Raw genomic sequence first — 56,168 nt, 5'->3', positions numbered from 1 at the left:
ATCCCGCGGAACAGGTCGAGCCGGAGGTCACGTCCTTTGTCGGGCAGGTGAGCGTGGATTTCCATGGGGCGCGCCGCTTCTTCGAGGTGATGCTGTCGAGAAGGCCGTGCTGTAACAATCTGGCCGCGGACCCAAGGGAGCTCAAGAGAAGCCGCTCGGGGCCAGATTGTCACAGCGCGGTAGAATGACTATACCGGTCCGGCGAAGGCTCCCTCCGGGATCGAGGAATCACCGATCAATTGGTAGAACGGTGTCTCTATACTATCCCGGTGGTTTCCTTCAAATCGCTTCCAAATCTTCCGCTTTCATGTCGCTTATCCCACGGGGCCGACCATCCATGACCGCACGCATTTTTAAGCCCGCCAAAAACGCGATGCAATCGGGACGTGCCAAGACCAAAGAGTGGCAACTGGATTTCGAGCCGGAGCAGCCGCGCACCGTGGAGCCCTTGATGGGCTGGACCTCGTCGACCGACATGAAGCAGCAGCTGACGCTGCAGTTCGAAACCAAGGAAGAGGCGGTCGCCTATTGCGAGCGCAAGGGCATCGCCTACCAGGTGATCGAGCCGAAGGATTCGGCGCAACGCCAGATCGCCTATGCCGACAATTTCGCGTTCCGCCGCTGGGAGCCCTGGACCCACTAAGGTCGGACCCACTAAGGTCGGACGCACGAGGTCGGTCAGCTTGCAGGGCTTGCTGCGAAGCTATCGGGAATCGGCAGCGGCGCGTCCTTGGAGACGCCGAGCACCGGAAAGCTTCGAATTTTACGCACATTGGGCAGGCCCGCGAATTGCAGCAGCTGCCGGCGCATGTCATCGACGCTGGGTGCGACGCAGCGGAGCATGAAATCGGCATCGCCCGAGATCCGCCAGCATTGCAGGAAGCGCGGCACGGCCGCCACCGCGGCCTCGAACGCCTCGATCCCGGTCAGGGTCTGGCTGTCGAGCTGGATCAGGACGAAGGTCGTCACCTCATAGCCAAGCAGCCGTTCGTCGAGCGTGGCGCGGATCGCCTGCACAACGCCGCGGCTGCGCAGCGCGCGCAAGCGGCGCAGGCAGGGCGGGGCCGTGATGCCGACCCGCTCGGCGAGCTCGTTGATCCTGATCCGCCCGTCGCGCTGCAACTCGGCCAGGATCCGCCGATCGATGTCATCGAGCTGCGGGCGCTCCGTCACAGTCACGAACCCGCAATCGCGGTTTGCGCGCTGTTGCGAACGGCCTGTCCGATCGCGGCCTGCGGCGCGACGCCTGACAGCACCAGCTTCTCATGTGCCGCGATGATGGCATCGCGGGTGAGGCGGCCACCGGGGCGATACCAGGTGCAGAGCCCCGTCAACAGCGAGATGATGGCGAAGGTCGCGACCTGGATATCGACCACTTCGAATACGCCCTCAGCCACGCCGTCGGTGAGGATCTGCGCCAGCCGCGCCTCATAGGCGCCGCGCAGCGCCACCACCGCGTCGTAGTTCTTCGCATCGAGGCTGCGCAGCTCGGAATTGGCGATGAACACCTCGCGCTTCCGGGTCATGTGATAGGTGACGTGGAAGGCGACGAAAGCACGCAGCTGCGCGACTGGATCGGCCTTGCCTTCGAGCGCAAGATCAAGCTCGCGCAGCAAATCGTTGATATGGTCCTGCACCAGATCGAACAGCAGGTCCTGCTTGGTTGAGATATGGTTGTAGAGGGAGCCGGCCTGGATGCCGACCTCGGCGGCGAGTTGGCGCAGGCTCATCGCCTCATAGCCGTGCTCGAAGATCAGGCGCACGCCGGCCTTGCGGATCGCCTCCAGCGTGGTGGGGCCGTGTGAGCCGATCGTGCGTGCCATCGGGGCCTCGAAGGAATGTTGGCTTGAGCACAGGAAACAAGCGAACGACCGTATGTTTATGGCATGAAATGCCAACAGATTCAACGAACTGCGGATTTCAATGCCAAACCTTAGCACGATTGCTTGCGAAGCCAAGAAAAAAACGTATGATCGTTTAATTGCAGAATGAATCTCACGGGAGGGATCATGGCCTCGAACCAGGCGGCAATCTTCAATTTCGACCTTGGCGAGACCGCGGATGCGATCCGCGAGACGGTGCATGATTTCTCGGCCAACGAGATCGCGCCGCGCGCTGCCGAGATCGACCGCAGCAACCAGTTTCCGCGCGACCTCTGGCCCAGGATCGGTGCGCTCGGGCTGCACGGCATCACCGTCGAGGAGGAGTATGGCGGCTCCGGCCTCGGCTATCTCGAGCACTGCATCGCGGTCGAGGAGATCTCGCGCGCCTCGGCCGCCGTCGGTCTGTCCTACGGCGCCCACTCCAACCTCTGCGTCAACCAGATCCGCCGCAACGGCAACGAGGCGCAGAAGCGCAAATACCTGCCGAAGCTGATCTCCGGCGAGCATGTCGGCTCGCTCGCGATGTCGGAGCCGTCGGCCGGCTCCGACGTGGTCTCGATGAAGACCCGCGCCGACCGGAAGGGCGATCGCTTCGTCCTCAACGGCAACAAGATGTGGATCACCAACGGCCCGGTCGCCGACACGCTGGTGGTCTATGCCAAGACCGATCCGAATGCCGGCCCGCGCGGCATCACCGCCTTCATCATTGAAAAGGGCATGAAGGGATTCTCCACCGCGCAGAAGCTCGACAAGCTCGGCATGCGCGGCTCCGACACCTGCGAGCTGGTGTTCGAGGACTGCGAGGTGCCGGAAGAGAACGTGCTCAGTGAAGTCGGCCGCGGCGTCAACGTGCTGATGAGTGGCCTCGACTATGAGCGCGCGGTGCTGGCGGCGGGGCCGATCGGCATCATGCAGGCCTGCATGGACGTCGTGCTGCCCTACGTCCACGAGCGCAAGCAGTTCGGCGAGCCGATCGGCTCGTTCCAGCTGGTGCAGGGCAAGGTGGCCGACATGTACACCACGATGAACGCCTCGCGCGCTTATGTTTATGCCGTTGCAAAAGCCTGCGACCGCGGCGAGACCACACGCGAGGACGCCGCCGGCGCGATCCTGTACGCCGCCGAGAAGGCCACCCAATGCGCGCTGGATGCGATCCAGCTGCTCGGCGGCAACGGCTATATCAACGACTATCCGACCGGCCGGCTGCTGCGCGACGCCAAGCTCTACGAGATCGGCGCCGGCACCAGCGAGATCCGCCGCATGCTGATCGGCCGCGAGCTGTTCGCGAAGACGGGGTAGCGACAACTGTCATTCCCCGCGAATGCGGGGAATCCAGTACACTGCGGCCTCTCGATGAAACGCTGACGTCTCTGGAATACTGGATCGCCCGCTTTTCGCGGACGATGACACCGAATGAGAACGCAACTGCAATATTAGCCATCGCGTTCCGGCGCGATCATCTTCGCAAAACCCACCGATACTCCAACGAAACGTGCAACACCGATGCCGCTTCATTCGACGATCGATCCCACATCCCAGGAATTCGCCCGCAACGCCGACGTGATGCGCGGCCTGGTCGCGGAGCTCCGCGAAAAACTCAGCCAGGTGGCTGGCGGCGGAGGCGAGACCTCGCGCAAGCGGCACACCTCGCGCGGCAAGATGCTGGCGCGCGATCGCGTCGACCTCTTGGTCGATCCCGGCACCGCGTTCCTGGAGCTGTCGCCGCTCGCTGCCAACGGGCTGTATGGCGGTGATGTGCATTCGGCGAGCATCATCACCGGTGTCGGACGCATCGCGGGACGCGAATGCATCATCGTCGCCAACGACGCCACCATCAAGGGCGGCACCTACTACCCGCTGACGGTGAAGAAGCATCTGCGCGCCCAGGACATCGCGCGGCAGAACAATCTGCCCTGCGTCTACATGGTGGATTCCGGCGGCGCCTTCCTGCCGTTGCAGGACGAGATATTTCCCGACGAGCGGCATTTCGGCCGCATCTTCTACAACCAGGCCCAGATGTCGTCGCAGGGCATCCCGCAGATCGCGATCGTGATGGGCTCCTGCACGGCGGGCGGCGCCTATGTGCCGGCGATGTCGGACGAGAGCATCATCGTGCGCAACCAGGGCACCATCTTCCTCGGCGGTCCACCGCTGGTGAAGGCCGCGACCGGCGAGGTCGTCACCGCGGAAGAGCTCGGCGGCGCCGATGTCCATTCGCGGCAGTCGGGCGTGACCGATCACTATGCGCAGAACGACGCGCACGCGATCGGGATCGCGCGCCGCATCGTCGGCACGCTGAAGCAGCCGGCGAAGGCGGTGTTGAACATGCGCACCGTCCAGGAGCCGCTGTTTCCGGCCGAGGAGATCTACGGCGTGGTCTCCGCCGACGGCCGCAAGCCGTTCGACGTGCACGACATCATCGCGCGGATCGTCGACGGCTCCGAGTTCGACGAGTTCAAGAAGCTCTACGGCACCACGCTGATCTGCGGCTTCGCCCATATCTGGGGCTATCCGGTCGGCATCATCGCCAACAACGGCATCCTGTTCAGCGAGAGCTCGCTGAAGGGGGCGCATTTCATCGAACTGTGCTGCCAGCGCGGCATCCCCCTGGTGTTCCTGCAGAACATCACCGGCTTCATGGTCGGCAAGAAGTACGAGGCCGGCGGCATCGCCCGCGACGGCGCCAAGCTGGTGACGGCGGTTGCCACCGCCGGCGTGCCGAAATTCACCGTCGTGATCGGCGGCTCCTACGGCGCCGGCAATTACGGCATGTGCGGCCGCGCCTACAGCCCGCGCTTCCTCTGGCTGTGGCCGAACGCCCGCATCTCCGTGATGGGCGGCGAGCAGGCCTCGATGGTGCTGAGCCAGGTTCGGCGCGACGGCATCGAAGCCAAGGGCGAGAGCTGGTCGGCGGAGGAAGAGGACAAGTTCCGCGAGCCGATCCGCGCGCAATACGAGAAGCAGGGCAATCCCTATTATGCCACCGCGCGGCTGTGGGACGACGGCGTGATCGATCCCGCCGACACCCGCCTCGTGCTCGGGCTCGGCCTGTCGGCCGCGGCGAACGCGCCGATCGAACCCACCAAGTTTGGTCTGTTCAGGATGTGACGCAGGATCTCATGATGGACCGCTCAAGACTCTATCGGCCTTTCCGTACGCTTCTGATCGCCAATCGGGGCGAGATCGCCTGCCGCGTCATCCGCTCGGCGCGCGCCATGGGGCTGCGCACCGTCGCGGTCTATTCCGAGGCCGACCGGGACGCGATGCATGTCGCGCTCGCCGACGAGGCCGTGCTGCTCGGCCCTGCGCGGGCGCGTGACAGCTATCTCAACGTCGAACGCGTCATCGCCGCTGCGAAGCAGAGCGGCGCCGAGGCGGTGCATCCCGGCTACGGCTTCCTGTCCGAGAATGCCGAATTCGCGCAGGCCTGCCTTGAGGCCGGTCTGGTGTTCGTCGGCCCGACCGCCGCGATGATGACCGCGATGGGCTCGAAGTCCGGCTCGAAGGCGCTGATGGAGAAGGCCGGCGTGCCGCTGGTGCCGGGCTATCACGGCGAGGCCCAGGACGAGGCGACACTGGCGGATGCCACCAACCGGATCGGCTTCCCGGTGCTGGTCAAGGCGTCGGCCGGCGGCGGCGGCCGCGGCATGCGCGTGGTCAATTCGGCGGCGGAACTTTCGGCCGCGATCACCAGCGCCAAGCGCGAGGCCAAGGCGGCGTTCGGCGACGACCGCATGCTGATCGAGAAGTACGTGCAGAACCCGCGCCATATCGAGGTGCAGATCATCGGCGACAGCCATGGCCATCTGCTCTCGCTGTGGGAACGCGAATGCACGCTGCAACGGCGGCACCAGAAGGTGATCGAGGAGGCACCGTCGCCGACGCTGAACGCCGCGCAACGCGACTCCGTCTGCGAGGCCGCCCGCAAGGCGGCCGGTGCGGTCAACTATGTCGGCGCCGGCACCATCGAGTTCGTCTCCGACGGCAAGGACGTGTTCTTCATCGAGATGAACACCCGTTTGCAGGTCGAGCATCCCGTGACCGAGCTCATCACCGGCGTCGATCTCGTCGAATGGCAGCTCCGCGTCGCGTTCGGCGAGGCGCTGCCGCTGAAGCAAAGCGAGATCAAGCTGAATGGGCACGCCATCGAGGCGCGCGTCTACGCCGAGAATCCGCAGAAGAACTTCATGCCATCGGTCGGCCGCATCAAGACCTGGCGGACGCCGCAGGACGGCGACGGCCTGCGCATCGATGCCGGCTATCGCAGCGGCGACAACGTCTCTCCGTATTACGATGCGATGCTCGCCAAGGTGATCGCCTGGGCGCCGACGCGCGAGGGCGCGATCGAGAAGCTCAATCGCGGGCTTGAAGAGACCGATGTCCGCGGCATCGTCACCAACATCCCATTCCTGTCGGCGCTGGTGACGCATCCCGACACCAGGGCCAATGCGATCGATACCGGCTTCATCGAGCGCGAGCTGAAGAACCTCACGGCCGGCACGGGCGCGGCCGGCGAGTTCGAGCTCTGTGCAGCTGTGGCTGCGATCATCAACGACGAGCGGAAGGCAGTGATGGGCGAGGCCAACTCGCCCTGGCAGGCGTTCGGCTGGATGCCGGTCGGCCGCCGCCAGCGGGTGTTTTCGTTTCGGCAGGGTCATGAGCCCGCACAGACCATCACGTTGCACTATGGCAACGGACCGTCGGCGCTCTCGGTCGGCGGGCACGAGCTTGGCTTTGAAATCTCGTCAGCCGGCGATGACGGCTTTGACTTGACGCTCAATGGCCACAAGTCGTGCGTCGCCTCGGTCGTCGAGGGCCACGAACTCTATCTGCGCACCCGCAACGGCCGCTTCGATCTGCACTGGGTCGATCCGTTCGGCGGCGAGAGCGAGGAGCAGGTCGGCGAGGACAAGATCGTCGCGCCTCTGCCGGGCACCGTGGTCGCGTTGCTGGCTGAGGAGGGCGCGACCCTGGAGAAGGGCGCACCGATCCTGACGCTGGAAGTGATGAAGATGGAGCAGACCCTGCGTGCGCCCTATGCGGGCGTCTTGAAGAAGCTCAAATGCAAGGTCGGCGACATCGTCGGCGAGGGCGTCGAGCTTGCCGAAGTCGAGCCGGCGGCCGCGTCATGAGCGATCAGATCCACATCGTCGAGATGGGGCCGCGCGACGGCCTGCAAAACGAGAAGACGCCGGTCAGCGTCGAGGCGCGAATCGCCTTCGTCGAGGCGCTGGTGGCGGCCGGGCTCAAAACCGTCGAGGTCGGCGCCTTCGTATCGCCGAAGGCGATCCCGCAGATGGCAAGCTCCGATGCGGTGCTGCGCGGTGTCGGTCACGTCAAGGGCGCAGAATTCCACGTGCTGGTGCCGAACGAGAAGGGCTATGACGCCGCGCACGCGGCCGGCGCCCGGGTGGTCTCGGTGTTCGCGGCGGCCTCCGAGGGCTTTTCGCGCGCCAACATCAATTGCTCGATCGCGGAATCGATCGAGCGCTTCAAGCCGGTGCTGGCGCGCGCCAAGGCCGATGGCGTCAAGGTGCGCGGCTATGTCTCCTGCGTGCTCGGCTGTCCGTTCGATGGCGAGATCAAGCCGAAGGCGGTCGCCGACCTCGCGGTGCGGCTGTGGGATCTCGGCTGCTACGAGATCTCGCTCGGCGACACGATCGGCGTCGGTACGCCGCTCAAGGCCAAGGAGATGCTGCGCGCGGTCGGCTCCGAGCTGCCGGTCGGCAACCTTGCGATGCACTTCCACGACACCTACGGCCAGGCGCTCGCCAATCTCTATGCCGGCATGGAGGAGGGCGTGCGCGTCATCGATGCCGCCGCCGGCGGCCTCGGCGGCTGCCCTTACGCTCCCGGCGCCACCGGCAACGTCGCGACCGAGGACGTCGTCTACATGCTGGAAGGCATGGGCGTGACAACCGGGATCGACATGGACAGGCTGCTGGCCACGACGAACGAGGTCGCCGATTTGCTCGGCCGTCCGCCGGTGAGCCGTGTAGCCTCCGCGCTCAACGCAAAGCGCAAGCGGCTGGGCGGATCGTAAGTTGCAGGATCGGTGGGGTGATTTGTCCGTCATAGCGGACGCCACTGGGAGTTATGCGCTGCGAGGCGCAGATTCAAGGCGCGCAAGTCGTACCCTGGATTGCGCAGTCCGGGCTCCCGAAGCTCGCTTCTCAACCCATATAGGAAGCGTGCGACAGCGCCTTGCGCTATCGCCGCCCTCTTCGAGGGCGTTTCCTCCCTAGACTTGGGCCGCTTGTTGTTCGAGCGGCCCTTTTTCTTACGCGGCCGGACCGTCGATGGTCGCGATCACGATCTTCATATCGGTCGCGAGCTCCCGATAGTGCCCGCCCAGCCGCTGGTAGAGTTCGCGGTTGCCCCCATCCAGCGTCCTGCTCGCGATCAGCTCGCATTCGTTGGCGAGGATCTCAAATCGTTCCAGCTTTGCTTGAAGAGCAGACATGGCGGGCGTGTCCCTGACTGTTACTGAGGGAGTTGCGACGCTACTCCTCCGACGGCGTCTAGTGCAAAATAATTATACGATAGAACTAAATTTGTCCGACAGCGACCCTGACCAATTGATGGCGGATGCAACGGCGGTGATAGGACAGCGGGAGGACCTCATGTTGCAGCGCACACGCCCTGGTTCCCGATCAATCCCGCCAAAACCGTTCATGGCTTGGTGACTCAAACGTGTTGAAGTGAGCGGGCTCGCAAGTGTTCCAGGTGGTCATCTCCCATGTCCGGACAGGTGTCAGCTTCCCGCGGCCGAACGTTTTTGGCCGGAAAAATCGTCTTCAATTTCGGTCGGTCAGCCTTTGACTGCACGGTCCGGCAGCTCACGGATGCGGGCGCGACCGTAGAACTCGAAAGCGTCGTCGGCATTCCCGACCATGTCCAATTGTTGATCGTTGGCACCCATCAGGTGAAGCCGTGCAAGCGGCTGTGGCAATCGGACCGCCAGCTCGGCCTGGCTTTCGACGAGCCGCGCACCAACGCCGCTGCGCCCGCGACTGCCGCGGCCACCGTGCCTGCGCCGGCTGCCATTCCGGAGCGGCGCAGCGGCGATATCCTGCGCGGGCACATGCTGGCGCTGCGCGCCGCGCTCGACCAGATCCCGGTCGGCATTCTGCTGCTGGATTCCGAGCTGAAGGCCCTGTTCATCAACCGCGCGTTCCGGACCATGTGGGTGCTTCCGGACGCGGTTGCCGAGCGCACCCCCACCTTCACCGATCTGATGCAGCACGGCTGCAAGACCATGGCCTATGAGCTGCCGGCTGAGCAGCTCCAGGCCTACCTTGCCGAGCGCGTCCGCCTCGTCAGCATCGGGGACCCGAACCCGATCGATCTCCGGCGCAGCAATGGTGACGTGGTGCGGTGCCAGTGCACGCCGCTGCCCGACGGCGGCCGCATGGTGAGCTACACGCCGGTGACCGACATCGTGCGCGCATCGGACAAGTTGAAGGTGCTGACCGGCGCGCTCGAGAATGTGGAGGACGGTGTCGTCCTGCTCGACCGCGATCTCAACGCGATCTTCCTCAACCGGCGCATGCGCGAATTCTGGGAAGTCAGCGAGGAGGAGGTGGCGCGGCATCCGCCCTATATCACGCTGCTGACGCGCAATCGCCGGGCCGTCCCGACCGGCGCGACGGCGGAGCAGGTCAAGGCCTTTCCGGCGAAGCGGATCGCCGAGATCAAGGCGGGCGATCACAAGCGCGACGTTCAGACGCCTGACGGCCGCAACATCAGGATCCATTGCTCGACCATGGCAAATGGCGGCCGCATGCTGACCTTTGTCGACATCACCGATCTGGTCAATAACGCACGCCAGCTTGAGGTGCTTGCGACCACTGATCCGCTCACCGGACTGTTCAACCGCAGGCACTTCCTGACCACGCTGGATGCGGAGTGGAGCCGGTTTCAGCGTTACTATCGTTCCGTCTCGGTCCTGATGGTCGATATCGATCACTTCAAGAGCATCAACGACCGGTTCGGTCATGCGGCCGGCGACGAGGCGATCAAGGCCGTCGCCGAGATCTGCGTTCGCGGCAAGCGCAAGTCGGACATGGTGGGCCGTGTCGGCGGCGAGGAGTTCGCGGTGCTGCTGCCGGAAACGACCTTGTCGCGCGCGCGAACCGTCGCCGAGCGCATTCGCAAGCGGGCGGAAGCGTTGACGCTAAGCGCGGACGATCGTCCGGTGCGGCTAACAGTGAGCATCGGCATTGCCGAGGCCACCACCAGCATGCCGGGGGTCGATGCGCTGATGAAGGCCGCCGATGCCGCGCTCTACCAGGCCAAGGATCGCGGCCGCAATCGGATCGAGTGCTGGGGACCACCGCTACCGCCGAAACTGGCGGCGGAGTAGGCCCTGCTCCTTCTCTCGTCATTTCCCGATGCGCAATTGCGCATCTGAGGGCGACGCGAAGCGTCGAGCCCGGAGCCTGTCATCGGGCGCGCATTCGCGCGACCCGTTGGGGCTGCCCCGGAATGACGACGGGTGAAGGGCTGCCCCTAGCGCTGATTTGCCCGACGGCGCAAGCCCCCACAGCAAAAATATTTCTCTTTATCCGAAGTGCAGCTCAATGCTATAAATCCGAAGTCTCGCCCGACACGAGGGGCGCTTCGCGGTCGTCACGAACGCGGGTCGAGATGCGGTGGACGCTGCGCGTGGCCTGACGAGAGCACGCAAGGCGGACGGCGAAATCGTGCAGGCCTGACGCCCTAGCGGTAGGTGTCTCTTCCGATTGCGCAAATGCGCGTTGTGAAGACGGTGACAACAAAGCCAAGTCTCGCCGGGGAGAGCACGTATAAGCCGTAAGCCATCGCGCAGGGAAAGCCGGGTTGCTCCGGTTACACCTGTGGTCCTACCCCCGAGCTTTCTACCCATTGCTCGGGGCCCATGGGTGCGATCGGCACCCGGCTTTCCCTGCGCCCTCTGAAGAGAGAGGGCGGGAAGAAAGAGCAAGACTCGGACAATTCATGTCGCGAGAACGCGAAGCTGTATCCCAATCCTCGTCGTCCTGGCGAAAGCCATTACCCCAAATGCGCATTGTTGCGCGATGCTGGGCCACAATATCGTTCACAATGAAATGCGGTGGTTACGGGTCTTGGCTTTCGCCAGGACGACAGTTGGCGAGATCGCGCACCCGACTCTATTACCGCTATTTTCCGTCAAGCTCCCATAAGGACTGATAATACATGGTTGCCCGAAGGCCACGATTGTTGCATCAACGCAACATGACTTGAACATTTAACCCTAAAAGCAGCCGGCCTGCCGTCGCGCCTCTTTTTGGCCACACCCTGACATGAAAGGATATTCACCTAGCTGAATAGCCAGCGCTCCGACGGCGGGACATTTTTTCGGGTTCCGGCGTTGATGGAGGAAAGAGCGCGGCAAAAAGCGTCGGAACAGGGTCGCGATGGACGCCAAGGTGGACGGCAAGATCAAGGGCAGGCTGCCGAGCCGTCATGTGACGGAGGGTCCCGAGCGCGCGCCGCATCGTTCCTATCTCTATGCGATGGGGTTGACGACAGCCCAGATTCATCAACCGTTTGTCGGCGTTGCTTCATGTTGGAATGAAGCCGCGCCCTGCAACATTTCGCTGATGCGCCAGGCGCAGGCGGTGAAGAAGGGGGTGGCCTCCGCCGGCGGCACGCCGCGCGAGTTCTGCACCATCACCGTGACCGACGGCATCGCGATGGGCCATGACGGCATGCGCTCGTCGCTGCCGTCGCGCGAATGCATCGCCGATTCGGTCGAACTGACCGTCCGCGGCCATTCCTACGACGCGCTGGTCGGGCTCGCCGGCTGCGACAAGTCGCTGCCCGGCATGATGATGGCGATGGTCCGGCTCAACGTGCCTTCGATCTTCATCTATGGCGGCTCGATCCTGCCGGGCAATTTCCGCGGCCAGCCGGTCACCGTGCAGGACATGTTCGAGGCGGTCGGCAAGCACTCGGTCGGCGCCATGTCGGACGAGGACCTCGACGAGATCGAGCGGGTGGGCGTGCCCGTCGGCCGGCGCCTGCGGTGCCCAGTTCACCGCCAACACCATGGCGACCGTTTCCGAGGCGATCGGCCTCGCGCTGCCGTATTCGGCCGGGGCTCCGGCGCCCTACGAGATCCGCGACTCCTTCTGCGCGGCCGCCGGCGAGAAGGTGATGGAGCTGATCGCGAAAAACATCCGGCCCCGCGACATCGTCACCAGGGAAGCCCTTGAAAATGCTGCGGCCGTGGTTGCAGCCTCAGGTGGTTCGACCAATGCTGCGCTGCACCTGCCGGCGATTGCCCATGAGTGCGGCATTAAATTCAATTTGTTCGACGTTGCCGAAATCTTCAAAAAGACTCCTTACGTCGCGGATTTGAAGCCGGGCGGCCGTTATGTTGCCAAAGACATGTTTGAAGTAGGTGGCATTCCGCTGCTGATGAAGACGCTGCTCGACAATGGCCACCTGCACGGGAATTGCCTCACCGTCACTGGCCGAACGATCGCCGAAAACCTCAAAAGCGTGAAATGGAATCCGCACCAGGATGTGGTGCGGCCCGCCAGCAATCCGATCACCGTCACGGGTGGCGTGGTCGGGCTGAAGGGTAATCTCGCTCCAGAGGGTGCGATCGTGAAGGTCGCGGGAATGTCCAACCTGAAGTTCACCGGTCCGGCCCGGTGCTTCGACCGCGAGGAAGACGCCTTCGAGGCGGTGCAGAAGCGCACCTACCGGGAAGGCGACGTGATTGTGATCCGCTACGAGGGGCCGAAGGGCGGCCCCGGGATGCGGGAGATGCTGGCGACCACGGCGGCGCTGACCGGGCAGGGGATGGGCGGCAAGATCGCCCTGATCACCGATGGCCGGTTCTCCGGCGCCACCCGTGGCTTCTGCATCGGACATATTGGACCTGAAGCGGCCGTCGGTGGGCCGATCGGGTTGTTGCAAGACGGCGACATCATCGAGATCGATGCGGTCGCCGGCACCCTTAACGTAAATTTGAGCGACGCCGAACTCGCAAATCGTAAGACCAAATGGGCCCCTCGCGCGACGAACCATACATCTGGTGCGCTGTGGAAGTACGCCGAGCAAGTGGGGCCGGCGGTGGATGGCGCAGTCACCCATCCGGGTGGCGCGTACGAGAAACAGTGTTATGCGGACGTTTAAGCGTACGATATTTGCGTTTGCGTTAGGGGCCATCCCGGTGGCGGGCCCAGGATTCGGATTCGACGGCGCCCCGGTCAACCCGAAGGACACCGCGCTTCCTGTGGTTTCGCCTCAACCCGGTACGGCGGCCGCCCTGAAGCGGGCTGCGGTGCCGGCGGCTTCGGTCGATACGCTGTCGAACTCCACCGTCATGTCGCTGGCCGAGAGCGGCCATCCGATCGCGCAGTGGAAGGTCGGCAAGATGTACGCCGATGGCGACGGGGTTGCGCAGGACGATCTGCGCGCCTTCGAATATTTCAGCCGGATCGCCAATGCGCATGCCGAGGATTCGCCGTCGGCGCCGCAGGCCTCGGTCGTTGCCAACGCTTTCGTGGCGCTCGGCCGCTACTATCTGAGCGGCATTCCCAATTCCAAGGTGAAGGCCGACACCGAGCGGGCGCGGGAGATGTTCTCCTATGCCGCCTCCTATTTCGGCAATGCCGACGCCCAATACGACCTGGCCCGGCTGTATCTGAAGACGCCGGACGCCTCGCGGGACGATTTCCGCTATGGCGCGCGCTGGCTCGGTCTGGCCGCCCAGAAGGGCCAGCATCAGGCGCAGGCGCTGCTTGGCCAGATGCTGTTCAACGGCGACCGGCTGCCGCCGCAGCGGGCTCGTGGCCTGATGTGGCTGACCCTGGCGCGCGACAGCGCCACGCCGGACGAGGCCTGGATCAAGGAAAGCTACAACCGGGCGATCGCCAAGGCCTCCGAGGACGACCGCGCGATGGCACTGCAGATGCTCGAGCACTGGGTGCAGGGCCGCCGCGACTAGAGGCCGCCGCGACTGGTATCGCGGGCGGGGCCCGCAAGTCGCTTGGTTCGCAAGGGCTCAGGCGGTCTCGAAATCGAGATCGGCCCACACCGGGACATGGTCGGACGGCTTCTCCCAGGCGCGGACATAGCTGTCGATGCCGACATCGATCAGCCGGTCGCTGGCCTGCGGCGACATCAGGAGATGGTCGATGCGCAGGCCCCAGTTTTTCTGCCAGGCGCCCGCCTGATAGTCCCAGAAGGTGTACTGGCCGGGCTCGTCATTGACCGCCCGCAGCGCATCGGTGAGGCCGAGGCCGAGCAGCGACTGGAAGGCCTCGCGGGTCTGAGGGCGGAACAGGGCGTCGTCCGCCCAGGCGGCCGGATTGTAGACGTCGCGGGCCGCCGGAATGACGTTGAAGTCGCCGGCCAGGATCAGCGGCTCCTCGGCCTTAAGCCGTTCCCGCGTGTACTCAAGAAGCCGCGACATCCATTTGAGCTTGTAGGGATATTTGTCGGTATTGGCCGGGTTGCCATTGGGCAGATAAAGACATGCGACCCGCACCACGCCCTGCTTCAGCGTGACGACGCCTTCGAGGAAGCGGGCATGGGCGTCCTCGTCGTCGCCGGCGAGGCCGGATTTGGTCTCGTCGAACGGCAGTTTCGAGAGCAGCGCGACGCCGTTGAAGGTCTTCTGGCCGTGGGTGACGACATTATACCCGAGCGCCTCGATCTCGAGCCGGGGAAACGCGTCATCGATGCATTTGATCTCCTGCAAGCAGACGATGTCGGGGGAACACTCCTTCAGCCAGGCGACCAGAAGTTCGATCCGTTGCCGGACCGAATTGACGTTCCACGTAGCGATGCGCATGCCAATGACCGGATTGAAGCTGCAGGATTTCACTTAGGTGGCATACCATGGGCAGTCCGCCTGTGCTAACCCTCTCCAGAAACAAGGCGTAACAATTGCCGACGGGGGAGTGACGACGCGTCCCGGCCTTCAAGGGAAGTCTGGCGGCGCACGTTCAAGACATATGAAAAAACGTAATTTGGTCCTGACTATCGCTGTTCTCGGCATTGCCGCCGGGACGGCTTACCTGACCCGCGCTTCATGGATGGGTGGCGGTGCTGCCACTGCGCAAGGGACCCCGCGGCCGCGCGTTGTGTCGGTCGATCTCGCCAAGGCCGAACGCAAATCGGTGCCGGTCGATGTCGATGCGATCGGACAGGTCACGCCGATCTCCAGCGTGGCGCTGAAGTCGCGGCTGGAGACCACCATCGTCTCGGTGCATTTCGAGGACGGCGCCAGGGTCAATGAAGGCGACCTGCTGTTCATGCTCGACGCGCGGCAGATCGACGCCCAGATCGAGCAGGCCGAGGGTGTGCTGGCCCGCGACCAGGCCCAGCTCGAGGGCGCCCAGCGCGACCTCCGCCGCTACACCGAACTGGTCGGCAAGGGCGCCACCACCCAGGTCAATCTCGACAACGCCAAAACCCAGTCCGATGTCCTGATCGGCACCATCAAGGCCGACCAGTTCGCACTGGAAAACCTCCGCGTCCAGAAAAGTTACACCGTGATCCGCGCCCCGTTCGCGGGGCGGATCAGCGCCGCCAACGTCAAGGTCGGGAACTTCGTCCGCCCCGCCGACACCCAGCCGCTCGCCGTCATCAACCAGATGGCGCCGGTCTACGTCACCTTTGCGATCCCGCAGCGGGCGCTGGTCGACCTGCGCGATGCGATGGGGAAGGCCGATCCGAAGGTGATCGCGACCATTCCCGGCCATCAGCGCTCAGAAAGCGGCAAGGTGGCGATGGTCGAGAACGCCGTCGATGCGACCACCGGCATGGTCACCGTGCGCGGCATCATGAGCAACACAAGCGAGACGCTGTGGCCCGGCACCATCGTGCAAACCAAGCTGATCATCCGCAGCGAGGATGCCGTCGTGGTGCCGACGGTCGCGGTCCAGCGCAGCCAGAACGGTAATTTCGTGTTCATCGTGAAGGACGGCGTCGCCAAGGTCCAGCCGGTCAAGGTCGACCGAACCTTCCAGGGCTCGTCGGTCATTTCTGACGGACTGACGGGTGATGAAAGCATCGTCGTCGACGGCCAGTTGCTGCTGTCGGAGGGATCGCGGGTCGAGCCACGGGCACGCAAGGCCGGAGCCTGACCGATGACGCTGTCCGAGCTCTGCATCCGCCGCCCGGTCATGACGACGCTGATCACGGCGTCGATCATCGCCTTCGGCGTGTTCGGCTTCCGCCTGCTGCCGGTCTCGGCGCTGCCCAAGGTCGACTTCCCGACCATTGCGGTCACCGCGACCTTGCCCGGCGCCAGCGCCGACACCATGGCGGCCTCGGTCGCAGGGATCATCGAGCGCCAGCTCTCGACCATCGCCGGCATCTCGTCGATGAACTCGAACTCGTCGCAGGGCACCAGCGTCATCACCATCCAGTTCGACCTTAACCGCAACATCGACGCCGCCGCGCTCGACGTGCAGACGGCACTAACGATCGCGCAGCGCCGGCTGCCGATCGAGATGACGATCCCGCCGAGCTTCCGGAAGGTGAACCCGGCGGATTTCCCGGTGCTGTTCGTCTCGCTGGGCTCGGCGACGCTGCCGCTCTCGGCGGTCAATGAATACGGTGACATCACGATCGGGCAGGCGCTGTCGCAGCTGCCGGGCGTCGCGCAGGTGCTGATCTACGGCGCGCAGAAATTCGCGATCCGGGTGCAGGCCGATCCGGAGGCTGCTGCCGCCCGCGGCGTCGCGATGGAGGATATTCGCGCCGCGGTGTCGCGCGCCAATTCCTCGACCCCGGTCGGCACGCTGAACGGCCCCAAGCAGGACGTCGCGCTGCAAGCCTCCGGCCAGATGGACAAGGCGGCCGATTACCGCCAGATCTACGTTGCCTGGCGCAACGGCTCGCCGGTCCGGCTCGACGAGATCGCCAAGGTCTATGACAGCGTCGAGAACGACAAGATCGCGACCTGGATGAACGACGAGCGGGCGATCGTGCTCGCGATCCAGAAGCAGCCCGACGCCAACACCGTGGCCGTGGTCGATGCCGTGCTCGCCAAACTGCCGTCGCTGCGCGCCGCGATCCCGCCCTCGGTGACCATGCAGGTGATGATGGACCGCTCGGTCTCGATCCGGCAGGCGGTCAGCGACGTCGAGGAAACCCTGCTGATCGCGATCGCGCTGGTGATCCTGGTGATCTTCCTGTTCCTGCGCTCGGCGTCCGCGACCTTCATTCCGGCGCTGGCGGTGCCGATCTCGCTGTTCGGCACCTGCGCGGTCATGTACGCGCTGGACTACTCGATCAACAACATGACGCTGCTGGCGCTGACGCTCTCGGTCGGCTTCGTGGTCGACGACGCCATCGTCATGCTGGAGAACATCGTCCGCCACATCGAGCACGGCATGAAGCCGTTCGAGGCGGCGCTGAAGGGCGCCCGCGAGATCGGCTTCACCATCATCTCGATCACCTTCTCGCTGATCGCCGTGTTCATTCCGGTGCTCTTGATGGGCGGCATCGTCGGCCGCGTGTTCCGCGAATTCGCGGTCACGATCTCGGTCGCGATCATCGTCTCGGGCTTCGTGTCGCTGACCCTGACGCCGATGCTCTGCGCCCGCGTGCTGCGCGCCCATGACGCGACCAAGCGGCCGAACATCGTGCTGCGCGCGTTCGAGGCGATATTCGAGACCTGGCTGCGCGCCTATGAATGGGCGCTGGACTGGGTGCTGGCCAAGAAGGCGCTGATGCTGGTGGTGACGCTGGCGACGCTCGGCGGCACCATCTATCTCTATTTGATCGCGCCGAAGGGCTTCTTTCCGCAGGAGGACACCGGATTCCTGATCGGCGTGACGGAGGCCGCGACCGACACCTCGTTCGAGGCGATGAAGGTGCGCCAGCAGGCGCTGGTCGAGGTGATGCGGACCGATCCGGCGGTCGATTACGTCAATTCCACCGTCGGCTCCGGCGGTCCCAATCCGACCACCAATTACGGCCGGCTGTTCATCGCGCTGAAGCCGCAGAAGGCCCGCGACAACGCCACCGTCGTGATCGGGCGGCTGCGCCAGAAGGCGCGCGAGATCCCGGGCATGCAGGCGTTCTTCCAAAGCGTCCAGAACCTCAATATCGGCGGCCGCATCTCGAAGAGCCAGTATCAATATGTGATGCAGAGCGGCGATACCGAGTCGCTGTACCGGCTGGCGCCCGAGATGCGCGACAAGATCGAGAAGATTCCGGGCCTGCTGGACGTCACCACCGATCTCTACATCAAGAACCCGCAGATGACGGTCGACATCGACCGCGAGAAGGCGGCGGTCTACGGCGTGACCGTCGATCAGGTCCGCAACCAGCTCTACAACGCTTACGGCGCCCGGCAGGTCGGCACCATCTACATGCCGTCGAACGACTACCAGATCATCCTGGAGGTGCAGCCGCAGTTTCGCGTCGACCCGTCTGATCTGTCGAAGCTCTACATGAAGACCGCGAACGGCCAGACCATTCCGCTCGATGCGGTGGCGCGGCTGGTGCCATCGGTCGGACCGCTGCAGATCAACCACCAGGGCCAGCAGCCGGCGGTGACGATCTCGTTCAATCTCGCGCCCGGCATCTCCCTCGGCTACGCGGTCGACAAGATCACCGAGCTCGAGCAGACGGCGAATTTGCCGCCGACGATCGCGACGGGGTTCTCCGGTACCGCGCAGGTGTTCCAGGATTCGCTGCGCGGGCAGGGCGTGCTGATCCTCGCCGCGGTGTTCGCGGCCTTCGTGATCCTCGGCATCCTCTACGAGAGCTTCATCCACCCGATCACGATCATCTCGGGCCTGCCGTCGGCCGGCATCGGCGCGATTCTGACGCTGATGCTGTTCGGCATGGAGCTGTCGGTGATCGCGATGATCGGCATCGTGATGCTGGTCGGCATCGTCAAGAAGAACGCGATCATGATGGTCGACTTCGCGCTGGAGCGCCGCCGCGTCGGGCTGAGCGCCGAGCACGCGATCCGGGAGGCGGCGCTGCTGCGCTTCCGCCCGATCATGATGACGACGTTCGCGGCGATCTTCGGCACGCTGCCGATTGCGCTCGGCGCGGGTGCCGGCGCCGAACTGCGTCAGCCGCTCGGCGTCGCCGTGGTCGGCGGCCTCTGCGTGTCGCAATTGCTGACGCTGTTCATCACGCCCGTGATCTACATCTATCTCGACCGCATCGACCGCAGGCTGCGGCGCAAGCTCGATCCGCAGGCGGAGGCGGGTGGAGACGTCGAGCGGCCGCAGGTGGTCGCCGCGGAATAGCGCGGCGTATCTCGCGAACCAATCGCGGGTTCGCGTTGGGAAACCGTATCAAAGCGTGGAGCGTTAGATCGAGAAGCTGGTGCCGCAGCCGCAGGAGGCGGTGGCGTTCGGGTTGACGACGCGGAACGAGGCGCCGATCAGATCGTCGACGAAGTCGACTTCCGAGCCCGCCAGGAACGGGACCGAGGCGGGATCGATCAGTACCACGGCGCTGTCGCGCTCGATCACGAGGTCGTCATCGGCCTGGGTGCGCTCAACGTCGAACTTGTACTGGAAACCGGAGCAGCCGCCGCCCTCGACGGAAATGCGCAGCTTGGCGCCGTCGCCTTCCTTGCTGAGGATCTGCCCGATCCGGCGGGCAGCCCGTTCGCTGACGGTGATGGCAGCAGTCATGTTCGGTCTCCGAAACCCTATTCCCGGCGCCATCTGACCGGATCGCGCCCGGCGTCATGCCCAATTCATTTGGTCCGCCGCCTCAGACATAGTTAAGTGCGTCGGACCGTGGAATCAAATGGATAAGGACTAAAATACAGTGTCGGTCGGAATGGCTGCCCCCCGCGCGCCTTATGCCTGCGACCCCGATCGCAGCCGTGGCCGGCTGGTCACCGAGCCGCCGAGCCGGACCCGCAGCCCGTTCCGTCGCGACTGCGACCGGGTGATCCATTCCACCGCCTTCCGCCGCCTCAAGCACAAGACCCAGGTGTTCGTCTTCCATGAGGGCGATCACTACCGCACCAGGCTGACCCATTCGCTGGAGGTCGCCCAGATCGCCCGCGCGCTGGCGCGCCAGCTCGGGGTCGACGAGGATCTGACGGAGACGCTGGCCTTGGCGCACGACCTCGGCCATCCGCCGTTCGGCCATGCCGGGGAGCGGGCGCTCGACGACTGCCTCAAGGATGACGGCGGCTTCGACCACAACGCCCAGGCGCTGCGGGTCGTCACCTCGCTGGAGCATCGCTATCCCGAGTTCGGCGGGTTGAACCTGACCTGGGAATCGCTCGAGGGCATCGTCAAGCACAACGGCCCGCTCACCGAGCGCAACGGCGCGCCGGCCGGCCGCTATCTGCAAAGCGGCATTCCGGTCGGGATTGCCGACTACAACAAGACCTACGATCTCGAGCTCTGGAGCTATGCCTCGCTCGAGGCGCAGATCGCGGCCTTCGCCGACGACATCGCCTATGACGCCCATGACATCGACGACGGCCTGCGCGCCGGCCTGTTTGCGGTCGACGATCTCAAGGAGATGCCGCTGACATCAGAGATCATCGCCGAGATCGACCGGCATTATCCTGATCTCGACGAGGTCCGGCGCGGCGCCGAACTGGTGCGTGAGCTGATCTCACATTTCATCAGCGCGGTGTTCAACGAGGCGAGCCGGCGGCTGGCCGCCGCCCAGCCGCAATCGGCCCAGGATGTCCGTCGCCACACCGCGCCGCTGATCGCGTTTCCGCCTGAAGTGGCCAAGCAGGAGGCGGCGATCAAGGCGTTCCTGTTCCGGCGGATGTATCGCCATCCGCGGGTGATGCTTGTCATGCGGGAGGCGGAGCAGGTGGTCCGCAATCTCTTCGACCGCTACCGGCAATCGCCCGGCGACCTGCCGGCGGAATGGATCGAGGGCAGCGCAGAGGAGACCGGGAGCGCGCGGAACAGGCGGATCGGCAATTTCATTGCCGGGATGACCGACCGGTTCGCCTTGATAGAACACCAAAGGCTTTTTGACTCGACCCCGGATTTGCGTTAGCGCCCTGCCATGGCCGACACCACTGCTTCACCACACCTTTTTGCCGACATGCTGACGCGCGTGCACGCGATCTGCGCCGCTGTCGCAGCCGAGGACAACTGGCCCGCGGGCATCGACCTCACCCGCGTCGTGGTCGAGCCGCCGCGCGATGCCAGCCACGGCGACATGGCGACCAATGCCGCGATGGTGCTCGCCAAGGATGCCAAGGCCAAGCCGCGCGAGCTCGCCGACAAGATCGCCGAAAGGCTGCGCGCCGATGCGCTGGTGGCCTCCGTCGATGTCGCAGGTCCCGGCTTCATCAATTTGACCTTGAAGCCGCAGGTCTGGGCGGACGCGCTGCGCGCCGTGCTGGCGGCCGGCTCCGCCTTCGGACGCAGCGACATCGGCAACGCCGAGAAGGTCAATGTCGAATACGTCTCGGCCAACCCGACCGGGCCGATGCATGTCGGCCATTGCCGCGGCGCCGTGTTCGGCGATGCGCTGTGCAGCCTGCTGCAATTCGCCGGCTTCGACGTCTGCCGCGAATATTACATCAACGACGCCGGCGCCCAGGTCGACGTGCTCGCGCGCTCGGCATTCCTGCGCTACCGCGAAGCGCTGGGTCAGGATATCGGGGCGATCCCGGAAGGGCTTTATCCCGGCGATTACCTGGTGCCGGTCGGCCAAGCGCTGGCCAAGGAATACGGCGAGAAGCTGCTCGGCATGAAGGACGCCGAATGGCTGCCGATCGTGCGCGACAAGTCGATCGCCATGATGATGGAGATGATCAAGGGCGACCTCGCCGCGCTCAATATCCATCACGACGTGTTCTTCTCCGAGCGCTCGCTGATCACGTCAGGTAACAACAAGGTCGCCGAGACGATCGATTTCCTGCGCGCAAAGGGCGACATCTATGAAGGCCGCTTGCCGCCGCCGAAGGGCAAGCCGGTCGAGGATTACGAGGATCGCGAGCAGTCGCTGTTTCGTGCCACCGCCTATGGCGACGACGTCGATCGTCCGCTGATCAAGTCGGACGGCTCGTACACCTACTTCGCGTCCGACATCGCCAACCACCGCAACAAGTTCGAGCGCGGCTTCACCAATTTGATCGACGTGTTCGGCGCCGATCACGGCGGCTACATCAAGCGCATGCAGGCGGCGGTGAAGGCGGTGACCGCAGGCAAGGCTGTGCTCGACGTCAAGATCGTGCAGCTCGTCAAGCTGCTGCGCGACGGCGAGCCGGTGAAGATGTCGAAACGTTCCGGCGATTTCGTCACCCTGCGCGAGGTCGTGGACGAGGTCGGCTCCGATGCCGTGCGGTTCATGATGCTGTTCCGCAAGAACGACGCGGTGCTCGATTTCGACCTTGCCAAGGTGATCGAGCAGTCAAAGGACAACGCCGTCTTCTACGTCCAGTACGGCCACGCCCGCGGCCATTCGATCTTCCGCAACGCGCGGGAGGAGGCGGTTCCGGACCTGCCCGAGGCCGACGAGGCCCGGCTGGCCTATCTCCGTAGTGCTGCGGTGGAGCGGCTGACCGACCCGGCGGAGCTCGATCTGCTCAAGCGGCTTGCGCTTTATCCCCGAATGATCGAGGCTGCGGCGGTGGCACATGAGCCGCACCGAATCGCTTTTTATCTCTATGATTTGGCCAGTGAATTTCACGCGCTTTGGACCAAGGGGCGCGATTTGCCCTATTTACGCTTCATTATCAATAATGATGCAGAGATCACCAGGGCGCGACTGGCAATGGTTCAGGGCGTCGTCTCGGTTCTGGCATCGGGCTTAGCTGTTCTAGGCGTCCACGCTCCGACCGAGATGCGGTAGGCAGGGGCATTAGGCCCTCACGAGTGGGGATTTGTGAGGGCATCTGGCAGGGGCCAACTCGTTCGGACCGGCTGTGCCGGCGATCTTGGCGCTGTCCCGAAGGGGATGCATCATCACAATGGCTGATCGATATCAGGACCGACATTTTCCCGCCGACACGGCTCCCAAGGCCGACAGCGATCCGCTTGCCGAACTGGCACGGTTGATCGGCCAGACGGATCCATTCGGCAGCGCCAACAAGCCGCCGCCGCGTCCGCTGCAATCGCGCGCTAATGCGCGGCCGCAGCAGTATGAGCCGCAGGCGGACGACGACGATACGCCGCCCGCGGGTCCGCCGCCCTGGATGCAGCGTGCGCGGCAGGAGACCGTTGTTCCGCCTCCCGTTCAGCCTCCGCCCGTACAGCACTCCGAATACGAAGAGCCCGAGCAGGACTACCAGCCGAGTCCGGTGCATCCGTTGCACCGCTATGCGGCGCAGCAGTCACAGCCCGCGTCCCCGCCGGTTGCCGCCTATCGGCCGGTCGAGGCCCCGCGGCAGCCCGAGGCGTTTGACGACGAGCCGCATTATGCCGGTCAGGCCCAGGATCCGGCGCGCTATGACGACGCGCTGTACGGCCAGCTCGAAGCCGGCGAACAGGATTTGCAGCGCGATCCGGCTTATCCGGACGATCCCTATGCCTATGAGGCGTATGACGAAGAGCCCGAACCGCGCAAGCGCAGCAGCGGTCTGATGACGGTTGCAGCGGTCGTGGCGCTTGCGGTGGTGGGCACCGGCGGCGCGCTCGCCTATCGCAACTATGTCGGCTCGCCCCGCACCGGCGAGCCGCCGATCATCAAGGCTGACAACACGCCGACCAAGGTAATCCCGGCCCAGGCCGATGCGCCGGCCAAGACGCCTGACCGGATGGCGACGGGTGACGGCGGCGAGAAGATCGTGTCGCGCGAAGAGACCCCGGTCGACGTCAATTCGAAGACCGCCGGCCCGCGCGTGGTGTTTCCGCCGCTGAACGCGAACGCCAATCCGCCGCCGGCCGCCAGCGTGCAGACGGCGCAGCCCGCGCCGGCGCCGATCACGGCGAACGGGACCCTGCCGAACAACGAGCCGCGCAAGATCCGCACCCTCGCGGTGAAGGGCGAAACGCCTGATGGCGCGCCGGCCGCGGCGGCACCGGCTACGAAGCCTGCGGCCGCAGCGAAGCCTCCGGTATCGCGCGGCAATCCTTCGACAGCCAATGCCAGCGTGAACGCGCCGATGGCGCTGGTCCCGGGCCAGGCCGATGCGGCGCCCGCCGTACCTCCGACCCGGGTGGCGTCGACCTCCACGGCCTCGGTCGGTGGCGGCGGTGGATATCTGGTGCAGGTCTCCTCGCAGAAGAACGAGGCGGACGCGCAGGCGTCGTACAGGGTGCTGCAAGGCAAGTATTCCGGCTTGCTGGCGTCCCAGCCGCTGGTCGTGAAGCGCGTCGATCTCGCGGAGAAGGGGGTATATTACCGCGCCTTCGCCGGCCCGCTCGGCTCCGCGGAGGAGGCGAACCAGCTCTGCAACCGCCTGAAGTCAGCCGGTCTGCCGAACTGCTTCATCCAAAGAAATTAGCTGCGGTTTCCTTGACCGGTGAGCCGCATGCGGCCTAATCGGCCGGATGACGAACCGCGCATTCATCACGGGCGTATCCGGACTGACCCTCAATGACGCCGAGCGCGAATTCATTCGCGCTGAGCGGCCATGGGGCTTCATCCTGTTCAAGCGCAACATCGACAGTCCTGCCCAAGTGGCGGCTCTTGTTGGGGAACTCAGGTCCACGGCCGGCATGGCCGACGCCCCGGTCCTGATCGATCAGGAAGGCGGGCGGGTGCAGCGCCTCGGACCGCCGCACTGGCCGGTCTACCCGCCCGGCGCGAGCTTCAGCGCGCTCTACGACATCGACCCGAAGCTCGGCCTCGCGGCGGCCCGGCTCAGTTCACGGCTGATCGCGGCCGATCTGATCGACCTCGGCATCACCGTCGACTGCCTGCCTCTGGCCGACGTTCCGGTCGCCGGCGCCGATGCCGTGATCGGCAACCGGGCCTATGGAACCGAACCGGACAAGGTCGCCGCGATCGCCCGCGCGGTCACCGACGGGCTGGAACAGGGCGGGGTGCTGCCGGTTCTCAAGCATATTCCCGGCCATGGCCGGGCCACCGCAGACAGCCATTTCCGGCTTCCGACGGTCGATACTGCCAAAGCCGAGCTGGAACGGACCGATTTCGCCGCGTTCCAGCCGCTGGCGGACCTGCCGATGGCCATGACTGCACATGTTGTGTTTAGCGCGCTGGACCCCGTCCATCCGGCAACGACTTCTGCGACAATCATCGAACAGGTGATTCGCGGCCTGATCGGGTTTCAGGGTTTGTTGATGAGTGATGACGTGTCGATGAATGCGCTGGCCGGATCGATCGCCGAACGGACCCGCGCCATCGTCACCGCCGGTTGCGACGTGATCCTGCACTGCAACGGCAATATCGACGAGATGCGCGAGGTTGCGCGGGAGACGCCGGAACTGGCCGGCAAGGCGCTTGAGCGCGCCAAGGCGACGCTCGCTGCACGGAAGCAGCCTGAGCCGCTCGACCGGCAGGCGGCGCGGGCTGAACTGGATGCGTTGTTGGATCGGGTAGGGACGGCATGACCGCTGAAATTCTATCGTTTGAGACCGGGCGGCCGGCCGACCTCGCGGATGGCGAACCGGCGCTGGTGGTCGACGTCGAGGGCTATGAAGGCCCGCTCGACCTGCTGTTGACGCTGGCGCGGCAGCAGAAGGTCGACCTGTCGAAGATCTCGATCCTGGCCCTCGCCGACCAATATCTTTCGTTCATCGAGGCGGCGCGCAAGATTCGCCTCGAACTCGCCGCCGACTATTTGGTGATGGCCGCTTGGCTTGCGTTCCTGAAGTCGCGGCTGCTGTTGCCCGAGCCGCCGAGCGCGGAGGGGCCGAGCGCCGAGGAAATGGCGACCGCGCTCGCCAACCGGCTGCGCCGCCTGGAGGCGATCCGCGAGGCGGCCAACCGGCTGATGAACCGGCCTCAGTTCCAGCGCGATATCTTTCCGCGCGGCAATCCGGAATCGATCGCCGAGATCAAGCATCCGAAGTTCACCGCGACGCTGTACGATCTGCTGTCGGCCTATGCCACGCAGCGCCAGTCGCGCGTGCTGACCACGGTGCATTTGCAGAAGCGTACTGTTTGGTCGCTGGCCGAGGCGCGCGCCTCGCTGGAGCGGCTGGTCGGCATCGCCGAGGACTGGAGCTGCCTCGACGAGTACCTGATGAACTACGTCGCCGATCCGACCCAGAAGGCGACGGTGTTCGCGTCGAGCTTCGCCGCAGCCCTCGAGCTGGTTCGCGAAGGCGAGATGGAAATCAACCAGAAGCAGGCGTTCGCGCCGATCTATTTCCGAAAGCGTCCAGCGCAAGCCGCAATGGCCGCGCCGGACCTGTCGGTCGAGTAAGTGGAAGAAGGAGAGCAAGCCCATGGCAAGCTTGGCGGAAGTGCGCAGAGACGAGCCCGAGGAGGAGATTTCTCCGATGGATCATCCGGTGGCGCGTCCTGAGGAATTGCGGCTCCTGGAAGCCCTGTTGTTCGCATCGGCCGAGCCGATCGATCAGGCGACGCTCGCAAAGCGGATGCCGGACGGCGTCGATATCAAGCAGGCGCTGGCCCAGTTGCAGGCGGAATATGCACCGCGCGGCGTGAATCTGGTGCGGGTCGCCAACAAGTGGACGTTCCGCACCGCGGGCGATCTGTCGTGGCTGATGACGCGCGAGAGCACCGAGACCCGAAAGCTGTCGCGTGCAGCGATCGAGGTGCTGGCGATCGTCGCCTATCACCAGCCGGTGACCCGTGCCGAGATCGAAGAGATTCGCGGCGTGGTGACCTCGAAGGGCACGATCGACGTGTTGCTGGAAACCGGCTGGATCCGCCCGCGCGGCCGCCGCAAGACTCCGGGCCGTCCGTTGACCTTCGGAACCACCGACGCGTTCCTATCGCAGTTCAGCCTGGAAGCGCTCGGCGACCTGCCGGGGCTGGAGGAACTGAAGGGCACCGGCCTGCTCGACTCGCGTCTGCCGACCGGCTTCAGCGTTCCGTCGCCGTCGGATGACGCGACGCTGCGCGAAGACGAGGAGCCGCTCGAGCCCGGCGATACGCTGGAACTGCTGCTGGCGCCGGCCGCTGAGCCGGAGGCTGAGGAACCGAAGGCCGAGACCGAGGCGGGTGCCGAGGTCGGGACTGCCGAGCTCGAAACCACGGGCGAGGCCGAAACCGAAGTCGAGGCGGAAGCTGCCGCCGAGTTCGACGCGGACGAGCCTGACACCGGTGAGCCTGAGGCCGAAGAGCCGGACGAGCGCGCTGACGATGCGGGCGACCATGACGGCGCCGAAGAGAAGGGCGAATAGCCCGGAATATTCCCGGTTAAGCCTAGCAATATTACGTAGCCGCGACAGCGATTTGCCGCGGCCGAGGTCCTTGTTTTTGACACCCCGCAGGCCTAACTTCCGGCCATGTTCAGGCCGGTCCGCCGGCCATTTCTGGAGGGTTGCAGGATGGGTTCGCTTAGCATTTGGCACTGGATCGTCGTGATCGCAGTGGTCCTGCTGCTGTTCGGACGCGGCAAGATTTCGGACCTGATGGGTGACGTCGCTCAGGGCATCAAGGCCTTCAAGAAAGGCATGCAGGACGACGACAAGGTTGCCGACAAGGCCGAGTCGACCAAGGCGATCGATCACAATGCGGCGCCGTCCGCCGCGCGCCAGGACGTCGGCAGCAAGGCCGTCTAACGCGTTCGTCTTGACGCATATTTCGACGTTTTTTGTTGCGCGTTTTCTTGCGCGAAACGGTGACGCGGTCGCACGGACGCGCTATGGACGCCGATTGAGAAAAGGCGCCGGCAGCCCCACATCCTGTGAGGACAGATGGGGCCGATGGCGGCGCGCTTAGGCGGAAGAATTCATGTTCGACATCGGGTGGAGTGAACTGGTCGTCATCGCGGTCGTCGCGCTGATCGCCATCGGCCCGAAAGAGCTTCCGGGCGTGCTGCGCATGGTCGGGCAATGGATGGGCAAGGCCCGCAAGATGGCCGCCGAATTCCAGGGCCAGTTCCAGGAGGCCATGCGCGAGGCCGAGATGGCCGACCTCAAGAAGAGCTTTGACGAGGTCCGGGAAGCCGCCACCGGCATCACCAGCGGCAACATCATGACCTCGCTGCAGAAGGACGTCAGCGACGCCCTGCAGATCGACAAGCCGGTCGATGCGCAGGTGGCGTCTGCGATCAACGAACCGGTGACGCCCACGACGCCGGCGGAGCCGACGCCGGAAACCTTCGTCGAGGCCGAGACGCACGTTGCCGCCGGCGAGCCGCTCGCCATCACCAGTGAGGTGAAGGCGGAGCCGCAGGACGTGACGCCGGCGCAGCCCGACGTGCTGAAGGACGCGAGAGCGTCATGAGCGCCGAAGATATCGAGGCCTCCAAGGCCCCCCTGATGGATCACCTGATCGAGCTGCGTTCGCGGCTGATCAAGGCGCTGCTCGGCTTCGGCGTGGCCTTCATCATCTGCTTCTTCTTCGCCAAGCAGATCTACAACGTGCTGGTCTGGCCGTTCGTCTGGATCGCAGGCCCCGAGAATTCGAAGTTCATCTACACCGCGCTGCTGGAATATTTCATCACCCAGCTGAAGCTTGCGCTGTTCGGCGCCGGCTTCATTTCGTTCCCGATCGTCGCCACCCAGATCTACAAATTCGTCGCGCCTGGGCTCTACCGGCATGAGCGCAACGCCTTCCTGCCGTATCTGATCGCGACCCCGGTATTCTTCGTGATGGGCGCGGCGCTGGTCTATTTCGTCGTGCTGCCGATGCTGGTGCGGTTCTCGCTCGGTATGCAGCAGGCCGGCGGCGCGGAGACCGCGCAGATCCAGCTGCTGCCCAAGGTCGGCGAATATCTCTCGCTGATGATGTCGCTGATCTTCGCCTTCGGCATCGCGTTCCAGCTGCCGGTGATCCTGACGCTGCTCGGCCGCATCGGCATCGTCACCTCGAAAATGCTGAAGGATAAGCGGCGCTATTTCATCGTGATCGCCTTCATCATCGCCGCGGTGCTGACGCCACCCGACGTGCTGAGCCAGGCCTCGCTGGCGATCCCGCTGCTGGCGCTCTACGAGGGCGCCATCATCGCGGTGCGGATCGTGGAGAAGAAGGCCGCCACCGCCTCATCCACGGCGCCGTCCGCGACCAATCCGGCCGAGTAGGGCGGTTCAGGCCGCGCAGCCGGTGTCATACCCCGCGAAAGCGGGGTATCAAGTACGCTGCGGCCCCTCCGTCACACACGGACGTCTCTGGAATACTGGATCATCCGCCTTCGCGGATGATGACCGTCGTGGTAGTGGAGCTACGTAACCGTAGTCTACCTACGCATAGCCACCAGGACTGCCATGCACGACATCAAAGCGATCCGCGACAACCCCGCAGCCTTCGACGCCGGCCTGAAACGCCGCGGGTTGGACGCGCTGTCGCCGTCGCTGCTGGCGATCGACGAGAAGCGGCGTGCGGCGATCCTGGCCTCCGAGCAGGCCCAGGCGCGGCGCAATGCGGCCTCGAAGGAGATCGGCGACGCCAAGAAGGCCAAGGACGAGGCGCGCGCGGCCAAGCTGATGGCCGAGGTCGCAGAACTGAAGACCACGATGCCGGAGCTCGAGGCGTCGGCGAAGGCGGCCGACGAAGAGCTGACCAAGCAGCTGTCGTCGATCCCCAATCTGCCGCTCGACGAGGTGCCCGACGGCACCGACGAGCACGGCAACGTCCAGCACCACGTGTACGGCAAGAAGCGCGACTACGACTTTGCGCCGAAGCTGCATGACGATCTCGGCACCGCGCTCGGCACTATGGACTTCGAAGCGGCGGCGAAATTGTCCGGTGCGCGTTTCGTCGTGCTGAAGAAGGGATTGGCGCGGCTCGAGCGCGCGATCGGGCAGTTCATGCTCGACCTGCACACCGGCGAGCATGGCTACGCCGAGATCAACCCGCCGCTTCTGGTGCGCGATGCCGTGATGTTCGGCACCGGGCAATTGCCGAAATTCGAGGATGACCAGTTCTGGGCGATCAAGGGCGAATTGCTTGCGGCGCCGAATGCGGATCTGCGCAGCGAGCGCCTCGGTCTCATTCCCACCGCGGAAGTCTCGCTGACCAACCTCGCGCGCGAATCCATCCTCGACGAGAAGGAGCTGCCGATGCGGCTCACGGCGCTGACGCCGTGCTTCCGCGCCGAGGCGGGTGCGGCGGGACGCGATACGCGCGGCATGATCCGGCAGCACCAATTTACAAAAGTCGAGCTGGTCTCGATCACGACGCCGGAAGCCAGCAAGGACGAGCTCGAGCGCATGCTGTCTTGCGCCGAGCAGGTGCTCCAGAAGCTCGATCTGCATTATCGCGTGATGACGCTGTGCGCCGGCGACATGGGCTTCTCCGCGCAGAAGACCTACGACATCGAGGTCTGGATGCCGGGCCAGGGCGACGGCGGCGCCTATCGCGAGATCTCGAGCTGCTCGGTGTGCGGCGATTTCCAGGCCCGCCGGATGGACGCGCGCTATCGCGGTCCCGACGGCAAACCGCGTTTCGTGCACACGCTCAACGGCTCCGGCACGGCGGTCGGCCGCGCCTTGATCGCCGTCATGGAGACCTACCAGCAGCAGGATGGTTCGATCGCGGTGCCCGACGTGCTGCAGCCCTATATGGGCGGGCTCAAGGTCATCGAGCACGGCATGTGAGGCGAGGGCCAGTGTGATGCCGCTGCACCGTGACATCCACTGGCTTGGCAAGCAATGGGCCGTCACCGGCCACGGTCTGCAACTGATCAATCAGAAGCAGATGGGCTATTACGACATCGAGGCCGCGCGGCTGTGGGACGCCCGCGTGGTCGAGGTGCAATCCAAGGCCTGGATCGACAGGCCCGACTTCGACAAGGCGCTGGAGATCGCGCGCGGCAAGTTCGCGCAACTTGCGCCGACCGATCTGCCGCCGTCAGCCATGGTTGCGCCGCCGCCTCCGCCTCCGATCCGGGCGACGCCGGCGGCCGCGCCACGTGCGCCGCTTGACGCCGCATCGGTGCCGTCGATCGAGGAATTGCTGGCACGGCTGAAATCGCGATCGGCTGCGGCAGCCCCCAGTGCAAGACCGGACGAGCCGCCCGCACCGGTGGCGCCCGCGCCGCCCAAGGCTGAGCCGTTGCAGGCGGAAGCCACCCGGTCCGAACTCCCCAAATCGGAGCCTCCGGAATCTGGCAAGCCGGAGCTCCGCCAGTCCGCGCCGCTCACCCCCGAGGCGCCTGTACCTGAAGCTCGGAAGGTTGCCCCGCCGAAGGTTGAGCAGCCCAAGCCGCCCGCCAAGCCGGAGCCTGCCAAGCCCGAGCCAGCCAAGGCTGAATCGACCTACCGGGAAGCTCCCAAGCCAAGTCCTCCGAAGCTTGAGCCGCTCCGGTCCGAAGCTTCGAAATCCGAAGCTCCCGAGGCCGTCGCTGCCGAGCTTGAGGCTCCGAAATCCGAATTGCGCCCGGCTGCGCCGGTCAAGAAACCGGACGTGCCCCCGTTGGCGCCGGCTATCACGGTCGTTCGGCGATTCGTCAGGCCGGCCTGGCCGGTATTCGAGCGCAAGATCGCCGGTAGCGGCAAATTTGTCCGTCCGTGGCGCGTGACCTCGACGCGGTGGCACGGGCCGTCGTCAAGTTTGCCTCGGCGGCCCTAGCCGGTTAAGACGGCCATCGACGCAAACAACTGCAATCCAAGAAACCCGCGTCGAATCGGAACAAGAGGCACTTTGACGGATGCGAATTCTCTGCACCAATGATGACGGCATCAACGCTCCGGGCTTGAAGGTCATTGAGCAGATCGCACGCGCTCTGTCCGAGGACGTCTGGATCGTCGCCCCCGAGCTCGACCAGTCCGGCGTCTCGCATTCGCTGTCGCTGAACGATCCGCTGCGCTTGCGCGAGATCGGCCCGCGTCACTTCGCGGTGCGCGGCACGCCGACCGATTGTGTCATCATGGGCGCGCGCCACATCCTCGGGGACAAGCTGCCCGATCTCGTGCTGAGCGGTGTCAACAAGGGCCGCAACGTCGCCGAGGACGTAGTCTATTCCGGCACCATCGCCGGCGCGCTGGAAGGCACCATCCTGGGCTTTCCGTCATTTGCGCTGTCGCAGGAGTTTTCGATCGACACGCGCAACGCGCCGCTGTGGGACACTGCGCTGAAATTCGGCCCCGACATCATCCGCAAGGTGATCGAGGCGGGCGTGCCGAGGAACACCGTCATCAACGTCAACTTCCCGTCCTGCATGCCTGACGAGGTCAAGGGCATCCGGATCACGCGGCAGGGCAAGCGCAATCAGGGTTTCCTGAAGATCGATCGTCGTCACGACGGACGCGGCAATCCGTATTTCTGGATCGGCTTCGAGCGCGCGGCGATGATGGATACGCCGGCCGAAGGCACCGATCTCGCCGCGCTTGCCGCGCGCTACGTCTCGGTGACGCCGCTGCGTCTCGACCGCACCGACGAAGCGTTCTCGGATACGTTGACCGCAACGCTGAAGTGAATTCTTGTAGCCCGGATGGAGCGAAGCGTAATCCGGGGCCGCTCTCGATACGTAGAAGATTCCCGGATTGCGCTCTGCTGCATCCGGGCTACGAAGAACCCGAAATCTAAACCGGCGCGCGCTTCATCGCGCTGGAGATCACCTGGGCGAGCGTTTCCAGCTGGAAGGGCTTTTGCAGCGCCGGACGGTCGCGATATTCCGGCGGCAGGCCGGACGAGCCGTAGCCGGTCGCGAAGATGAAGGGGCGGTTGCGGGCATTGATCAGTTCCGCGACCGGGGTGATCACCTTGCCGTTGACGTTGACGTCGAGGATCGCGAGGTCGAATTCGGTGGATTGCGCGAGCTTGACCGCTTCGCCGATCTCGCCGGCCTCGGCCGCCACGCTGTGGCCGAGCTCTTCCAGCATATCGGCGACCATCATCCGGATCATGACCTCGTCCTCCACGAGGAAAACTGAACAGCCCGCCGGCCGTGTCGCTGTCATGATGGAATCCTTGCCCGTCCCTGAAATAGGCTCGCAAATAACACCACGAGGCGCAATGCAAACGTTTGGGAATTGGTCCTTTTCCAGCGCGCATCGCCAGTTCGCCACGTCGCTGTGACAGACTAGCTACGCCGGATTCGTCCAGCGGTGGACGAGTGGCGGCTCGACCAAAAAGCCCTGGTCCGCGCCGTCCGGCGCTGACCCGCGCATCGCGCCCGCATTATATGGGAAGCTGCCGCACCGGCGCCAACCCGGAATCGGCGTACCGGTTCCTGACCGGGAACAAAGGGTGACGGGAAATTTTTCCTTAACGCGGTATTTCGGATTTCAATGGCATCAAGCTGAGTGAGAGTCCGCTACTGCCCAGATTAGCTGATGAACATGGCCGTAACCCCCGATCCGACCGAGAAGATGATGTTTCAACTCACCCTGCGGCGGCGGGGGGTGAGCGATCAGGCGGTGCTGCGTACCATGGAGGAGGTGCCGCGCGAGGTGTTCGTCGATCCGCGCGATCGCAACTATGCTTATCGCGACAGCGCGCTTGCGATCGCCTGCGGGCAGACCATCAGCCAGCCCTTCGTCGTGGCCTACATGACCGAGCAGCTGCAGCTGCAGAAGGACCACCGCGTGCTCGAGATCGGCACCGGGTCGGGTTACCAGGCGGCCGTGCTGTCCCGGCTGTGCAAGCAGGTCCTGACCATCGAGCGCTACCGGACGTTGGCGGACGGCGCCCGCAAGCGCCTCGAGAAGCTGGGCTACTACAATATCGAGGTGCTGTTCGGCGACGGCTTCGAGGTCCCGGCCGGGGCGGGCGATTTCGACCGCATCATCGTCACCGCGGCGATGGAGCAGGTGCCTGAGAAGCTGCTGGAGCGGCTCGAGCCGGGTGGCGTCCTGATCGCCCCGGTCGGTCCGCATCAGGGCACTCAGACCCTGGTCAGGATGGTGCGGACAGCAAACGGCTTCGACCGCAAGGAACTGGTCGACGTCCGCTTCGTGCCGGCGCTGCAGGGAATCGCGCGCGAATTGTAAGTTTGGCGATTTGCTGCTTGGCACCAACGCCTTATTCGCAGGGTTAAGCGGTTATTTACTCGCGAGGTGTTTACTCAAAACAGTCTTTTGTTGCGTACGAGTGAGTAACCATGTCTGGGGTTGTTGAGTTGCTTCGCTCGCGTCGCGTACCGCAGGTTGCGGTGCTGGCGCTGATGTCCATGGCTTTTGCCGGTTGCAGCGCCGATATGTCGTCGCGCTTCTCGCAAAACTCCTACTCGCAAAATCCGTTTGCGTTTGATCCGCAGCCGACCGGCACGGTGCAGCAGGCACCGCCGCCGCGCGAGCTGCCGCAATACGCGCGGCCGCGAACGCAGCCGCAATATTCGCAGTACCAGTCGCAGCCGTTGCCGCCGCCGGTCGCAGCGCCGCAGTCCTATCCGGTTGCCAACGGCAACGCCGGCGTCTCCGGAGGCGGCCGTGGGCTTTCGTCCTACACCCCGCCGCCGGCGCGGCCGCAGATCGAGACCACCGGCACCGTTCCGCGTTCGGTCGCCGCAGCGCATGCCGGACACAGCGGCACCACCATCATCGTCGGCACCAGCGATACGCTGGAGGTGCTGGCGCGTCGCTACAACGTCTCAACCGCCGAGATCCTCCGCGCCAACGGCTACAAGGGACCGCGCGCGCTGTCGCCCGGCCAGCAGCTGATCATTCCGCACGCGGGGGCCGTCGCCGCGGCGCCTGCGATGGCGGCTCCTGCCACGCGTCCGGTTGCCGCGGCGGCAGCGCCTTCCGGCGTCCACTATGTCAACCGCGGCGACACGCTGCACAGCATCGCGCGCCAGCACCACATTCCGGTGGCCGAGCTCGCCCGCGCCAACAATCTCGACCAGTCGGCGAGGCTCAGCCTCGGCATGAAGCTCGTGGTGCCCGGTGCCAAGACCGCGATGGCGGCTCCAGCACCGGTTGCGCAACCCGTTGCTGCCGCACCGGTTGTGACCGCGGCGCCTGCGCCGGCCGTGGCGGCTCCGAAGGTCGTCGCCACTGCGCAGCCGCAGCAGAGCGCACGGCTGGTGCAGCCGACTGCAACCGTGGAACAGCCGGCCGCCGCCGCTGAGGCGCCTGTCGCCGCCAAGTCGAGCGAGGCCACCGGCGCATTGCCGACCTTCCGCTGGCCGGTGCGCGGCAAAGTCATCACCGCCTACGGTTCGAAGACCAACGGCAAGGTCAATGACGGCATCAACGTCGCGGTGCCCGAAGGCACGCCGGTGAAGGCGGCCGAAGACGGCGTCGTCGCTTACTCCGGCAATGAGCTGAAGGGCTACGGCAATCTGGTGCTGGTGCGCCATTCCAACGGTTACGTCACCGCCTACGCCCATGCCAGCGAGCTCCTGGTGAAGCGCGGCGATACCATCAAGCGCGGCCAGGTGATCGCCAAGTCGGGCCAGTCGGGCGAGGCGGGCTCGCCGCAGCTTCATTTCGAAATTCGCAAGGGATCGTCCCCGGTCGATCCGCTCCAGTTCCTCAACGGCGCGTAAGTCACGCGTCCGGACTTCGAAGGGACTTCCAAGTCTCACAACAAAGACAACGGGGGAGGCGCAAGCTTCCCCCGTTTTGTTTTGATTAGAAGTCGAACGTCATGCCGGTTGTCACCGCGCTCGCCTTGTTGCCGGCGACCACGTTGTTGTTGGCGTCGCGTCCGCACACGCCGTAACCATGACCGCTCACGCCGAGGCAGTAATGCGCGCCGGGGCCGTTGCGCAGATAGCTGCCGACGAGATACCACGCCACCACCGGGCTGAAATGGTACTTGACGCCTGCTGCATATTGATCGGCGCTGCTGTCCAACGTGTTCAGGGCAAAGTCGGCCGATCCTGCTGCCGGAGTGACGGTGTAATTGTTGAACACGCCTGTCCCGGGCGAACCGGGTGAGGCGTTGGCGTGAGCCCATGACCCGCTGACATCCCAAGCGCCGATGCTCTGGGTGGCGCTTATGAAATAGCCGTCGCGCGACCGCTCGTTGAAGTCGGCCACCGTGTTCTCGCGTCGCATGACTTCGTAGATGCCGTAGAGCTGCAGCTTGCCGATGCCGTCGTCGAAGCGATAGCCGCCACCGATCTTCGCGGCCCATTCGTTGGCGATGCCGACGGCTCCCGGCGGCACGATCAACACACCGCCATTACTCAAGGGCGTGACGGCCTCGTCGCCGGTGCGGTTGGTGCCTTCATGCATCTCGTAGGCGGCGATCGCCGTGAACGGCCCCTGATTGTAGGTCAGCGAGGCGCTGTAGAGATTGCCGTAGGAGCCGTCGGTGCAGCCTTCCGGCGCCGATGTCAGCGGGAAGCCGCTGCCGCTGCCGCGCGCAGACGTGCCGGGGCAGTTGAAATCGCCGAGTGCGAAGTCGCTGTTGTCTCTCGCGGTGTTCTGTCCCGGCGAGGCCATCAAGGTTGCCTGGAAGCCGTTCCAGACCGGCGATTCGTACCAGACCGCATGCGCTGCGCGCCAATCGAACTCCGCACGCAGGTCGCCGCCGGTATTGCCCATGATCGAATTGTAGTCGCCAAGCGTCGCCGAGAACGGATCGAACTTCGATGTGGATTTCTTGTAGGGCGTATCCGATTTGCCGGCCTTGATGGTGCCCCACGGCGTTTGCATCCCGATGAAGCTGTCGCGCGTTCCAAACGCGGCACGTTCGGTCGGAACCGCGGCGACTTCGACCAGCGATTCAAACTGGGCGACGGCGGCCCAGCCGGCGTAACCATACGGTTCAAGATCATGGCGGGCGTGAATGCCGAAAAAGGTGAGGTTGCTCGCCACTCCGGTCTTGGTGCCTTGATCGAACACGCCGGGGTTGAAGACGTCACCCGACAGATCGACGTGGCCGTAGAGCGTGACGGTCGTGTTGTCGACGAAGGCGTTGCCACCCGGCGCCTTGCTGTAGAGCGGCGCGCCGCCGATGCTGACGACGGGGCGCTCGGGCGGCTTCGGGGAGGGCGCGACCGAGGCGTGCTGCACCGGGTTTCCCTTTGGCGGCGAGGCCGTCGCAGCAGGCTCGGCGGGGCGGCTCGCGATATGATTCACGCGATCCCTTAGCTGCGCATTCTCCTTGGCAAGTTTCGCATTGTTTCGTTCGAGTGCATCCAGACGCGCCATCACATCGTCCAGTGTTGCCGCCCGTGCAGGCTGTTGCGCGAGCACGAGGCAGATCGCCGTGAATGCGGTTCCGGCGAGAAATCCCTTCTTCATCTGATCCCCCCTTTGCCGATCGCCGCAGCGGGTTGCTGGGCGTTTACAAAGTGAAGGAACGTTAATGTATACCAAACACCAGATACATGGATGCCATGCGCGCGACCGAGATAATCATCCGCTGTGACATAAGAGGTACAATGATACTATTGCACTGCATCAATTTGTCGCACGGTGGTTCGGGAATAGAATTCAGGAAATTCCCAAGCAGCAGAATTTGCTTGAGAAAATGAGACACATTGATTTGGACAGGTGTGCTGACAAATTATGGTTGCGGCGCAAAATTTTGTACCTTTCTGGCATAATGGATTCCAGAAATAGCTTTCGCGGAGACCGATTCGATCCTCTGGAGCGGCTTAGATCGGCGACCAGGGGCCTCGCTCGTCGGCCAGACGCTCGACCATGTCGCGCAGGAATTGCGGTGGTCCATTCGCGTGCCACTCCCCATCCGATTGCAGCAGCAGGGGACGGCGATTGTCGCGGCTGAAGGCTTCGAGCCAGGCGCGGGCCTTTGCTTTCGGACGCATGCCGACGGCAACCGCGACGTCAACCGGAATGGTGCGCCAGACGAAGCTCGCGGGAAGGAAGATGAGATCGGACTTATCCGGACGCATCCATTCGGGCAGCGGGCTCGTTGGAGCCAGCCAACCGCAGACGAAATTCCGGCAGGGGTCGACCGGGCGCTCGTTGTAGATCGCGCATTGGCCGGCGCCACTGAAGGGACAGGGATGCCCCGGATGGACGTCGTGGTCGCGAATCCTGATCTTCAGCCAGCCATCGCAGCAGGCGGTGCACTCGCCACATCGTCTCGCAGTCGCGCTTGGGTCGGCCGGCATGAATAGAGTGTACCCATGCCGCGCCGGATTCAGAAGGCCGTCTGCGGGAATGCGCGAAGCGCGATCGGGGCTACTTGCCGCTCAGCCGTACGCCGAGCCGGCCGGCGAGCTCCTGCGTGTACTGCCAGGCGACGCGGCCCGAGCGCGATCCGCGGGTGGTCGACCATTCGAGCGCCTCGCGCTCGAGTTCGTCCTCGGCGATCTTGATACCGTAATGGTCGCAATAGCCCTTCACCATCGCGAGGTACTCGTCCTGGCTGCAGCGGTGGAAGCCGAGCCAGAGGCCGAAGCGATCCGACAGCGACACCTTCTCCTCGACGGCTTCGCCCGGATTGATCGCGGTCGAACGCTCGTTCTCGATCATCTCGCGCGCCAACAGATGCCGGCGGTTCGAGGTCGCATAGAGGATGACGTTGTCGGGGCGCCCCTCGATACCGCCTTCCAGCACGGCCTTGAGCGATTTGTAGGACGCGTCATTGCCGTCGAAGGAGAGGTCGTCGCAGAACACGATGAAGCGGAAGGCGGAGCTGCGCAAAAGCTCCATCAGGCCGGGCAGGCTCTCGATGTCCTCGCGGTGGATCTCGATCAGCTTCAGCCGGTCGGCCGGCTTGCGGTCGACATTGATGCTGGCGTGAGTGGCCTTGACCAGCGACGACTTGCCCATGCCGCGGGCGCCCCACAGCAGCGCATTGTTGGCGGGCAGCCCGTCGGCGAAGCGCTCGGTATTCTCCATCAGGATGTCGCGCATCCGGTCGACGCCCTTGAGCAGGGCGATCTCGACGCGGCTGACACGCGGCACCGGCGCCAGGCGGCCGTCCGGATGCCAGACAAAGGCGTCCGCGGCGGCAAACGACTCGGCCGGATCGGGGGCCGGGGAATTGGCCGCGAGGCGGCTCGCAATGGTCTCCAGGGCGTTCGCGATCCGCTCGGCGGTCGCGCCGTCGAGCTGAGCTTCCGGGCGTTTTGTCGCGGTGTTTGCGGCACGCTTGGCGGCCGCTTTGGGGGCGGCTTTGCGGGTTGTTTTACTGGTGGTTTTTTTGGCTTTTTTCGACATTTGTCCAGTTCCTGACGGCGCAGCCTTATCGGGCTGGCGGCGGTCCCGCAAGCGCCCTAAATGAAGGCCCGTTAACGTTGCAATTGGGACCGCGGCCGCTATAGTCCGCGCGAATTTGTCCGGACCGCCATACCGCCCCGAAGCTCGAGGGCGCTGCCGGTCCTTTCCCGTCTTATCCGAGGATCGTTCGAATGCTGATTACTCCTGCGTTTGCTCAGGCTGGAGCAAGTGGTGACACCAACAGCATGTTGATGTCGCTGCTGCCATTCGCGCTGATCTTCGTCATCATGTACTTCCTGATTCTGCGCCCGCAGCAGAAGAAGGTGCGCGACCATGCGGACCTCGTGAAGAACATCCGCCGCGGCGACACCGTGGTGACCTCGGGCGGCCTGGTCGGCAAGGTGACCAAGGTCGTCGACGACGACCAGATCGAATTCGAGATTTCGGACGGCGTTCGCGTGCGGCAGATGCGCCAGATGATTTCGGGCGTGCGGACCAAGGGCGAGCCGGCCAAGGGCGACGCCAAGGACGAGGCGTCCGCGAGCTGATTGCCGCGGAGCCTTTTGCCGAATCTGACAGGTCAATTCGATGTTGTATTTCACGCGGTGGCGAGCGCTGGGGATCATCCTGACAGCGCTGGTGGTCTGCCTGTGCGCCGTGCCCAATTTCTTCCCCGAAGCGCAGGTCAAGACCTGGCCGGCCTGGGCGCAGCGGCGTCTCGTGCTCGGCCTCGATTTGCAGGGCGGCTCGTATCTGCTGCTCGAGGTCGACGCCAACTACGTGAAGAAGGAAAAGCTCGAACAGGTTCGCGACGACGTCCGCAAGGCGCTGCGTGACGCCAAGATCCAGTTCGTCGGGGGCGTGCAGATTCGCAACGACGGTGTCGAGGCCCGGATCGCGAAGGAAACCGACGTTCCGGCCGCGCTCGCCAAGCTTCGCGAGGTTGCGCAGCCGATCGGCGGGTTGCTCGGCTCCAGCGGCCAGCGCGATGTCGACGTGACCGATGCGGGCGGCGGCTTGATCCGCCTCACGGTATCGCAGCCCGCGATGATCGAGCGGATGCGCAAGACCATCGAACAGTCGATCCAGATCGTCGAACGCCGCGTCAACGAACTCGGCACCGTCGAGCCGGTGATCCAGCGCCAGGGCACCGACCGCATCCTGGTGCAGGTGCCGGGCCTGCAGGACCCGACCCATCTGAAGGAGCTGCTCGGCAAGACCGCGAAGATGGAATTCCGGATGGTCGACACCTCGGTGTCACCCGATCAGGGCACGGTGCCGCCGGACTCCGAGCGGCTGATGAGCGCGTCGCCGCCGCCGGTTCCCTACATCGTGAAGAAGCAGGTACTGGTGTCCGGCGGCGAGCTTTCCGACGCCCAGCCCGGCTTTGACCAGCGCACCGGCGAGGCGATCGTCAGCTTCAAGTTCAACACGTCGGGGGCGCGCAAATTCGCGCAGGCGACCGCCGACAATGTCGGCCAGCCGTTTGCGATCGTGCTCGACAACAAGGTGATCTCGGCACCGGTGATCCGCGAGCCGATCACCGGCGGACAGGGCCAGATCTCCGGCAGCTTCACCGTGCAGTCGGCCAACGATCTGGCGATCCTGATGCGCGCCGGCGCGCTGCCGGCGCCGCTGACCGTGGTCGAGGAGCGCACCGTCGGCCCCGGCCTCGGCCAGGACTCGATCGAGAAGGGCGAGCTTGCCGCCTATGTCGGTTCGATCCTGGTCATCGTGTTCATGCTGATCACCTATCGGCTGTTCGGCGTGTTCGCCAACATTGCCGTGGCCATTAACGTCGCCATGATCTTCGGGCTGCTGTCGCTGCTCAACGCCACGCTGACCTTGCCAGGCATCGCCGGCATCGTGCTGACCGTCGGCATCGCGGTCGACTCCAACGTGCTGATCTACGAGCGCATTCGCGAGGAATTGCGCGGCGGCCGCAACGCGATCTCGGCGATCGACGCCGGGTTCAAGCGGGCGCTGGCGACGATTCTCGACTCCAACATCACCACCTTCATTGCCGCCGCCGTGCTGTTCTACATCGGCACCGGACCGGTCCGCGGCTTTGCCGTGACGCTCGGCATCGGCATCATCACCACGGTGTTCACCGCCTTTACCCTGACGCGCCTGATCGTCGCGGCGTGGGTGCGGTGGAAGCGGCCGCAAACCGTGCCGATCTGAGAGGCCTGTTGTGACTCATATCGTTCTCATTGGCCTTGGCATCCTGATCGCCGTGCTGACCGTCGTCGCGGCGCTCGGCCTGCTGCCGTCGCTGCGGATCGTGCCTGACGACACGCATTTCGACTTCACGCGCTTTCGCCGCATCAGCTTCCCGATCTCGGCGCTGCTCTCGATCCTTGCGATCACGCTGTTCTTCACCCACGGCCTGAATTTCGGCATCGACTTCAAGGGTGGCACGCTGCTCGAGGTGCGGTCCAAGTCCGGCACGGCCGACATTGCCGCGATGCGCACGACCTTGAACGGCCTTGGCCTCGGCGAGGTCCAGTTGCAGCAGTTCGGCGGTCCGGACGAAGTCCTGATCCGCGTCGCAGAGCAGCCCGGGGGCGACAAGGCGCAACAGGATGCGGTGACGAAAGTGCGCGGCGCGCTCGGCGAGTCCGTCGATTACCGCCGCGTCGAAGTGGTGGGGCCGCGCGTCTCCGGCGAGCTGCTCGCCTACGGCATGCTCGGGCTGATGTTCGCGATCGTCGGCATCCTGATCTATCTCTGGTTCCGGTTCGAGTGGCAGTTCGCGCTCGGCGCCATGATCGCCAACGTCCACGACATCGTGCTGACGATCGGCTTTATGTCGATCACCCAGGTCGATTTCGACCTCACCAGCATCGCGGCGCTGCTGACGATTCTCGGCTACTCGCTCAACGACACCGTCGTCATCTACGACCGTATCCGCGAGATGTTGCGGCGCTACAAGAAGATGCCGATGCCGCAGCTGCTCAACGAATCGATCAACTCGACGCTGTCGCGCTCGATCATCACCCACGTCACCGTGACGCTGGCGCTGCTTGCGCTGCTGCTGTTCGGCGGCCAGGCGATCCACAGCTTCACGGCAGTCATGATGTTCGGCGTGGTGCTGGTCGGCACCTATACCTCGATCTTCATCGCGGCGCCGATCCTGATCTATCTCGGGGTTCACACCACGCGCGGCGAGGTGCAGGACGCGCCGGCCAAGAAGCCGGACGCGGCGGCAGCCAAGAAGTAACCGGCATGAGCAATTCCTCGGACGCTCCCCATCTTCCGAGGTCGGCGCCGATCGAGGCTTACGGCAAGGGCGGTTTTGCGTTTGCCGATATGTCGCATCGCGGCTCGCTGCTGTGCCTGCCTGACTCGATCTGGGCCTGGCCGGTCACCAGGCCGCAGGAGATCGATGAATATTCGCTGCAGAGGGTGTTCGCGGCGGCCAACGCGATCGACACGCTGATCGTCGGCACGGGCACCGAGGTCTGGGTGCCGCCCACGGGCCTGCGCGAGGCGCTGCGCGCGGTGCGGGTGGTGCTCGACCCGATGCAGACGGGGCCCGCGATCCGGACCTACAACATCATGCTGGGCGAACGGCGGCGTGTCGCGGCGGCGCTGATCGCGGTGCCATGAGAGCGACGGAAGCGCCAAAGGACGGCGCGGCGTTCTGCGCCGATTTGGTGCGGACCCACGATTTCGTGCGCTATGCGTCGACCTTGTTCCTGGCGGGGCCGGAACGCCGCGCGCTGCTGGCGCTCTACGCCTTCAACATCGAGGTCTCGCGGGTGCACGAGCAGGTCAGCCAGCCGCTGCCCGGCGAGATGCGGCTGCAATGGTGGACCGACATGCTTGCCGGTGCCGGGCACGGCGGCGTCGAGGGCAATCCGGTCGCCGCAGAACTGCTGCAGGCGATCCGCACGCACCGTCTGCCGGTCTCGCCGTTGTCAAAGCTGGTCGAGGAGCACCAGTTCGATCTCTACAACGACCCGATGCCGTCGCTGGCCGCGCTCGAGGGCTATCTCGACGCAACCGCGGCTGCGTTGTTCTCGCAGGCGACGCGCGTGGTCGCACGGCCATCCGAGGCGATCGATCACCTGGTCCGTCATGCGGGCCTCGCCCAGGGCATGGCGCAAGTCATCGCCTCGCTGGGCCGCGATGCCTCGCGGCAGCAGCTGTTTCTGCCGCTGGAGCTGCTGCAGCAGCACGGCAGCAGCAGGGAGGAGGTGTTTGCGGGCAAGCCGACGCCGGGCATTCGCGCTGCGGTCGACCAATTCGCGGACGAGGCGAAGGGCCATCTCAGGACCGCATTCGGGCTGCTTGCCGACGTGCCGTCCGGCGTACGTCCGATCTTCCTGCCGCTCGCCTGTGTCAGGCGCGAGCTGAACCGGGCGAGGGGGCCCGACAACGATCCGTTCCGGCCGCAGCCGGTCTCACGCCTGCGCACGCTGTGGACGTTGTGGCGGGCTGCGCGCACCGAAGAGTTCGGCAGCTAGCTGCTCTGCTTCGAAATATGCTTGGTGAAGATCCGGATCGTCGCGCCCCGGAAGGCCGGGCCGCTGTCGTAGATGTCCGATGCGATTTGCTCGACCGCGTCGCGCAGCGCAACGAATTGCGCCTGCCGCGCCATGCTTGCGGTTCCACGCGTGCCGGCCAGCTCGTCCATCGCGGCGTCGCTGATCTGGCATTCGATTTCCTGATCGCCGTTCATCATGGTGAAGCCGAACGCCAGGCGTTCGGAATCATATCCCCCGATACGGCCACGGGTGAGTGGCATCAAACTTGTCCCTTGCGCGCGCTAGCCGTTGCAACAGTGGGGGTTCGCACCGCGTTTGTCGAGGGCCGTGCGCCGCGAACTGCGGGCGCCTTAGCGCGCCTGCCGATCCATCTCGGCTACTTCGAAATTGAAGCGATCGCGGAGATTTTTGCGTTGCTCGAGGATGTCCTTGAGGAACTCGCGATCGGCGTCGTTTCGCATCAGCGGCTCGATCAGGTCGACCTGATTCATCGCGACGAGTTGCAGGATTTCGGTGCGCGGCTTGCCGGCCGCATCGCGCGGCAATGCGTGCACGATCTGGATGTGTTCGGGCGGCTTGATGCCCTTGGCGGAGGCAAGCTCGCTGCGCAGCGTCCTTTCCAGCGCGGACTGATCGGCCTCGACGAAGGCGTAGAGTCCGACGCCGACGCGCCGATCGGCAAAGGCGACGATCGCGGTGTCGCGCACGCCAGGATTCCTGCGGATCAAATCGATCAGCACCGGCGCGTCGTTGACCAGCCGGCGGCCGCCGCCTTCGCGGTCGGTGAAATTGAAGATGCCGCGCGTGATCGCCTGATAGACCTTCTTGCCGGTCTTGAGCCAGACGCTTGCGACCGCGGACTTCTTCGCCAGCACCTTGCGCTCCCTTGGCGTCAGCGCCTCCGGCGCGTAGCTGCGCTTGTGCTTCAACAGATGCCGCAGATCCTCGTAGGCCGCGATGCGAAACAGCCGGCTGCGGGTCTTGAAGCAGGCGGCGAGCTGGAAGTCGGTGAGATAGGCGCGGCCGTCGCGGCCGACCAGCCAGTTCTGCTCCTTGGCCAGATCGTTGTGGCAGATGCCGGCGCGATGCAGCTTGCGCAACGCCTGCTTGGCGGAGCGGAAATAGGCGACGTCGCCATGTGGCTTCGCCAGATGCAGCGCCGCACCGTCGATGAAGCCGCGCACCAGCGCGCGCCGCCCGGCCCACAACAGCTTTGGCCCGACGTCGAGGTCGCGTGCCCGGGTCAGCGCGCGGCGCTCGCGCGAGAACAGATGCAGCGCGACCCCAAATGACCAGAACGGCACCTGATCGAGCCGGCGCAGCACGCCATCGACCTCGCCGTCATCGGCGCGAAAGCGGCCGCGCTCGACGGTCGAGAACACGTCGCGCTTGAGCAGCACGCCCTGGCTCCATCGCGCCGACAGGGTGGCGTCGTCGTCTTTCGGCAAGCTCATGACTGTCAGGCCGCTGCCGCAATGCGCAGATGTTCTGCGATCCAGTGATCGAGGTCGGCGAGCGCCCGCGCGCTCATCGCCTGCTTCTTGGCGACGGTCTTCTCGTTGCCGCGCAGCCGCGAGCCGTCCGGCTTCTTGGTCGGAGGGCTGGCCAGCGGCGGGAACAGACCGAAATTGATGTTCATCGGCTGGAACGAGCGCGAGCCGGCGTCGATCGTTTCGATGTGGCCGCCGGTGATGTGGCCGAGCAGGGCGCCGAGCGCGGTGGTGGCCGGCGGCGGCGGCAGCGCGGCGCCGCGGATGTCGGCGGCGGCGCAGAGGCCCGCAATCAGGCCGACGCTGGCCGATTCGACATAGCCCTCGCATCCGGTCATCTGGCCGGCGAAGCGCAGCCGCGGCTGCGCGCGCAGGCGCAGCTGTGCGTCGAGCAGTTTCGGCGAGTTCAGGAAGGTGTTGCGATGCAGGCCGCCGAGGCGGGCGAATTCCGCCTTCTCGAGGCCGGGGATGGTGCGGAACACGCGCTGCTGCGCGCCGTGCTTCAGCTTGGTCTGGAAGCCGACGATATTGTAGAGCGTGCCGAGCTTGTTGTCCTGCCGCAGCTGGACGATCGCATAAGGCTTCACCGTAGGATTGTGCGGATTGGTTAGTCCGACCGGCTTCATCGGCCCGTGGCGCAGCGTCTCGTGGCCGCGTTCGGCCATCACCTCGACCGGGAGGCAGCCGTCGAAATAGGGCGTGTTGGTCTCCCAATCCTTGAAGTCGACCTTCTCGCCATCGCGCAGCGCCGCGACGAAGCCATCATACTGCTCCCTGGTCATCGGGCAGTTGATGTAGTCGGCGCCGGTGCCGCCGGGTCCGACCTTGTCGTAGCGTGACTGGAACCAGGCCACCGACATGTCGATGGATTCCTTGTGCACGATCGGCGCGATCGCATCGAAGAATGCCAGCGCATTCTCGTCGGTGAGCTGCCGGATGGCGTCGGCGAGCGGCGCGGAGGTGAGGGGGCCGGTCGCAACGATGACGTTGCTCCAGTCGGCCGGCGGCAGCCCTGCGACTTCCTCGCGGCTGATCTCGATCAGCGGATGCTCGTTGAGCGCTTTGGTGACCGCGGCGGAGAAGCCGTCGCGATCGACCGCCAGCGCGCCGCCGGCGGGCACCTGGTTGGCATCGGCCGAACGCATGATCAGCGAGCCCAGCCGCCGCATCTCGGCGTGCAGCAGCCCCACCGCGTTATTGGCGGCGTCGTCGGAGCGGAACGAGTTCGAGCAGACCAGTTCGGCGCAGCCGTCGGTGCGGTGCGCCTCGGTCATCCGCTGCGGGCGCATTTCGTGCAGGACGGCGCGGACGCCGGAATTGGCGACCTGCCAGGCGGCTTCCGAGCCGGCGAGCCCCGCGCCCACGATGTGCACGGGTTGGGAAGAGGATTGATGCGGTGTCATCGCGCAGCGTTAGCGCGTTTCGAGACCATATGCATCTGAAACCGCCAAAAGCGCTTTCAAGCGAAGTGGATACCGGTTCGCGTTGGGCGGAGCGGCCCGGAAACGATAACGCCCGCTGTGGAAGCGGGCGTTATCCGTCATCAGATGGCTGGCGGCCGATTAGCCGTTGTAGGTACCGGCGGCAACGCGCGGAATGTCCGAGCGGTCGAGGCCGATATCGGCCAGTTCGCGATCGCTGAGCTGGGACAGTTCGCTGACATTACGCTGATAATCTCGGAAAGCCTGGATCATGCGGATGAGCGAGAGCAACATGGTAGTCTCCTAGTAGTTCAGATTCAGCTTTTCCAAAGCCTCATCGTTGAACTGAATATAGATGATATAGTGCAGTGCGGTAGTTCCGATGTTGCGATGCAGCTAAGCTGAAAACGCATGGCCACGGTAAGTTTCGATTAACCGTTCGGCGTTCTCGGGACCGGGCTCCAGCCAGAAGTTCCGACGCGACAGCAGATCATGCGGAAACCTTTCCAATCAGTCTGTTACCGGAATGAGGCCGCCTCCGTCGCCGCACCCTATGTGGTAATTAAGGACCGTCAAATCAAGTCTCGACACCGCTCTGCCGCCTGGATCACGGCGGCGTGTTCCATGCGTGATTCGCATGCAAAGGGGCGACATTAATATGAATTTATATTCATCATATGGCTTTCCCAATACATCAGCTAATGTCGCGTCAATCAGCCGCATTGACGGCAGAGGTAATTCGATCCTGCGGAAGAGCGGGGAATGCCCCGCGCCCGCCAAGTCGCATGACTTGTGCTGCTGATTATCGGAAGTCGATGTCGTTTAAGTGAACCCGTAAGCAAAGCTATTGCGGCACTGCTTCCTTACCGGCTTGTAATCAAAACACTATGCAACGCATGCGCGATACGCGCGCCGCGCCTATCACATTTGTATCGCGCGAAGTTCATTCTGAACGGTGGCGTGAACAGCGAATAATCGTCCCGCAGATTCCGCAATCACGCTGGTGTCTGTTCAAGAAAAGAAGATGGAACATCTCATGATCAAGACATTGATCGCAGCAGCCGCCGTGGCTGCCGTTGCTTTCGCTGTTGCGCCCGCCCAGGCTGCTCATCGTCACCATGCCGGCCTCGGCTGCAGCGGTGCCAACCTCGGCAAGACCGAAGCCGCAGTCGAAGCTATGGCCGACAATGAGGTCAAATTCGGGGCGGAGAGGGAAGTCTCGCTCGCTCAGGACGCGATGCTGAACAACAAGTGGGGCGCCTGCGGCGAGCACCTCAGCAAGGCTGCTGAAGCCAGCATGGCGAAGTAAGGTTTGATGATGACGATGAGGGCCGATTGCCTGGGGCAATCGGCCCTTAGATTTGGCTGGAGCGTGATCGGCCCGGCCGCGCGGGCGCCCTGCTCGAACGCCGTTCACGTGTTCGTGCCGATGATCAGCCCTGTTCGCGCCGACTCACGCACGTCCGAGGGGGACGCTCCGTATTGCCTGCGAAAGCTGCGGTTGAAATAGGACACGTCGCCGAAACCGACCTCGAAGGCGACTGCGCTCACAGGCCGATCGGCGTAGCGCGGATTGACGAGCAATCGATGTGCTCGTGCGAGACGGCGCCCAAGCACGAATTGTGAGAATGTGGTCCCGTCGCCTTCAAATAACCGTTGCACCTGGCGCGGGGTGACGGCCTGCCGCCGCGCGACAGCCGCAACCGTGAGGTTACCATGGTCGAGATGGTCGATGATGTCGGCTTTGATGGCGCGCAGCCGCGCCGCGCGGACGCCTCGCCCATGGGCAAGAGCCGCGGCATCTCGTGTTGCGCCGAGCGCTACCGCGATCAGATCGTGCACATGCGAAGCCACGTGGTGCCGTAGCTGAGGCGTGGCAAGCGCATAATCCTCTTGCAGCGCCCCGACATAGCTCACCAGCAATTTCAACGCTTCGGTGGAGCGCGCAATAGGCTGCATCACGGCGGAATCGAGGCTGCTCACCAGCGGCGCCAGCGCCGGCCGTGGAACGTGAAGGCACAGAATCTTCGCCGGGGCGGGGCAGACCATCGCGACCGGATCCGCCGAGCTGAGCAACAGGCCGTCGCCGGCACTCCACGCGACCTCGCGTCCACGCTGCACCATCGTGGCATCGTGCGAACCCATCACCAGGACCAGCCCGTCGTTGCCATCCGCCAACTGTTCGGCGCCCCGCTCGTAGCGAAACGCCGACATGCTGGCTGACGTGATGGACAGCCCGGGCAGCGTCCGCACGGTCACGTCCGCATGCAAAGAATGATCCGGCAGTGGCGCGAGGTCGGCCTTCAGCACCAGCCGGCCGTACAGATCACGCCACGCAGCCATACGGTCCTGCTCGGCAAAATCTTCCAGGGAGAACCGGGAAACTGCAACGTCGTGGGCGGTCGAGGTCATCGGCAAACTCAGGCTGTCGCAACAGATGTCGCCGAATTGACGCGTCTGGTTCACCGAGGTGACCCGGGTCGGTGGCAACAAACGCACGCGACGCAGGGCTTCTAGCCAACGACTCGGCTGCGTCAAAGCGCCCTAGGTCTGTTCCATCCGCGGTTCGCCCCTGCGACAAGTGCAGCCCGAGGTGGAACTCACGTCCCATTGACCCAAACGTGTCCGGATACTGACCTGCCAGGGGCGTTTTCATCCAATGCGTTGTCGCGCTTGTCCAAGCCGGCGGGCGGACAAGTCGCTAAACCTATCGTGCAAGATCGAGCTGCTCGCAGAAGAATCTAGATGACGTTGGTGCAACTTTTGCATGTTGATGCCGCACCCGGCGACGTCGGGCTTGCCATTGGCATCCTTGTCATGGGCATCCTTGTCACGGACATCATCGGTGCACTGGCCGTGTTCCTCGGAATGCGCCTGTTTGCCTGGACCGTGGACCGGACCGCAACACTCAAGACGTCGCCGGCCGGAGTGGCAAACCTCACAGGTCGAATTTCATGCGCGCACTGATCCACGCCGCGGCGTGGCTTGTCCTCGTTGCGGGAACCAACACATCCAAGGCCGAAGGCGCAGCAACGTCCTGCCAGCTGATCAATGGCAAGTCGATGATGCAGGCCGAACTGCTGTTTGGGCGTCGTATCGCCGGACATGGCCGCGTATCGGACGCCCAGTGGTCGGACTTCCTTCTGAAGGAGGTGACACCGCGCTTTCCGGATGGATTGACCCAGCTCAGGGCTTCCGGCCAATGGCGCGACCCGGACACGGGTCGGATCACACACGAGCAGTCCTTTGTCGTGCGCATCATCGCTGCCGAGACCCCGGAGACCTTGGCTCGCCTGACCGAGATCGGCGCCGCATACAGGCAGCGCTTTCATCAACAGTCGGTTGGCCTCACGCTCTCGACCACTTGCGCATCGTTCTGACCACGCGCTGCAAATAGCGACGTGCCCTATGGCGCCTTTGCGAGTTGGGTGGCGAAGTAGCCGATCGTCTTGGCGTAGACCTCGCTCTTGTTCCACTGCTGGATCACCGCAAAATTCTCGCTGCCGGGCTCCCAGCCCTTGCCCGGCTTCCAGCCGTAGCTCTTCAGGAAATTCGCCGTCGAGGCCAGCACGTCCGGCACATTGTGCAAGAGGTCGCGTTTGCCGTTGCCGTCGAAATCGACCGCGAACTTGATGTAGGACGACGGCATGAACTGGGTCTGGCCGAGCTCGCCGGCCCAGGCGCCGCGCATGTCCTGCGGAGCAAGGTCGCCGCGCTCGACGATGCGCAGCGCATCCATCAACTCGGCCTTGAACATGTCGGAGCGGCGGCAGTCATAGGCCAGCGTGGCCAGCGAGCGCATGGTCGGAAACTTGCCGGTGTTGACGCCGAAATCGGTCTCCAGCCCCCAGATCGCGACCAGGATCTCGCCGGGCACGCCGTAAGCCTCTTCGATCCGCGACAGCACCGAGCCGTAGCGCTTCATCATGTCGGAGCCGCGATTGAGCCGCGGCGGCACCATGCGGCCCGAAAACTGCTCGAAGGTCTGGCTGAACACCTGCTGCGAATGGTCGCGTGCCAGGATTGCCTTGTCCTGGGTGACGCCGTTGAGCCCCGCCTGGATCGCGTTCTGTGAAATGCCCTTCGCCGCAGCCTCTTTCTTGAAATCGTCGAGCCAGGACTCGAACGTGCCCGTGCCGCACTGGGCGGCGAGCGCGGACGCGGTCGAGGTCAGGAGCCACGCGCCAACGGCGAGGGCGCGAACGGGAATGCGAGAGGTCATAGGCAATTCACTCCGGAGTCTGCGATGTCATCGGGTGGTCGCGCAAGGCGCGGGTATGTTCGCGGCAACAGCGGCCAAAACAAGGCTCGTGATCGAGCATTTTGTCAGCTCGTGCTGCAAATGCCACGCCAATTTCACATCCTTTTTGACGGTCAGGTACGACAAACCGCCGGCCGAACATATCGGCCGGCGGTTGCTTTGACGTTTACGAGTTCGGGTCTAGCCGATGCTATCCGCGGTCACTGCGCCGCCACGGAAACAAATTGGCCGGGAAGTCGGCGGCGGGCTTGCGCTCGCGCGGCTCGGGGATCACCGGCCGTGCATTCGGATCCTTGACGATGACCTCGCGATAGAGATGCCAGGTGGCGTGACCGAGCAGCGGGATCACGACGGCAAGCCCGAGGAAGAACGGGATCGTGCCCAGCACCAGCAGCACCGCGACGATCAGGCCCCAGGCCGCCATCGGCACCGGGTTCTGCGCAACGGCGCGCATCGACGTCACCATGGCTTCGCCGGCGGTCGCCTGGCGATCGAGCATCATGGGGAATGCGACCACGCTGATGCAGAGCGCGACCAGCGCGAACAGGAATCCGACGCTGCAGCCGACCACGATCAGCCACCAGCCTTGCTGAGTGGTCAGCACGCGCTCGGCAAAATCGGGAATGTCGGCCGCGATCGCATAGCCGAACACGGCGGTGTAGATCGCCTGCGCGGTGGCGATCCAGGTCACGAACAGGGCGAACAGCAGTGTTCCGACCCCGAGCATCGCGCCGAATGACGGCGAGCGAAACACCTCCATGGCATCCCATGCGGATGCTTCCCCGCCGTCCTCGCGGCGGCGGCTCATCTCGTAGAGGCCGATGGCGGCAAACGGGCCGAGCAGGGCGAAGCCCGCGGCCAGCGGAAACAGCAGGGGCAGCACGGAATAGCCGTGCACGGTGCGCGCAAGCACGATGCCGAGCACGGGATAGATCAGGCACAGGATGATTGCGTGGCTTGGTACCGCCTTGAAGTCTTCCCAGCCGAGACGCAGCGCTTGATGCAAATCGGACAGGCCGATGGTGCGGATGACCGGCGCAGACGCAGTGTCTCTGCCGCTCTGCGTCATCGATGTGACATTGCCTTGGTATGGTGTGGCCATGGTCGTTGTCTCCCTCTGGGCGGTCGCATTCTGCGCCCGGCGCGCGGGCACGAACCTACCGCCTCTCGAAGCGATCACGAGCAAGCCAGACGCGAAAGACAGAGCAGGAACTGGCCGTGTCGCGAACTGTGTAGTGAGGGTACTCCCAAACCGCGGCAAAAGCACTCACGCTTAAGTGAATGTCGCATTGGCAAGCTATTGGAGGGGCGATACACTTCAACTGCGACCTCGGTCAGCCGGCGCATTGCCGCGTGGCCTTCACATCTCAACTCTCTTGGGAGCGAACGATGAGCATTTTCGGAAAAATCATGGGCGCGATCTTCGGCAGCAGCGCCAGCGCCGCGCCCGCCGGCGGAACGGCGACCAGCGCAGCTCCGGCCGGTGGATCCGGCAGCGCGTCGCCATCTCCCGCAGCCGTGCCGGCCGGTGCGGCGCCCGCGCAGTCGGTTGACGTCGCCCCCATTCTCGACAAGGCGGTGGCCGCGAAGGGCGAGAAGCTCGAATGGCGGACCTCGATCGTCGATCTGATGAAGGCGCTCGACATCGACTCCAGCCTGTCGGCCCGCAAGGAGCTCGCCAAGGAGCTCGGCTACACCGGCGACACCAACGATTCCGCCAGCATGAACATCTGGCTGCACAAGGAGGTGATGACCAAGCTTGCGGCCAATGGCGGCAAGCTGCCCCCGGATATCAAGCACTGACGGGATGGTCATCCCGCCTGACACGGGGGGCCCGCGCCGGCGCGGGCCCTTTTTTATGGACCGGCGAGCCTCTATAGATCAGCCAACAAGCAACAAGAAGGAGCTGATCCATGACTGACCTCGATCGCCGGACGATGCTTGCGACCGGCGCACTGGCACTGGCCGGCGCCGCCGCGCAGTCCGCGCCGGCCCATGCCGAGGCCGCGCCGAGAGCGATGTTTCCGGTCCCGCCGGTCACGATCCCGATCGTCGGCGCCACCGAGGTGTTCCAGGTCCGCCGCATCTACTGCATCGGCCGCAACTACGCTGCGCACGCGCTCGAGCGCGGCTCCGATCCGACCCGCGAGCCGCCGTTCTTCTTCCAGAAGCCGACGGACGCGATCCAGAATGTCGCGGTCGGCACCGTCGCCGATCATCCCTATCCCTCGCTGACCAAGAACTATCACCACGAGGTCGAACTGGTTGCCGCGCTGAAATCCGGCGGCACCAACATTCCCGCCGACAAGGCGCTCGACCACGTCTATGGCTACGCGCTCGGCCTCGACATGACGCGGCGCGATTTGCAGAACGGCATGGCCGCCGAGAAGAAGCCGTGGGAGATCGGCAAGAGCTTTGACCACGCCGCGGTGCTCGGGCCGATCCATCCGGCTGACAAGACCGGCCATTTCACCAAGGGCGCGATCTCGCTCGCGGTCAACGGCGCGGTGCGGCAGAGCTCGGATCTGAAGAACATGATCTGGAGCGTCGCCGAGCAGATCGCAAAGCTCTCCGAGGCGTTTGAGCTGAAGGCCGGCGACATCATCTATTCCGGCACCCCCGAGAATGTCGGCCCGGTCGTCAAGGGCGATGTGCTGCTCTGCAAGCTCGAGGGCTTACCCGATATGTCGATCAAGATCGTCTGACGTCGACGGTTCTTTGTTTGAGCATGATCTCCGCGCAAACGCCTTTGGCGTTTGTCGCGAGGGAAAACCGCTTCGCACTTTTCCGGATCATGCTCTAGCCGGCAAGATCCGCGTATTCCGGATGCTTGTTGAGGTAGTCGACCACGAAGCCGCAGCCGGCGATCACCTTGTGGCCGTCGGCGCGGATCAGCTCGAGCGCGCCCTTGACCAGCTCCGATGCGATGCCGCGGCCGCGCAGGGCGCGCGGCGTCTCGGTGTGGGTGATGATCACGGCCGAAGGCGTCCGACGGTAATTCGCAAAGGCTGTGCCGCCCTCGGTATCGAGCTCGAAGCGGTTTTGGTTCCTGTTGTCGCGGACGGCAGCCATCGCAAAATCCTGACTTGATTCACAGGACTTGATCTAAGCGCTTGAACCCGCCGGTGCAAAGCCGCGACCAACCCGCATATTGGCATTTCTGGATTGACGATATGCGCATTTTGGCCTGCCTGACCGCCGCATTGCTCGGCGCCGCCCTGACGCTGCCAAATCCTCCGAAGGCGGCTGCCGCCGATGATCCGAGCTGGCAGACCTGCATCGGCGCTGCGACGGCCCCGGGTGACCGCGTCACTGCCTGCACGGCGGTCATCGACGGCAAGACCCAGAGCGGCAGGCGGCTGGCCGGGGCCTATTGCAACCGCGGCCATGGACTGACGGAGAAGCGCGAGCTCGATGCCGCGCTCGCCGATCTCAACGAGGCGATCAAGCTCGATCCGGCGTTTGCCTGCGCCTACACCAACCGCGGCCGCGTCTACGCCTTCAAGAACGATCTCGATCATGCGATCGCCGACTACGACGAGGCGATCCGCATCGATCCCGCCTTCGCGATGGCCTACAACAACCGCGGCGATGCCTGGCTCAACAAGGGCGATCTCGACCGCGCGCTGGCCGATCTCAATCTCGCCATCAAATACAATCCGCAGCTCTCCACCGCCTATGGCAATCGCGGCTTCGTCTACTACCGCAAGCGCGACGCGGCGCATGCGATCGCCGACTTCACCGCCGAGATCAAGCTCGATCCGAACGTGCTCGCCTATATCAACCGCGGCAATGTCTATCGCGAGGCCGAGCAGCTCGACCGCGCCGCCGCCGACTACGGCGAGGCTGTGAAGCTTGCGCCGACCGATGCGCGCGGCTGGCGTAACCGCGGCATGGTCCGGCTGTTCCAGGGCGACAACAAGGGCGGGCTCGCCGATTACGACAAGGCGCTGCAATACGATCCCGCTGACGTCTATTCCTGGAACAACCGTGGCCAGGCCAAGCTGCGGCTCGGCGACAAGACCGGCGCGGCGGCCGATTTGCGCAAGGCGCTCGAGTTGCAGCCCGACCTGAAGACCGCCAAGGAGACGCTGGCGCGCCTCGGCGGAGCGCGATGATCGACGGTGTCTGCCGCCTCCGGCCCTGCCGCATCGCACACAGGCGGATCGGGCCTTGCGAGCCGATGCAATTCGATTAGGTTTGTGCCCAGACATACGCCCGTGATGCGGCCCGAAGGTCGTTTGGTGCGGAATGGCAGGACCGGCCGCTGACGTATGCCCCTTGTCGCAAGGAGGTTCGTCATGTCGGATAATCGCTTCTTCAACAGACACCGCCCCTGGGAGGACTGGCTCGGCATGCTGCTTGGCGTGCTGATCATGGTCTCGCCCTGGTTTCCGATGCAGGTAAGCGGCGCCGTCGATCTCGAGCGCAGCCATCTGGTGCTCAACAGCTTCATGGTCGGCATGCTGGTGCTCGGCATCTCCCAGCTCGAATATGTCGCGCTGCATCGCTGGGAGGAGGTGGCGAGCATCGTGCTCGGCCTCTGGCTGATGGCATCGCCCCTGGTCTTCGGTTACGCCGCGGACCAGGCGCTGCAGGCCTGGCACATCCTGCTCGGCGCGCTGGTCGCCCTGATCGGCGCGCTACAGCTCTGGCAGGACTGGAACCTGAGCGAACAGGAATTGGCCAAGCATCCGCAGTAGCGGTTCGGGCAGGATCGGTCGGGCTGGCCGGCCGCCAGCACGCGGTACCATGGCGCCGCGGCGGGCAGGCCTTGCCGAGGCGCGTCGCTTGGCGATAAACCGGGTGGCAGCAACCCCTTGCGGCGCTTGAAGACGCCCGGTTCTGACCGAGGAAACACCCGATGCCTGTCCTGACCTTGCCCTGTCTGTTGTGCGTATCGGCGGGGCGGCAATGACCGGGGCGGAGGTGACCGCGCCGCGCGGCGGGATCGCGCGGGTGTCGCGCCGGGTGATGAACCTCGCCTACATCCTGACCCAGAACGCCCGCCGCCATGGCGATCGTCCCGGTTTCATCTGGAACGAGAAGGCCTGGTCCTGGCGCCATATCGACCAGAACGTCTCGGCGCTCGCGGCGGCGCTCGCCGCCCGCGGCATCGTCAAGGGCGACCGCATCCTGGTGCATTCCAAGAACTGCGACGAGATGTTCTGGTCGATGTTCGCAGCCTTCCGGCTCGGCGCGGTCTGGGTGCCGACCAACTTCCGCCTGATGCCGGACGAGGTCGCCTATCTGGCGACGGCCTCCGGCGCCAAGGCGTTCCTGTGCCATGCCGACTTCCCCGAGCATGCCAAGGCGGCTGCCAACCCCGCGCTCGAATTCGTCTGGCGGATCGGCGAGGGGGGCACGTTCGGCGAGGCGACGGTCGGTGACGTCATCGCCAGACACGCGAGTGCGGAGGTCGAGAACGTCGCCGTCGAGTACGACGATCCCTGCTGGTTCTTCTTCACCTCGGGCACGACGGGCCGCTCCAAGGCCGCGGTCCTGACCCATGGCCAGATGGCGTTCGTGATCACCAACCATCTCGCCGATTTGATGCCCGGCACCACCGAAGACGACGCCTCGCTGGTGGTCGCGCCGCTGTCGCATGGC

The 56,168-nt window shown here is 64.6% G+C and carries 54 protein-coding genes and 1 pseudogene (2 of these 55 cut by a window edge); 37 read left to right on the top strand and 18 right to left on the bottom strand.

Annotated features, from left to right (window positions below; all coding sequences use genetic code 11):
• Positions 1-65: the 5' end (the start) of an OpgC domain-containing protein gene (locus tag ACVW17_RS28475; RefSeq protein ID WP_456754953.1), read on the bottom strand. The gene continues 1,099 nt to the left of window position 1, outside the view; the window shows 65 of its 1,164 coding nt (coding positions 1-65); the start codon lies at positions 63-65; its stop codon lies off the left edge, out of view.
• Positions 66-337: 272 nt separating this feature from the next.
• Here ACVW17_RS28475 and ACVW17_RS28470 point away from each other — a divergent pair, with 272 nt between their 5' ends.
• A complete protein-coding gene (locus ACVW17_RS28470) occupies positions 338-643 on the top strand; it encodes an ETC complex I subunit (protein ID WP_456754952.1) in 306 nt (101 codons plus the stop codon).
• Between the two features lie 35 nt (positions 644-678).
• On the opposite strand, the gene ACVW17_RS28465 is transcribed toward ACVW17_RS28470, so the two are convergent.
• The gene (locus ACVW17_RS28465; protein ID WP_456799001.1) at positions 679-1,173 is read right to left on the bottom strand and encodes an Lrp/AsnC family transcriptional regulator; all 495 of its coding nucleotides are present in this window, start codon (positions 1,171-1,173) and stop codon (positions 679-681) included.
• A gap of 2 nt (positions 1,174-1,175) precedes the next feature.
• The gene (locus ACVW17_RS28460; RefSeq protein WP_456798148.1) at positions 1,176-1,823 is read right to left on the bottom strand and encodes a TetR/AcrR family transcriptional regulator; all 648 of its coding nucleotides are present in this window, start codon (positions 1,821-1,823) and stop codon (positions 1,176-1,178) included.
• Between the two features lie 186 nt (positions 1,824-2,009).
• On the opposite strand from ACVW17_RS28460, the gene ACVW17_RS28455 reads away from it, so the two are divergent.
• The 4 genes from ACVW17_RS28455 (at position 2,010) to ACVW17_RS28440 (ending at position 7,926) form a co-directional block, all read left to right on the top strand.
• The gene (locus ACVW17_RS28455; protein WP_456798147.1) at positions 2,010-3,182 is read left to right on the top strand and encodes an isovaleryl-CoA dehydrogenase; all 1,173 of its coding nucleotides are present in this window, start codon (positions 2,010-2,012) and stop codon (positions 3,180-3,182) included.
• 204 nt (positions 3,183-3,386) lie between these two features.
• Positions 3,387-4,991 carry a carboxyl transferase domain-containing protein gene (locus tag ACVW17_RS28450; protein WP_456798146.1) on the top strand — a complete coding sequence of 535 codons (1,605 nt, stop codon included), beginning with the start codon at positions 3,387-3,389 and terminating at the stop codon, positions 4,989-4,991.
• Between the two features lie 14 nt (positions 4,992-5,005).
• Complete coding sequence (locus ACVW17_RS28445) at positions 5,006-7,015, top strand: acetyl/propionyl/methylcrotonyl-CoA carboxylase subunit alpha (RefSeq protein WP_456798145.1); 2,010 nt, start codon at positions 5,006-5,008, stop codon at positions 7,013-7,015.
• On the top strand, positions 7,012-7,926 hold the full coding sequence (locus tag ACVW17_RS28440; protein ID WP_456798144.1) for a hydroxymethylglutaryl-CoA lyase: 915 nt from the start codon (positions 7,012-7,014) through the stop codon (positions 7,924-7,926). Before ACVW17_RS28445 ends, ACVW17_RS28440 begins: the two co-directional genes overlap by 4 nt.
• A 237-nt stretch (positions 7,927-8,163) precedes the next feature.
• On the opposite strand, the gene ACVW17_RS28435 is transcribed toward ACVW17_RS28440, so the two are convergent.
• Entirely contained in the window at positions 8,164-8,346 is a 183-nt protein-coding gene (locus tag ACVW17_RS28435; protein ID WP_456754946.1) for a hypothetical protein, read from the bottom strand.
• A 438-nt stretch (positions 8,347-8,784) separates the two neighbouring features.
• On the opposite strand from ACVW17_RS28435, the gene ACVW17_RS28430 reads away from it, so the two are divergent.
• The 3 genes and pseudogenes from ACVW17_RS28430 (at position 8,785) to ACVW17_RS28420 (ending at position 13,848) form a co-directional block, all read left to right on the top strand.
• A complete protein-coding gene (locus ACVW17_RS28430; RefSeq protein WP_456798143.1) occupies positions 8,785-10,248 on the top strand; it encodes a diguanylate cyclase in 1,464 nt (487 codons plus the stop codon).
• Positions 10,249-11,302: 1,054 nt separating this feature from the next.
• Positions 11,303-13,034 (top strand): annotated as a pseudogene (ilvD, locus tag ACVW17_RS28425) (dihydroxy-acid dehydratase).
• 190 nt (positions 13,035-13,224) lie between these two features.
• On the top strand, positions 13,225-13,848 hold the full coding sequence (locus ACVW17_RS28420; RefSeq protein ID WP_456756547.1) for a tetratricopeptide repeat protein: 624 nt from the start codon (positions 13,225-13,227) through the stop codon (positions 13,846-13,848).
• Between the two features lie 57 nt (positions 13,849-13,905).
• Here ACVW17_RS28420 and xth read toward each other — a convergent pair whose 3' ends face one another.
• Positions 13,906-14,697: an exodeoxyribonuclease III gene (gene xth / locus ACVW17_RS28415; RefSeq protein ID WP_456754943.1), complete on the bottom strand. Its 792-nt coding sequence runs from the start codon at positions 14,695-14,697 to the stop codon at positions 13,906-13,908.
• Between the two features lie 163 nt (positions 14,698-14,860).
• Here xth and ACVW17_RS28410 point away from each other — a divergent pair, with 163 nt between their 5' ends.
• A complete protein-coding gene (locus ACVW17_RS28410) occupies positions 14,861-15,994 on the top strand; it encodes an efflux RND transporter periplasmic adaptor subunit (RefSeq protein ID WP_456754942.1) in 1,134 nt (377 codons plus the stop codon).
• 3 nt (positions 15,995-15,997) lie between these two features.
• Positions 15,998-19,126, top strand: a complete 3,129-nt coding sequence (locus ACVW17_RS28405; RefSeq protein ID WP_456754941.1) for an efflux RND transporter permease subunit — start codon at positions 15,998-16,000, stop codon at positions 19,124-19,126.
• 63 nt (positions 19,127-19,189) lie between these two features.
• On the opposite strand, the gene erpA is transcribed toward ACVW17_RS28405, so the two are convergent.
• Entirely contained in the window at positions 19,190-19,519 is a 330-nt protein-coding gene (gene erpA, locus ACVW17_RS28400) for an iron-sulfur cluster insertion protein ErpA (protein WP_021081206.1), read from the bottom strand.
• A gap of 139 nt (positions 19,520-19,658) precedes the next feature.
• On the opposite strand from erpA, the gene ACVW17_RS28395 reads away from it, so the two are divergent.
• From ACVW17_RS28395 to surE, 12 genes are all read left to right on the top strand, one after another.
• A complete protein-coding gene (locus ACVW17_RS28395) occupies positions 19,659-20,867 on the top strand; it encodes a deoxyguanosinetriphosphate triphosphohydrolase (RefSeq protein ID WP_456754940.1) in 1,209 nt (402 codons plus the stop codon).
• A 9-nt stretch (positions 20,868-20,876) separates the two neighbouring features.
• Entirely contained in the window at positions 20,877-22,673 is a 1,797-nt protein-coding gene (argS, locus tag ACVW17_RS28390; protein ID WP_456754939.1) for an arginine--tRNA ligase, read from the top strand.
• A 118-nt stretch (positions 22,674-22,791) separates the two neighbouring features.
• Positions 22,792-24,267 (top strand): SPOR domain-containing protein, encoded by a 1,476-nt coding sequence (locus tag ACVW17_RS28385; RefSeq protein WP_456754938.1) that lies wholly within the window; start codon positions 22,792-22,794, stop codon positions 24,265-24,267.
• A 46-nt stretch (positions 24,268-24,313) separates the two neighbouring features.
• Entirely contained in the window at positions 24,314-25,336 is a 1,023-nt protein-coding gene (nagZ, locus tag ACVW17_RS28380) for a beta-N-acetylhexosaminidase (protein ID WP_456754937.1), read from the top strand.
• Positions 25,333-26,154 (top strand): segregation and condensation protein A, encoded by an 822-nt coding sequence (locus ACVW17_RS28375; RefSeq protein ID WP_456754936.1) that lies wholly within the window; start codon positions 25,333-25,335, stop codon positions 26,152-26,154. Before nagZ ends, ACVW17_RS28375 begins: the two co-directional genes overlap by 4 nt.
• 22 nt (positions 26,155-26,176) lie before the next feature.
• Positions 26,177-27,100: an SMC-Scp complex subunit ScpB gene (gene scpB / locus ACVW17_RS28370; protein WP_456754935.1), complete on the top strand. Its 924-nt coding sequence runs from the start codon at positions 26,177-26,179 to the stop codon at positions 27,098-27,100.
• 147 nt (positions 27,101-27,247) lie between these two features.
• Positions 27,248-27,481, top strand: a complete 234-nt coding sequence (locus ACVW17_RS28365; RefSeq protein ID WP_456754934.1) for a twin-arginine translocase TatA/TatE family subunit — start codon at positions 27,248-27,250, stop codon at positions 27,479-27,481.
• Positions 27,482-27,653: 172 nt separating this feature from the next.
• Entirely contained in the window at positions 27,654-28,148 is a 495-nt protein-coding gene (tatB, locus tag ACVW17_RS28360) for a Sec-independent protein translocase protein TatB (protein WP_456754933.1), read from the top strand.
• Positions 28,145-28,945, top strand: coding sequence for a twin-arginine translocase subunit TatC (tatC, locus tag ACVW17_RS28355; RefSeq protein WP_456754932.1), 801 nt, complete (start codon positions 28,145-28,147; stop codon positions 28,943-28,945). Before tatB ends, tatC begins: the two co-directional genes overlap by 4 nt.
• A gap of 183 nt (positions 28,946-29,128) precedes the next feature.
• Positions 29,129-30,460, top strand: coding sequence for a serine--tRNA ligase (gene serS / locus ACVW17_RS28350; protein WP_456754931.1), 1,332 nt, complete (start codon positions 29,129-29,131; stop codon positions 30,458-30,460).
• A 16-nt stretch (positions 30,461-30,476) separates the two neighbouring features.
• A complete protein-coding gene (locus ACVW17_RS28345; protein ID WP_456798142.1) occupies positions 30,477-31,433 on the top strand; it encodes a hypothetical protein in 957 nt (318 codons plus the stop codon).
• 79 nt (positions 31,434-31,512) lie between these two features.
• On the top strand, positions 31,513-32,280 hold the full coding sequence (surE, locus tag ACVW17_RS28340; protein WP_456754929.1) for a 5'/3'-nucleotidase SurE: 768 nt from the start codon (positions 31,513-31,515) through the stop codon (positions 32,278-32,280).
• 106 nt (positions 32,281-32,386) lie between these two features.
• On the opposite strand, the gene ACVW17_RS28335 is transcribed toward surE, so the two are convergent.
• Complete coding sequence (locus ACVW17_RS28335) at positions 32,387-32,764, bottom strand: response regulator (protein WP_456754928.1); 378 nt, start codon at positions 32,762-32,764, stop codon at positions 32,387-32,389.
• Between the two features lie 375 nt (positions 32,765-33,139).
• On the opposite strand from ACVW17_RS28335, the gene ACVW17_RS28330 reads away from it, so the two are divergent.
• Positions 33,140-33,796, top strand: coding sequence for a protein-L-isoaspartate(D-aspartate) O-methyltransferase (locus tag ACVW17_RS28330; RefSeq protein ID WP_456754927.1), 657 nt, complete (start codon positions 33,140-33,142; stop codon positions 33,794-33,796).
• 110 nt (positions 33,797-33,906) lie between these two features.
• A complete protein-coding gene (locus ACVW17_RS28325) occupies positions 33,907-35,295 on the top strand; it encodes a peptidoglycan DD-metalloendopeptidase family protein (protein WP_456754926.1) in 1,389 nt (462 codons plus the stop codon).
• Between the two features lie 85 nt (positions 35,296-35,380).
• Here ACVW17_RS28325 and ACVW17_RS28320 read toward each other — a convergent pair whose 3' ends face one another.
• The 3 genes from ACVW17_RS28320 to ACVW17_RS28310 form a co-directional block, all read right to left on the bottom strand.
• Positions 35,381-37,078: a porin gene (locus ACVW17_RS28320; RefSeq protein ID WP_456754925.1), complete on the bottom strand. Its 1,698-nt coding sequence runs from the start codon at positions 37,076-37,078 to the stop codon at positions 35,381-35,383.
• 281 nt (positions 37,079-37,359) lie between these two features.
• Positions 37,360-37,839, bottom strand: coding sequence for a hypothetical protein (locus ACVW17_RS28315; protein ID WP_456754924.1), 480 nt, complete (start codon positions 37,837-37,839; stop codon positions 37,360-37,362).
• 70 nt (positions 37,840-37,909) lie between these two features.
• Positions 37,910-38,893 carry an ATP-binding protein gene (locus ACVW17_RS28310; RefSeq protein WP_456798141.1) on the bottom strand — a complete coding sequence of 328 codons (984 nt, stop codon included), beginning with the start codon at positions 38,891-38,893 and terminating at the stop codon, positions 37,910-37,912.
• A 191-nt stretch (positions 38,894-39,084) separates the two neighbouring features.
• On the opposite strand from ACVW17_RS28310, the gene yajC reads away from it, so the two are divergent.
• Genes yajC through ACVW17_RS28285 form a run of 5 tightly spaced genes read left to right on the top strand, consistent with a single transcriptional unit; the run spans position 39,085 to position 43,365 of the window.
• Entirely contained in the window at positions 39,085-39,441 is a 357-nt protein-coding gene (gene yajC / locus ACVW17_RS28305; RefSeq protein ID WP_021081225.1) for a preprotein translocase subunit YajC, read from the top strand.
• 40 nt (positions 39,442-39,481) lie between these two features.
• Positions 39,482-41,077, top strand: coding sequence for a protein translocase subunit SecD (secD, locus tag ACVW17_RS28300; protein ID WP_456798140.1), 1,596 nt, complete (start codon positions 39,482-39,484; stop codon positions 41,075-41,077).
• A gap of 10 nt (positions 41,078-41,087) precedes the next feature.
• Positions 41,088-42,116 (top strand): protein translocase subunit SecF, encoded by a 1,029-nt coding sequence (secF, locus tag ACVW17_RS28295; RefSeq protein ID WP_456798139.1) that lies wholly within the window; start codon positions 41,088-41,090, stop codon positions 42,114-42,116.
• Positions 42,117-42,121: 5 nt separating this feature from the next.
• Entirely contained in the window at positions 42,122-42,505 is a 384-nt protein-coding gene (locus tag ACVW17_RS28290; RefSeq protein ID WP_456754920.1) for an Mth938-like domain-containing protein, read from the top strand.
• Positions 42,502-43,365 carry a phytoene/squalene synthase family protein gene (locus tag ACVW17_RS28285; RefSeq protein ID WP_456798138.1) on the top strand — a complete coding sequence of 288 codons (864 nt, stop codon included), beginning with the start codon at positions 42,502-42,504 and terminating at the stop codon, positions 43,363-43,365. Before ACVW17_RS28290 ends, ACVW17_RS28285 begins: the two co-directional genes overlap by 4 nt.
• Here ACVW17_RS28285 and ACVW17_RS28280 read toward each other — a convergent pair.
• The 4 genes from ACVW17_RS28280 to ACVW17_RS28265 form a co-directional block, all read right to left on the bottom strand.
• Positions 43,362-43,646, bottom strand: a complete 285-nt coding sequence (locus tag ACVW17_RS28280; RefSeq protein ID WP_456798137.1) for a DUF1488 family protein — start codon at positions 43,644-43,646, stop codon at positions 43,362-43,364. The two genes, ACVW17_RS28285 and ACVW17_RS28280, sit on opposite strands and share 4 nt — an antisense overlap.
• Positions 43,647-43,736: 90 nt before the next feature.
• On the bottom strand, positions 43,737-44,840 hold the full coding sequence (locus ACVW17_RS28275; RefSeq protein ID WP_456754917.1) for a serine/threonine protein kinase: 1,104 nt from the start codon (positions 44,838-44,840) through the stop codon (positions 43,737-43,739).
• A 5-nt stretch (positions 44,841-44,845) separates the two neighbouring features.
• Positions 44,846-46,279, bottom strand: a complete 1,434-nt coding sequence (gene trmFO / locus ACVW17_RS28270) for a methylenetetrahydrofolate--tRNA-(uracil(54)-C(5))-methyltransferase (FADH(2)-oxidizing) TrmFO (RefSeq protein WP_456754916.1) — start codon at positions 46,277-46,279, stop codon at positions 44,846-44,848.
• A 159-nt stretch (positions 46,280-46,438) separates the two neighbouring features.
• Positions 46,439-46,591, bottom strand: a complete 153-nt coding sequence (locus tag ACVW17_RS28265) for a DUF1127 domain-containing protein (RefSeq protein ID WP_016846063.1) — start codon at positions 46,589-46,591, stop codon at positions 46,439-46,441.
• Positions 46,592-47,321: 730 nt separating this feature from the next.
• On the opposite strand from ACVW17_RS28265, the gene ACVW17_RS28260 reads away from it, so the two are divergent.
• Positions 47,322-47,606: a hypothetical protein gene (locus ACVW17_RS28260; RefSeq protein WP_456754915.1), complete on the top strand. Its 285-nt coding sequence runs from the start codon at positions 47,322-47,324 to the stop codon at positions 47,604-47,606.
• A 104-nt stretch (positions 47,607-47,710) separates the two neighbouring features.
• Here the strand turns inward: ACVW17_RS28260 and ACVW17_RS28255 are convergent, their stop codons facing one another.
• Entirely contained in the window at positions 47,711-48,763 is a 1,053-nt protein-coding gene (locus ACVW17_RS28255) for an AraC family transcriptional regulator (RefSeq protein WP_456754914.1), read from the bottom strand.
• A 279-nt stretch (positions 48,764-49,042) separates the two neighbouring features.
• Here ACVW17_RS28255 and ACVW17_RS28250 point away from each other — a divergent pair, with 279 nt between their 5' ends.
• Positions 49,043-49,264, top strand: a complete 222-nt coding sequence (locus tag ACVW17_RS28250) for a hypothetical protein (RefSeq protein ID WP_456754913.1) — start codon at positions 49,043-49,045, stop codon at positions 49,262-49,264.
• Positions 49,252-49,677, top strand: coding sequence for a DUF3574 domain-containing protein (locus ACVW17_RS28245; RefSeq protein ID WP_456754912.1), 426 nt, complete (start codon positions 49,252-49,254; stop codon positions 49,675-49,677). The genes ACVW17_RS28250 and ACVW17_RS28245 overlap by 13 nt, the downstream gene beginning before the upstream one ends.
• 26 nt (positions 49,678-49,703) lie before the next feature.
• Here the strand turns inward: ACVW17_RS28245 and ACVW17_RS28240 are convergent, their stop codons facing one another.
• Positions 49,704-50,519, bottom strand: a complete 816-nt coding sequence (locus ACVW17_RS28240) for a lytic murein transglycosylase (protein ID WP_456754911.1) — start codon at positions 50,517-50,519, stop codon at positions 49,704-49,706.
• Between the two features lie 229 nt (positions 50,520-50,748).
• Positions 50,749-51,660, bottom strand: a complete 912-nt coding sequence (locus ACVW17_RS28235; RefSeq protein ID WP_456754910.1) for a DUF2189 domain-containing protein — start codon at positions 51,658-51,660, stop codon at positions 50,749-50,751.
• A 287-nt stretch (positions 51,661-51,947) separates the two neighbouring features.
• Here ACVW17_RS28235 and ACVW17_RS28230 point away from each other — a divergent pair, with 287 nt between their 5' ends.
• Positions 51,948-52,361: a DUF3597 domain-containing protein gene (locus tag ACVW17_RS28230; RefSeq protein ID WP_456798136.1), complete on the top strand. Its 414-nt coding sequence runs from the start codon at positions 51,948-51,950 to the stop codon at positions 52,359-52,361.
• Between the two features lie 110 nt (positions 52,362-52,471).
• Complete coding sequence (locus ACVW17_RS28225; protein WP_456754909.1) at positions 52,472-53,263, top strand: fumarylacetoacetate hydrolase family protein; 792 nt, start codon at positions 52,472-52,474, stop codon at positions 53,261-53,263.
• Between the two features lie 94 nt (positions 53,264-53,357).
• Here the strand turns inward: ACVW17_RS28225 and ACVW17_RS28220 are convergent, their stop codons facing one another.
• Positions 53,358-53,630, bottom strand: a complete 273-nt coding sequence (locus tag ACVW17_RS28220; RefSeq protein WP_456754908.1) for a GNAT family N-acetyltransferase — start codon at positions 53,628-53,630, stop codon at positions 53,358-53,360.
• A 101-nt stretch (positions 53,631-53,731) separates the two neighbouring features.
• On the opposite strand from ACVW17_RS28220, the gene ACVW17_RS28215 reads away from it, so the two are divergent.
• The 3 genes from ACVW17_RS28215 to ACVW17_RS28205 all read left to right on the top strand — a co-directional run.
• Positions 53,732-54,676, top strand: a complete 945-nt coding sequence (locus ACVW17_RS28215) for a tetratricopeptide repeat protein (protein WP_456754907.1) — start codon at positions 53,732-53,734, stop codon at positions 54,674-54,676.
• A gap of 183 nt (positions 54,677-54,859) precedes the next feature.
• The gene (locus ACVW17_RS28210) at positions 54,860-55,261 is read left to right on the top strand and encodes an SPW repeat protein (RefSeq protein ID WP_456754906.1); all 402 of its coding nucleotides are present in this window, start codon (positions 54,860-54,862) and stop codon (positions 55,259-55,261) included.
• Between the two features lie 211 nt (positions 55,262-55,472).
• Positions 55,473-56,168, top strand: the beginning of a protein-coding gene (locus ACVW17_RS28205) for an acyl-CoA synthetase (RefSeq protein ID WP_456754905.1). Its footprint extends 945 nt past the window's final position; 696 of the gene's 1,641 nt are visible here — the first part of the coding sequence; its start codon is at positions 55,473-55,475; its stop codon lies off the right edge, out of view.

This window comes from Bradyrhizobium sp. USDA 4473, assembly GCF_054063335.1.
This window is presented reverse-complemented; position numbering and strand designations above follow the sequence as displayed.

Bases quoted from the DNA above. Each gene is read 5' to 3' on its own strand.
- ACVW17_RS28470 (WP_456754952.1), top strand. From the start codon at position 338: ATGACCGCACGCATTTTTAAGCCCGCCAAAAACGCGATGCAATCGGGA.
- ACVW17_RS28460 (WP_456798148.1), bottom strand. From the start codon at position 1,823: ATGGCACGCACGATCGGCTCACACGGCCCCACCACGCTGGAGGCGATC.
- ACVW17_RS28455 (WP_456798147.1), top strand. From the start codon at position 2,010: ATGGCCTCGAACCAGGCGGCAATCTTCAATTTCGACCTTGGCGAGACC.
- ACVW17_RS28450 (WP_456798146.1), top strand. From the start codon at position 3,387: ATGCCGCTTCATTCGACGATCGATCCCACATCCCAGGAATTCGCCCGC.
- ACVW17_RS28445 (WP_456798145.1), top strand. From the start codon at position 5,006: ATGGACCGCTCAAGACTCTATCGGCCTTTCCGTACGCTTCTGATCGCC.
- ACVW17_RS28440 (WP_456798144.1), top strand. From the start codon at position 7,012: ATGAGCGATCAGATCCACATCGTCGAGATGGGGCCGCGCGACGGCCTG.
- ACVW17_RS28435 (WP_456754946.1), bottom strand. From the start codon at position 8,346: ATGTCTGCTCTTCAAGCAAAGCTGGAACGATTTGAGATCCTCGCCAAC.
- ACVW17_RS28420 (WP_456756547.1), top strand. From the start codon at position 13,225: ATGTCGCTGGCCGAGAGCGGCCATCCGATCGCGCAGTGGAAGGTCGGC.
- xth (WP_456754943.1), bottom strand. From the start codon at position 14,697: ATGCGCATCGCTACGTGGAACGTCAATTCGGTCCGGCAACGGATCGAA.
- ACVW17_RS28410 (WP_456754942.1), top strand. From the start codon at position 14,861: ATGAAAAAACGTAATTTGGTCCTGACTATCGCTGTTCTCGGCATTGCC.
- ACVW17_RS28405 (WP_456754941.1), top strand. From the start codon at position 15,998: ATGACGCTGTCCGAGCTCTGCATCCGCCGCCCGGTCATGACGACGCTG.
- erpA (WP_021081206.1), bottom strand. From the start codon at position 19,519: ATGACTGCTGCCATCACCGTCAGCGAACGGGCTGCCCGCCGGATCGGG.
- argS (WP_456754939.1), top strand. From the start codon at position 20,877: ATGGCCGACACCACTGCTTCACCACACCTTTTTGCCGACATGCTGACG.
- ACVW17_RS28385 (WP_456754938.1), top strand. From the start codon at position 22,792: ATGGCTGATCGATATCAGGACCGACATTTTCCCGCCGACACGGCTCCC.
- nagZ (WP_456754937.1), top strand. From the start codon at position 24,314: ATGACGAACCGCGCATTCATCACGGGCGTATCCGGACTGACCCTCAAT.
- ACVW17_RS28375 (WP_456754936.1), top strand. From the start codon at position 25,333: ATGACCGCTGAAATTCTATCGTTTGAGACCGGGCGGCCGGCCGACCTC.
- scpB (WP_456754935.1), top strand. From the start codon at position 26,177: ATGGCAAGCTTGGCGGAAGTGCGCAGAGACGAGCCCGAGGAGGAGATT.
- ACVW17_RS28365 (WP_456754934.1), top strand. From the start codon at position 27,248: ATGGGTTCGCTTAGCATTTGGCACTGGATCGTCGTGATCGCAGTGGTC.
- tatB (WP_456754933.1), top strand. From the start codon at position 27,654: ATGTTCGACATCGGGTGGAGTGAACTGGTCGTCATCGCGGTCGTCGCG.
- tatC (WP_456754932.1), top strand. From the start codon at position 28,145: ATGAGCGCCGAAGATATCGAGGCCTCCAAGGCCCCCCTGATGGATCAC.
- serS (WP_456754931.1), top strand. From the start codon at position 29,129: ATGCACGACATCAAAGCGATCCGCGACAACCCCGCAGCCTTCGACGCC.
- ACVW17_RS28345 (WP_456798142.1), top strand. From the start codon at position 30,477: ATGCCGCTGCACCGTGACATCCACTGGCTTGGCAAGCAATGGGCCGTC.
- surE (WP_456754929.1), top strand. From the start codon at position 31,513: ATGCGAATTCTCTGCACCAATGATGACGGCATCAACGCTCCGGGCTTG.
- ACVW17_RS28335 (WP_456754928.1), bottom strand. From the start codon at position 32,764: ATGACAGCGACACGGCCGGCGGGCTGTTCAGTTTTCCTCGTGGAGGAC.
- ACVW17_RS28330 (WP_456754927.1), top strand. From the start codon at position 33,140: ATGAACATGGCCGTAACCCCCGATCCGACCGAGAAGATGATGTTTCAA.
- ACVW17_RS28325 (WP_456754926.1), top strand. From the start codon at position 33,907: ATGTCTGGGGTTGTTGAGTTGCTTCGCTCGCGTCGCGTACCGCAGGTT.
- ACVW17_RS28315 (WP_456754924.1), bottom strand. From the start codon at position 37,839: ATGCCGGCCGACCCAAGCGCGACTGCGAGACGATGTGGCGAGTGCACC.
- ACVW17_RS28310 (WP_456798141.1), bottom strand. From the start codon at position 38,893: ATGTCGAAAAAAGCCAAAAAAACCACCAGTAAAACAACCCGCAAAGCC.
- yajC (WP_021081225.1), top strand. From the start codon at position 39,085: ATGCTGATTACTCCTGCGTTTGCTCAGGCTGGAGCAAGTGGTGACACC.
- secD (WP_456798140.1), top strand. From the start codon at position 39,482: ATGTTGTATTTCACGCGGTGGCGAGCGCTGGGGATCATCCTGACAGCG.
- ACVW17_RS28290 (WP_456754920.1), top strand. From the start codon at position 42,122: ATGAGCAATTCCTCGGACGCTCCCCATCTTCCGAGGTCGGCGCCGATC.
- ACVW17_RS28285 (WP_456798138.1), top strand. From the start codon at position 42,502: ATGAGAGCGACGGAAGCGCCAAAGGACGGCGCGGCGTTCTGCGCCGAT.
- ACVW17_RS28280 (WP_456798137.1), bottom strand. From the start codon at position 43,646: ATGCCACTCACCCGTGGCCGTATCGGGGGATATGATTCCGAACGCCTG.
- ACVW17_RS28275 (WP_456754917.1), bottom strand. From the start codon at position 44,840: ATGAGCTTGCCGAAAGACGACGACGCCACCCTGTCGGCGCGATGGAGC.
- trmFO (WP_456754916.1), bottom strand. From the start codon at position 46,279: ATGACACCGCATCAATCCTCTTCCCAACCCGTGCACATCGTGGGCGCG.
- ACVW17_RS28265 (WP_016846063.1), bottom strand. From the start codon at position 46,591: ATGTTGCTCTCGCTCATCCGCATGATCCAGGCTTTCCGAGATTATCAG.
- ACVW17_RS28260 (WP_456754915.1), top strand. From the start codon at position 47,322: ATGGAACATCTCATGATCAAGACATTGATCGCAGCAGCCGCCGTGGCT.
- ACVW17_RS28250 (WP_456754913.1), top strand. From the start codon at position 49,043: ATGACGTTGGTGCAACTTTTGCATGTTGATGCCGCACCCGGCGACGTC.
- ACVW17_RS28245 (WP_456754912.1), top strand. From the start codon at position 49,252: ATGCGCGCACTGATCCACGCCGCGGCGTGGCTTGTCCTCGTTGCGGGA.
- ACVW17_RS28240 (WP_456754911.1), bottom strand. From the start codon at position 50,519: ATGACCTCTCGCATTCCCGTTCGCGCCCTCGCCGTTGGCGCGTGGCTC.
- ACVW17_RS28235 (WP_456754910.1), bottom strand. From the start codon at position 51,660: ATGGCCACACCATACCAAGGCAATGTCACATCGATGACGCAGAGCGGC.
- ACVW17_RS28230 (WP_456798136.1), top strand. From the start codon at position 51,948: ATGAGCATTTTCGGAAAAATCATGGGCGCGATCTTCGGCAGCAGCGCC.
- ACVW17_RS28225 (WP_456754909.1), top strand. From the start codon at position 52,472: ATGACTGACCTCGATCGCCGGACGATGCTTGCGACCGGCGCACTGGCA.
- ACVW17_RS28220 (WP_456754908.1), bottom strand. From the start codon at position 53,630: ATGGCTGCCGTCCGCGACAACAGGAACCAAAACCGCTTCGAGCTCGAT.
- ACVW17_RS28215 (WP_456754907.1), top strand. From the start codon at position 53,732: ATGCGCATTTTGGCCTGCCTGACCGCCGCATTGCTCGGCGCCGCCCTG.
- ACVW17_RS28210 (WP_456754906.1), top strand. From the start codon at position 54,860: ATGTCGGATAATCGCTTCTTCAACAGACACCGCCCCTGGGAGGACTGG.